The organism is Sorangium sp. So ce204 (assembly GCF_051526795.1).
GTDB classification, from domain to species: domain Bacteria; phylum Myxococcota_A; class Polyangia; order Polyangiales; family Polyangiaceae; genus Sorangium; species Sorangium cellulosum_B.
In genome coordinates this window covers 5,851,506-5,892,500 of sequence record NZ_CP150317.1, presented here as the reverse complement: position 1 = coordinate 5,892,500, position 40,995 = coordinate 5,851,506, and the positions used below count along the sequence as shown (strand labels likewise).

Annotated in this window: 28 protein-coding genes, 1 tRNA gene, 3 rRNA genes and 1 pseudogene (2 of these 33 running past the window's edge); 23 read left to right on the top strand and 10 right to left on the bottom strand. The window is 72.3% G+C overall.

Annotated elements, in window-relative coordinates; genetic code table 11:
• The 4 genes from WMF22_RS21920 to WMF22_RS21905 all read left to right on the top strand — a co-directional run.
• Positions 1–215, top strand: a 23S ribosomal RNA gene (locus WMF22_RS21920); it begins 2,792 nt to the left of the window's first position.
• Positions 216–355: 140 nt separating this feature from the next.
• Positions 356–472: ribosomal RNA gene (gene rrf, locus WMF22_RS21915) — 5S ribosomal RNA — on the top strand.
• Between the two features lie 204 nt (positions 473–676).
• Positions 677–793 (top strand): 5S ribosomal RNA (gene rrf, locus WMF22_RS21910).
• A 538-nt stretch (positions 794–1,331) separates the two neighbouring features.
• Positions 1,332–6,245 carry an Lhr family helicase gene (locus tag WMF22_RS21905; RefSeq protein ID WP_438036905.1) on the top strand — a complete coding sequence of 1,638 codons (4,914 nt, stop codon included), beginning with the start codon at positions 1,332–1,334 and terminating at the stop codon, positions 6,243–6,245.
• A 122-nt stretch (positions 6,246–6,367) separates the two neighbouring features.
• Here WMF22_RS21905 and WMF22_RS21900 read toward each other — a convergent pair whose 3' ends face one another.
• On the bottom strand, positions 6,368–6,682 hold the full coding sequence (locus tag WMF22_RS21900) for a KGG domain-containing protein (RefSeq protein ID WP_437300977.1): 315 nt from the start codon (positions 6,680–6,682) through the stop codon (positions 6,368–6,370).
• A gap of 479 nt (positions 6,683–7,161) precedes the next feature.
• On the opposite strand from WMF22_RS21900, the gene WMF22_RS21895 reads away from it, so the two are divergent.
• From WMF22_RS21895 to WMF22_RS21885, 3 genes are all read left to right on the top strand, one after another.
• Complete coding sequence (locus WMF22_RS21895) at positions 7,162–8,496, top strand: hypothetical protein (RefSeq protein WP_438036904.1); 1,335 nt, start codon at positions 7,162–7,164, stop codon at positions 8,494–8,496.
• A 338-nt stretch (positions 8,497–8,834) separates the two neighbouring features.
• Positions 8,835–10,451: a M57 family metalloprotease gene (locus WMF22_RS21890; RefSeq protein WP_438036903.1), complete on the top strand. Its 1,617-nt coding sequence runs from the start codon at positions 8,835–8,837 to the stop codon at positions 10,449–10,451.
• Positions 10,452–10,793: 342 nt separating this feature from the next.
• Positions 10,794–11,021: a hypothetical protein gene (locus WMF22_RS21885; protein WP_437300974.1), complete on the top strand. Its 228-nt coding sequence runs from the start codon at positions 10,794–10,796 to the stop codon at positions 11,019–11,021.
• Positions 11,022–11,099: 78 nt separating this feature from the next.
• Here the strand turns inward: WMF22_RS21885 and WMF22_RS21880 are convergent, their stop codons facing one another.
• A complete protein-coding gene (locus WMF22_RS21880) occupies positions 11,100–11,738 on the bottom strand; it encodes a response regulator (RefSeq protein ID WP_012236595.1) in 639 nt (212 codons plus the stop codon).
• A gap of 359 nt (positions 11,739–12,097) precedes the next feature.
• Here WMF22_RS21880 and WMF22_RS21875 point away from each other — a divergent pair, with 359 nt between their 5' ends.
• On the top strand, positions 12,098–13,024 hold the full coding sequence (locus WMF22_RS21875) for an LpxL/LpxP family acyltransferase (protein ID WP_437300973.1): 927 nt from the start codon (positions 12,098–12,100) through the stop codon (positions 13,022–13,024).
• Positions 13,025–13,176: 152 nt separating this feature from the next.
• Here WMF22_RS21875 and WMF22_RS21870 read toward each other — a convergent pair whose 3' ends face one another.
• The 3 genes from WMF22_RS21870 to WMF22_RS21860 all read right to left on the bottom strand — a co-directional run bounded on the left by WMF22_RS21870 (position 13,177) and on the right by WMF22_RS21860 (position 17,081).
• Positions 13,177–13,914 (bottom strand): ABC transporter ATP-binding protein, encoded by a 738-nt coding sequence (locus tag WMF22_RS21870; RefSeq protein ID WP_438036902.1) that lies wholly within the window; start codon positions 13,912–13,914, stop codon positions 13,177–13,179.
• A 76-nt stretch (positions 13,915–13,990) separates the two neighbouring features.
• Positions 13,991–15,586, bottom strand: a complete 1,596-nt coding sequence (locus tag WMF22_RS21865) for a hypothetical protein (protein ID WP_437300971.1) — start codon at positions 15,584–15,586, stop codon at positions 13,991–13,993.
• A 253-nt stretch (positions 15,587–15,839) separates the two neighbouring features.
• Positions 15,840–17,081, bottom strand: a complete 1,242-nt coding sequence (locus WMF22_RS21860; protein ID WP_438036901.1) for an alpha/beta fold hydrolase — start codon at positions 17,079–17,081, stop codon at positions 15,840–15,842.
• A gap of 45 nt (positions 17,082–17,126) precedes the next feature.
• Here WMF22_RS21860 and WMF22_RS21855 point away from each other — a divergent pair, with 45 nt between their 5' ends.
• Positions 17,127–17,477, top strand: coding sequence for an addiction module protein (locus WMF22_RS21855; RefSeq protein ID WP_438036900.1), 351 nt, complete (start codon positions 17,127–17,129; stop codon positions 17,475–17,477).
• A gap of 98 nt (positions 17,478–17,575) precedes the next feature.
• Here the strand turns inward: WMF22_RS21855 and WMF22_RS21850 are convergent.
• Positions 17,576–17,833, bottom strand: a pseudogene (locus WMF22_RS21850) (metallophosphoesterase family protein); the annotation flags it as partial.
• A 408-nt stretch (positions 17,834–18,241) separates the two neighbouring features.
• Here WMF22_RS21850 and WMF22_RS21845 point away from each other — a divergent pair.
• The 6 genes from WMF22_RS21845 to WMF22_RS21820 all read left to right on the top strand — a co-directional run bounded on the left by WMF22_RS21845 (position 18,242) and on the right by WMF22_RS21820 (position 24,536).
• Entirely contained in the window at positions 18,242–18,496 is a 255-nt protein-coding gene (locus WMF22_RS21845) for a hypothetical protein (protein WP_437718857.1), read from the top strand.
• A gap of 210 nt (positions 18,497–18,706) precedes the next feature.
• On the top strand, positions 18,707–20,479 hold the full coding sequence (locus WMF22_RS21840) for a serine/threonine protein kinase (protein WP_437300967.1): 1,773 nt from the start codon (positions 18,707–18,709) through the stop codon (positions 20,477–20,479).
• Positions 20,472–21,086, top strand: coding sequence for a hypothetical protein (locus WMF22_RS21835; protein WP_437300966.1), 615 nt, complete (start codon positions 20,472–20,474; stop codon positions 21,084–21,086). The genes WMF22_RS21840 and WMF22_RS21835 overlap by 8 nt, the downstream gene beginning before the upstream one ends.
• Positions 21,087–21,185: 99 nt before the next feature.
• On the top strand, positions 21,186–22,547 hold the full coding sequence (locus WMF22_RS21830; RefSeq protein ID WP_438036899.1) for a glutamine synthetase family protein: 1,362 nt from the start codon (positions 21,186–21,188) through the stop codon (positions 22,545–22,547).
• A complete protein-coding gene (locus tag WMF22_RS21825; protein ID WP_437300964.1) occupies positions 22,544–23,698 on the top strand; it encodes an iron-containing alcohol dehydrogenase in 1,155 nt (384 codons plus the stop codon). Before WMF22_RS21830 ends, WMF22_RS21825 begins: the two co-directional genes overlap by 4 nt.
• A 199-nt stretch (positions 23,699–23,897) precedes the next feature.
• On the top strand, positions 23,898–24,536 hold the full coding sequence (locus tag WMF22_RS21820; protein ID WP_437300963.1) for a sterol desaturase family protein: 639 nt from the start codon (positions 23,898–23,900) through the stop codon (positions 24,534–24,536).
• Positions 24,537–24,778: 242 nt separating this feature from the next.
• On the opposite strand, the gene WMF22_RS21815 is transcribed toward WMF22_RS21820, so the two are convergent.
• A complete protein-coding gene (locus WMF22_RS21815) occupies positions 24,779–25,099 on the bottom strand; it encodes a hypothetical protein (RefSeq protein ID WP_437300962.1) in 321 nt (106 codons plus the stop codon).
• Between the two features lie 269 nt (positions 25,100–25,368).
• On the opposite strand from WMF22_RS21815, the gene WMF22_RS21810 reads away from it, so the two are divergent.
• From WMF22_RS21810 to WMF22_RS21790, 5 genes are all read left to right on the top strand, one after another.
• Entirely contained in the window at positions 25,369–25,911 is a 543-nt protein-coding gene (locus WMF22_RS21810) for a hypothetical protein (RefSeq protein WP_437300961.1), read from the top strand.
• A gap of 200 nt (positions 25,912–26,111) precedes the next feature.
• Positions 26,112–26,184 (top strand) — tRNA-Gly (locus tag WMF22_RS21805).
• A 304-nt stretch (positions 26,185–26,488) separates the two neighbouring features.
• Complete coding sequence (locus tag WMF22_RS21800; RefSeq protein WP_437300960.1) at positions 26,489–27,937, top strand: flippase; 1,449 nt, start codon at positions 26,489–26,491, stop codon at positions 27,935–27,937.
• Between the two features lie 388 nt (positions 27,938–28,325).
• Positions 28,326–29,738, top strand: coding sequence for a serine/threonine-protein kinase (locus tag WMF22_RS21795; RefSeq protein WP_437300959.1), 1,413 nt, complete (start codon positions 28,326–28,328; stop codon positions 29,736–29,738).
• Positions 29,739–29,884: 146 nt separating this feature from the next.
• Positions 29,885–30,694 (top strand): hypothetical protein, encoded by an 810-nt coding sequence (locus WMF22_RS21790; RefSeq protein ID WP_438036898.1) that lies wholly within the window; start codon positions 29,885–29,887, stop codon positions 30,692–30,694.
• Here the strand turns inward: WMF22_RS21790 and WMF22_RS21785 are convergent.
• On the bottom strand, positions 30,655–30,918 hold the full coding sequence (locus tag WMF22_RS21785; RefSeq protein WP_437300957.1) for a GlsB/YeaQ/YmgE family stress response membrane protein: 264 nt from the start codon (positions 30,916–30,918) through the stop codon (positions 30,655–30,657). The two genes, WMF22_RS21790 and WMF22_RS21785, sit on opposite strands and share 40 nt — an antisense overlap.
• A gap of 482 nt (positions 30,919–31,400) precedes the next feature.
• Entirely contained in the window at positions 31,401–33,245 is a 1,845-nt protein-coding gene (locus WMF22_RS21780; protein WP_438036897.1) for a protein kinase domain-containing protein, read from the bottom strand.
• A 252-nt stretch (positions 33,246–33,497) separates the two neighbouring features.
• Between WMF22_RS21780 and WMF22_RS21775 the strand changes: the two genes are divergently transcribed.
• Complete coding sequence (locus WMF22_RS21775) at positions 33,498–34,577, top strand: hypothetical protein (protein WP_438036896.1); 1,080 nt, start codon at positions 33,498–33,500, stop codon at positions 34,575–34,577.
• A 26-nt stretch (positions 34,578–34,603) separates the two neighbouring features.
• Here WMF22_RS21775 and WMF22_RS21770 read toward each other — a convergent pair whose 3' ends face one another.
• The gene (locus WMF22_RS21770; RefSeq protein WP_438036895.1) at positions 34,604–36,109 is read right to left on the bottom strand and encodes a serine/threonine-protein kinase; all 1,506 of its coding nucleotides are present in this window, start codon (positions 36,107–36,109) and stop codon (positions 34,604–34,606) included.
• Between the two features lie 297 nt (positions 36,110–36,406).
• On the opposite strand from WMF22_RS21770, the gene WMF22_RS21765 reads away from it, so the two are divergent.
• Together WMF22_RS21765 and WMF22_RS21760 are read left to right on the top strand one after the other, a co-directional pair.
• On the top strand, positions 36,407–38,938 hold the full coding sequence (locus WMF22_RS21765; protein WP_438036894.1) for a hypothetical protein: 2,532 nt from the start codon (positions 36,407–36,409) through the stop codon (positions 38,936–38,938).
• A 25-nt stretch (positions 38,939–38,963) separates the two neighbouring features.
• On the top strand, positions 38,964–40,995 hold the 5' portion of the coding sequence (locus WMF22_RS21760) for an ATP-binding protein (protein WP_438036893.1). Its footprint extends 155 nt past the window's final position; only the first 2,032 of its 2,187 coding nucleotides appear in the window; its start codon is at positions 38,964–38,966; its stop codon lies off the right edge, out of view.

Genomic DNA, 40,995 nt, shown 5'->3' with positions numbered 1-40,995 from the left:
GCTCCGGTTGTCCTGCCAAGGGCATAGCCGGGTAGCCATGTACGGAACGGATAACCGCTGAAAGCATCTAAGCGGGAAGCCGGCCTCAAGACTAGGTGTCCCGGGCCGCAAGGCCCCTAAAGACCCCTCGTAGACCACGAGGTTGATAGGCCGGGTGTGGAAGCCGAGCAATCGGCGGAGCTAACCGGTACTAATAGGTCGTGCGGCTTGACCATACTTCTAAGGCAAACATCGAAGCGTCGCGCCCGGAGTTCGGGTGACGAGCAGCGTGACACAGCTGGCCCTGCGTAAACATAGCGTAGAGCACCGCGAGGAGCGGGCTCCGCAGGGTTCCGATTGGACGCACCCACAAGTTTCCGGTGGTGATATCGAGAAGGTCACACCCGATCCCATACCGAACTCGGAAGTTAAGCTTCTTGGAGCCGATGGTACTGCCAGGGCAACCTGGTGGGAGAGTAGGACGCCGCCGGGATTTTTTTATGAGTCTGCGCGCTTAAATCGACGCGCAGGCCTTTTGGCTGCGAGACTGCGGCTGGTCGCTGTTCCCAGGGCAAGCAGCGATCGCGTCGTGCCTGAGCCAGGCCGACGAGCACGCCAGCACGGCTGGCAAGGCGTTGGGCGCCGCGAGGAGCGGGCCCTGCCGAGCGTCCGATCGGAATGGACGCGCCCGCAAGTTTCCGGTGGTGATATCGAGAAGGTCACACCCGATCCCATACCGAACTCGGAAGTTAAGCTTCTTGGAGCCGATGGTACTGCCAGGGCAACCTGGTGGGAGAGTAGGACGCCGCCGGGGTTTCTTCGAACCTGCGCACAGAGATTCTCTGTGCGCAGGTTTTTTTTTGCCTTCCATCCGGACCCTCGGTCCGACCTGCCGGCGCGTTCGAGGGTCGGATCGGCGGTCCGCCGAGGAGCACCCCTCCCGGGCCGTCCATCGGATCGGCCGTGCCCGCCTGGCCCCCCTTCAAAACTTAGGTGAGCGCCGGCGGGTGGGTCCACGCGGCGGGGGCGGGCGGGCGCGCTGGAGCACCGACCGAGGTGCCATAAGGCCCCCAGGAGGCTCGAGGTCTCAGGCGCGCCTTGTGTGGCGCGCAACATGACCTCCCAGGTGGCATGGCCCGAAGGGAGACATGCCGGGCGGTGTTCCATGCGCAAGCTCCAGGCCCCCGCCTTGGCGGATGGCCAGCGCCCGCCCGCCCCCGCCGCGTGGACCCACCCGCCGGCGCGGCTGGGCGGCTGGAACGATCTGTTGCGCCGCCTCCCGCCGCGAGGGATGGCTCTTGCCTACGCACGCAGCAGCCCCCGCTCAGGCAGGGACCGCGCAAGCGCCGCCGATGGCCAAGAGACGCCCCCCCGCATCCGATCCGCTCGCCCGCTTCCACCCCGCCACCCAGGCGTGGTTCCGCGCGGCCTTCGCCGCGCCCACCCCCGCCCAGGTGCAGGGCTTCCCGCCCATCCTCGACGGCGCCTCCACCCTGCTGCTCGCCCCGACCGGCTCGGGCAAGACGCTCGCCGCCTTCCTTGCGGCCATCGACCGGCTCATGGCGTCGCCCGAGCCCGAGGCCGCCGAGCGCTGCCGCGTCGTCTACGTATCGCCCCTCAAGGCGCTCGCGATCGACGTCGAGCGCAACCTGCGCGCGCCGCTCGCCGGCATCGCCGCCGCCGCCGAGCGCCTCGGCCTGCCTTGCCGTGTCCCCCAGGTCGGCGTGCGCTCCGGCGATACAGCGCCCCAGGACCGCGCCCGGCTCGCCAAGAAGCCGCCGGACATCCTCATCACCACCCCGGAGTCGCTCTACCTCCTGCTCACCGCCGCCGCGCGCGATCGGCTGCGCGCCGTCGAGACCGTCATCATCGACGAGATCCACGCGCTCGTCGCGACGAAGCGCGGGGCGCACCTGGCCCTGTCCCTCGAGCGGCTCGAGGCGCTGCGATCCGCGCCGCGGCCGATGCAGCGCATCGGCCTGTCCGCCACGCAGCGCCCGCTCGACGAGGTCGCGCGGCTGCTCGGCGGCGGCGAGACCGACGGCGCCGGCAGGCGCTTCGCGCCGCGGCCGGTGACCCTCGTCGACGCGAGCGCCCCGAAGGCCCTGGAGCTCCGCATCGAGGTGCCCGTCGAGGACATGACCAAGCTCGGCGAGGCCGCCCGCGCGGGCGAGGGCCCGAGGAGGGCGCCCGCCGAGCCGGCGCAGCGCTCGATCTGGCCGAGCATCCACCCGCGCCTCGTCGAGCTCGTCCGCGCCCACCGCACCACGATGATCTTCGTGAACAGCCGGCGCCTCGCCGAGCGCCTCGCCGCGGCGCTCAACGACACGGCCGGCGCCGAGATCGCGCTCGCGCACCACGGATCGATCGCCCGCGAGCAGCGGCAGCAGATCGAGGAGCGGCTCAAGGCGGGCCTCCTGCCGTGCATCGTCGCGACCTCGTCGCTCGAGCTCGGCCTCGATCTCGGCTCCGTCGACCTCGTGATCCAGCTCGAGGCGCCGCCCTCGGTCGCCGCCGGGCTCCAGCGCGTCGGGCGCGCGGGGCACGAGGTCTCCGGCACCTCGCGCGGCGTCGTCTTCCCGAAGCACCGCGGCGATCTGCTCGCGTGCGCCGCCGCCGCGTCCCGCATGCGCGAAGGCAAGGTCGAGGCGACCCTGTACCCGAGGAACCCGCTCGACGTCCTCGCCCAGCAGATCGTCGCTATCGCTTCGATGGATACCCTCCACGTCGACGCGCTCTTCTCGCTCGTCCGCCGGGCGGCGCCCTTCGCCGAGCTGCCGCGCGCCAGCTTCGAGGGCGTGCTCGACATGCTCTCCGGCCGCTACCCCTCCGACGAGTTCGCCGAGCTCCGGCCCCGCATCGTCTGGGACCGGGTGGGCGGCGCCGTGCGCGCCAGGAAGGGCGCGAAGCGCCTCGCCGTCGTCAACGCCGGCACCATCCCCGACCGCGGCCTCTACGGCGTCTTCCTGGATACCGGCGGCGACGCCGCGCGCCCCGGCCGGCGCGTCGGGGAGCTCGACGAGGAGATGGTCTTCGAGGCCCGCGAGGGCGAGGTCTTCCTGCTCGGCGCCTCCTCGTGGCGGATCACCGACATCACCCACGACCGCGTCCTCGTCGTCCCCGCCCCGGGCGAGCCGGGCAAGATGCCGTTCTGGCGCGGCGACCAGGCCGGGCGCAACGCCGAGCTGGGCGCCTCCATCGGCGCCCTCGCGCGGCGCCTCGCCGCGCTGCCCGACGGCGAGGCCGAGCGCACGCTCGCGGAAGAGCACGGCCTCGACGAGCGCGCGGCCTCGAACCTCGTCCGGTACGTGCGCGACCAGGCCGCGGCCACGGGCGACGTCCCGAGCGACCGCACCCTCGTGATCGAGCGGTTCATCGACGAGGTCGGCGACCACCGCATCTGCCTCCTCTCGCCGTTCGGCGGCCGCGTCCACGCGCCGCTCGCGACCTGCATCGCCGAGCGGTGCCGCCTCGATCTCGGCCTCGCGGTCGACACCGTGTGGACCGACGACGGCATCGTCCTGCGGCTGCCCGAGTCGGAGTCGCCCCCCGACGCGAAGCAGCTCCTGCCGCAGGCCGACCAGGTGGAGGATCTGCTCGTCCGCGGCCTCGGCGACACCGCCCTCTTCGCCTCGCGGTTCCGCGAGTGCGCGGGCCGGGCGCTGCTCCTGCCGCGCAAGTTCCCCGGCAAGCGCTCGCCGCTCTGGGCCCAGCGCAAGCGCGCCGCCGACCTGCTCGCCGTCGCGTCGCGCTACGGCTCGTTCCCCATCCTGCTCGAGACCTACCGCGAGTGCCTTCGCGACGTCTTCGACCTCACGGCGCTCGAGGATCTCCTCCGGCAGATCGCCGCCCGAAAGGTCCGCGTCGTCACGGTCGACGTCCGCGCGCCCTCGCCGTTCGCGGCCACGCTGCTCTTCACCTACGCCGGCAACTTCATCTACGAGGGCGATCTGCCGCTCGCCGAGCGAAGGGCGCAGGTGCTCACCATCGATCACAGCCGCCTGCGCGAGCTGCTCGGCGAGGCCGAGCTGCGCGAGCTGTTCGACGCGGACGCCGTGCTGGCCCTCGAGGCGTCGCTCCAGCGCCTCGACGGCCGAGCGCCGCTCAAGCACGAGGACCAGGCGCACGATCTCCTGCTCTCGCTCGGCGACCTCACGCGCGACGAGATCGCCCGGCGCGCGGCCGCTCACGACGCCCCGCCCGAAGCGGCCCGCGAGCGCGCCGCCGCGTGGATCGACGAGCTCGTCCGGGACCGGCGCGCCATCGAGGTCCAGATCGGCGGCGAGCGCCGCGTCGCCGCCGCCGAGGACGCGGGCCGGCTGCGCGACGCCCTCGGCGTGGTGCCGCCGCTCGGCCTGCCGATCGCGTTCCTCGAGCCCGTCGCGGACCCGCTCGGCGAGCTGGTCGCCCGCTACGCGCGCACGCACGGGCCCTTCCGCGCCGACGACGTGGCCCGGCGCTTCGGCCTCGGCCCTGCGCCGGTGCTGGCCGCGCTCGCGCGCCTCGCCGAGCGAGGCCGCGTCGTCGAGGGCGAGTTCCTCCCCGGCGGCCGCGGCCGGGAGTTCTGCGACGCCGAGGTGCTGCGCTCGCTGAAGCGCCGCTCGCTGGCCCGGCTGCGCGCCGAGGTCGAGCCGGTCCCGCCGGAGGCCTACGCCCGCTTCCTCGCCGACTGGCACGGCCTGCACCGCCGCCGGCGCGGCCTCGACGGCTTGCTCGCGGCGCTCGAGCAGCTCCAGGGCGCGCCCCTCTCGGCCTCCGCCCTGGAGTCCGAGATCCTGCCCGCCCGCGTCGAGGGCTACCGGCCCGGCGATCTCGACGCGCTCTGCGCGGCCGGCGAGGTCCTCTGGCGCGGCGTCGAGCCGGTCGGCGACGGCGACGGCCGCGTCGCGCTCTACCTCGCCGAGGCCTTTCCGTACCTCGCCCCGCCGCCTGGCCGCGCCGAGGGGGCGCTCGCCGAGGGCATCCGCGCCGCGCTCGCGCGCCGCGGCGCGCTCTTCTTCTCCGACCTGTCGCGCGAGACGGGCGCCTTCGGGGCGGACCTGCTCGCCGCGCTCTGGGATCTCGTGTGGGCCGGCGAGGTCACGAACGACACGCTCGCCCCGCTGCGCGCCCTCGGCCGCGCGTCCGGCTCGAGCGGCCGCCGGCGCGACCGCGACCGCGACCGCGCTGCGTCCGGCCGCGGCCTCTCGGCGCTGCGGGCGCGCCGGATCGGCCCGCCGGGGAGCGAAGGGCGCTGGTCGCTGCTGTCGTCACCCGGCGTGTCCGGCGCTGCTGGCGGCGCGTCCTCCGGCGCGCCTGGCGAGACCGAGCGGCGCGCGGCGCTCGCCCGCGCGCTGCTCGAGCGCCACGGGGTGCTCACGCGCGAGGCGGCGGCGGTCGAGGGGCTCGCCGGCGGCTTCTCCGCCGTCTACGACGTGCTCCGCGCCATGGAGGAGGCCGGTCAGGCGCGGCGCGGCTATTTCGTCGCCGGGCTGGGCGTCGCGCAGTTCGCGGTGCCCGGCGCCGACGATCGCCTCCGGGCCTGCCGCGAGCCGTCCGACGATCCCCGGACCCTCGTCCTCGCGGCCACGGATCCGGCGAGCCCCTGGGGCGCCGCCGTCCGCTGGCCCGAGCTCCCCGCGCCTGTCGACGGCGGCGCCGAAGGCGCCGTCCGCGGCCCGGTCCGGCCGCAGCGGGCTGCGGGCGCCCTGGTGATCCTGCACGACGGCCGGCTGCTCGCCTGGATGGGCCGCACCGAGCGGAGCCTCACCACGTTCCTGCCGGAGGCCGAGCCGGAGCGCGGCGACGCGATCCGGGCCATCGCGTCGGCGCTCGGGGCGCTCGTTGACGAGGGGCGGCGGCGCGCCGTGCTCGTGGCCACGATCGACGGCGAGCCTGCGCACGGCTCCCCTCTCGCGCGCGCGCTTTCGGACGTGGGCTTCACCTCCGGAGCGCACGGCTACCTCAAGCGGGCCATCACGCCCGAGGGGGGCGGGTGGCGGCCGCGGCACGTGCCGCCCGCGAACGCGCCCGACTGGGCTCGCCGCGCGGCGGCGGCGGGCCTCGATGCGCCGGAGGACGAGGCAGATGGCTTCAGGCCGCCGCCCGGGCTCCGCTCGTGGCCCTCCGGGCCTCCGACCGGTGGATGGAGGATGTCGCCCGCCGGCGCGACCGAGGGCGGCGCGCAGGCGGCGGACGGCGGCGCGCCGGACGACGAGGGCGACCTCGACGACGACGACCCGGCGATGTTCGAGGATGGCGCAGGGATCGACGACGGCTCGGCGTAGCCACCGGTGGCGCCAAGAAGGACCGCCGAGCAACCGTGAAAGGGCGAACCCTTTCGTGGTTCCTCGGCGGCTCTTCGTGGTCCTCGCGCCCTCGGGGGATCCCGAGCGGCGCGCGGGACGGTTCAGTTCTGCTGGGGGTGCTCGTCCGCCTTCACATGTTGCTCATGGCTTCCGTTGCGGCCCTTCCGGCTCCGGCCCTCGCCGTTCGTCGCCTGACTTCGCGCCTCGGCGCCCTTGCGCCCGATCTCGGCCATGTGCTCGCGGTTCTGGCTGACAGCCTCTCCGCCCTTGCGGCCCGCTGCGCGCGCCTCCTCGGACGTGAACTCATGTGCTGTGCCCTTCTCATGAGCTGCCTTTCCGCCCTGACTCGCGATCTGGCGCTGCTGCTCCGCGTTCATCGCTGCGAAGCCTCGCTTGCTCTCGCTGGTCTGTCCCATGAATCACTCCTCGGATGGATTGCCTCGTGAACGCCACGCGACGACCGTGGCTACCTGCTGCCGCTTGGCCACATCAGGCCGGCGCTGCCGGCGACGCCGGGGCCATGCTGCAACGCGGGTGCCAGGCCGGGGAGCTCGGACGAATCTGCCGATGCGTCGAGGCCGGACAATTGATGAGCGTCGGGTCGCCGGGCGTGTCCTCTCGATGGCTCGCTGTGGCAAATTGCCTCACTGTGCGCGCCGCCGTGTCTGGTCGCCCCACTCTGCGGGCTCCGCCGTGACAGGCTCACTGGACGCGGCCGGTCGGTCTTGTGGCGGCGGCCTTCAGGCGGGCCGTCGAAGGCCTGCGGCGCTGGCGCATCGCGTCTTGACAACACGATGCCGCTGCCGCTCTCGTTGCACTGCATCATCACCTTCAGCGCCCGGCCCGACGACGAGGCTTCCGGGCGGCCGGGGTGACGACATTGCAGGAGATTCACATGGCGCTTGCGATCCAGGGGGCTCGTCTCGATGGGGGCCAGCTCTGCTCACCGAACATGACATCATGGCCGCGCCGCGCGCGCGGCCGCGCTCCGGGCGACGCGCGTGGCGCGGGCCTGGTCGCGCTCTCGCTGGCGCTGCTCGCGGGCTGCGGCGGCACCGGCGGCGCGGCGCCCGCGGAGAGCCCTGCGCCCGCGCCAGCGCCCGCGGCGAAGGAGCCTTTCGACATCGAGGAGGCGCTCGCCCGCGAGACAGGCGAGCTGCCCGCCCGGGAGCTCCGCGCCGCGGACTGGTCGGCGCGCGTGTTCGGGGCAGGGGAGGCGAAGATCGAGCCGAAGGAGAAGCTCGTCGCGATCTCCATCCCCCTCGGCACGGACACCCATGTCGAGTGCTTCGTCTACAACACGATGCTCGACTCGGGCGAGGTGATAAGGAACTTCATCGAGCTGCTCGACCCTGCGAAGGTGGAGGTCGCCCGCGTCGTTCCCTGGGAGGTGAGCGTGCACCGGGAGAGCCCCGCGGTGTTCGTGCAGGCCCTCTACCTCGTCCCGACCGCCGGCGGGAAGGCGGCCGGCCTGCTCAAGATCGCGCTGCACGCGGACAGGGCGCGCCCCATCGCCTGCCTGCATGACGAGGTCGGGTATGTCCGCACGTTCGAGCGGCTCGCCAAGGGGCTCTTCGACTCGTTCGAGTCGAAGAGCGCCGCGCCGAGGCCCGAGTACACGGACACCGTCATCCTGCGCCTCGACAAGGTCCCTGTCGGCTTCGAGACGAGCGATCTGCTCAAGGACGAGGGCGGCCAGCGGCGATGGTTCTCCCGCTCGGCCACCTTCCTGCCGCGTGACCCAAAGTCTCTGCACATCGAGGATGAGGCGTCGAACGTGCTCATCGATCCTCAGGGGCACATCAAGGAAGGCGTCTGGATCGAGACGTCGGGAGGCAAGGCGAACCACCGTATCGAGCTGTCCCAGAAGAAGAACTTCGAGTACGAGTACTCGGGAGAGGTCGAGGGCAAGAAGGTCCAGGGGACGTTCACGCCGGCGGCCAAGGCGTGGCTCTCCTCGCCCGTCGCCACCGCCTCGGCGCTCGCCCGGCTCCTCAAGAAGAAAGGCTCCTTCGACCTGAAGCAGCAGGAGTACATGCCCAGCGTCGATCCGACGAAGCCCGTCGACGTCCAGTACCTCCGCGACGCCTCGGGCGCCGTCACGGTCTCTCTGAAGACCATGCGCCTCGTGGGCAGCCTCGCTCCGGACGGCCGTCCGGAAGCATTCGAGATCTCCGCCGGTCCTCCCAAGCTGACGGTCCAGCGAGCCTACGTCAGGGGCAAGCTGTAAAACCGCCCGCGGATGCGCTCCCGGGCCTGTCCGGGAGCGCCAATGCGCTCGCCGACGGCCATGCGCGGTGGGCCTCGCTGGTCGGACACCATGGAGCGCAATCTCCAGCCGATACCGTCGAGGGTGCCGGTTTCTGTGAAGCTGGAAAATTTTCACGTCGACGAAACGTCGTCGGGTACGCTGGATGGCTGCAGTGCTTGAGTGTCGTCGTCATTTTTATTGATTCATGACGATTTGCCGATCCTGCCCCGCTCGGATCAGGTTATATATCTTCCCGGTCGGCCGAACGACTCTTCGCTGGAACAAAGAATCATTTTTTCGAGCGGAAGGAGCTCTCAATGCGCTCTGTGAGATCGCGTGGCTCGCGTGTCTGCGGCTCGGCCAGCTTCAAACTTGGCGTAATGACCGTGGGTGTATTCGCCCTTACGGCCTGCGTGTCGGGTCTCGAGGACGAGCCGGTCGAGGACGTCGGCGGTAGCCAGGAAAGCTTCGAGGCGTTCGAGAAGGCCGCGTTCCGCGAGCCTGGCTCTGGCGTCTACATCGTCAATGGGGACACGCCCGTCGCCGACATCAAGCATCTCCGGGAGTTCTGGGAGACGTACGTACGAGATGGCGCCCTCATCGTGCAACGCAGCGGCGGCAGCGACGTCGTCTGGTCGGCGGCCCAGAAGAAGAGCATCACCTACTGCGTGAGCACGACCTTCGGCGCGCGCCATGCCGCCGTCGTGGCGGCCATGGACGCCGCCACGGCTTCCTGGGAGAGCGCCTCGGACGTCGATTACATCTACCAGAGCGCTCAGGACGCGAGCTGCACTGCTGGCAACAGCAACGTCGTCTTCGACGTGAGGCCGACGAACTCCGGCGGCCAGTACATCGCGCGGGCGTTCTTCCCCAACGACGCGCGATCGGTGCGGAACGTGCTGATCGACTTCAACGAGCTCGCGGTATCCGGCGTCGCGCTCGAGGCAGCCCTGCGGCACGAGCTTGGCCACACGCTCGGCTTTCGGCACGAGCACACGCGCCCCGAGGCGGGCGTCTGCTTCGAGGACGACGCGTGGCGCGCGCTGACCACCTATGACTCGGACTCCGTCATGCACTATCCCCAGTGCAACGGCACCGGCGACTGGAACTTCGTGCTGACCGCAAGAGACATCCAGGGCGCCCAGGCGCTCTACGGCCCGCCTGGCGGCGCTGGTGGTAGCGGCGGTAGCGGTGGTAACGGCGGCGCAGGTGGCAGCGGCGGCGCTGGTGGCGGCAGCGGCGGCAGCGGAGGCGCTGGTGGCGGCAGCGGCGGCGCTGGTGGCGGCAGCGGCGGCAGCACGACGGTGACCGAGAACTTCAGCAGCAGCGTCAACGCAGGTGCGTTCGTGGACATCGGATCGAGCGCCGGTTTCGCTGTCACGCCGGGGACGGGCCTCACTGTGGTGATGACCGGCACCGGCGATCCCGACCTCTACGTGAAGTTCGGATCGGCGCCGACGACGGCCTCGTACAGCTGCCGCCCGTACCTCTCCGGGGCATCCGAGACGTGCACGTTGACCGTGCCGACAGGGCAAACCAAGGCGTACGTCAAGGTCAGAGGGTACACCGCGGCCACCTGCAACGTGGCGGTGACCTACACCCGATCGAGCGGCTCCGGCAGCGGCGGCGGCACGGCCACGTCGGCCACCTTCAGCGGCCGCCTCGCGGCGGGCGCATCGGCGTCACACGGGCCCCTCTCGGTGGTTCCAGGCACGAGCCTCCGGCTCGTGATGACCGGCACCGGCGACCCAGATCTCTACGTGAGGTTCGGCGCCGCGCCGACCCTGACCTCGTACGACTGCCGTCCGTATCTGGACGGCGCCGCGGAGACATGCAATCTGACGGTCCCGGCGGGGCAGACGCAGGCATTCCTCTCGGTGAACGGCTTCGCGGCCGGCACATATCAGCTGGGCGCGACCTACACGGCCCCTTAGTCAGAGCGGGCCCACCGCTGACGCGCCGAGCCATCCGAGGGAATGGATTGGCCGAAGGGTCGCCCAACCGGGTGTGTTCGCGCCCATCGAGGGCGTCATTTCGACGTGACGCGACGCGCCTCTGCTGGCGGCGACCTGGACACCACCGCCGACGAACCCTCGATACGGGGAGGTGGGTATCAGGCGCAGGATGAGCAGAGTACGGAGAGCCCATCGTCCAATCTGCGAGCGACATTTCTCAAAAAAATCGTCGCCGAAAACTGGGCACCTCAAGGGAACCCTTCCTAGGGTGCTCTCATGGACAAGAAAATTTTGGCCGCAACTCTCCTGCAGGCTCTGGCCATGGCGCAACGCGAAGGACGCTCCGAGACGCTCGACTCGCTGGTCGAGAAGCTGCGCGTCCGCCGCCGGGATATCCGCGGCACGCTGACCCTGCTCCACCGCCAAGGCATGCTGGACGTGCTCCACATGAGACTCACGCTCTCCGGGTTCGCCATCGGCTCGGCGCTCATCGGAGAGACGCTGCCGGCGCTCCGGGCGGCTCCGCGGGCGTCCACCGCGGCGGCGTGAGCCGCGCTGCACGCCGCGCGCGGTGAGGGCGGCGCGCGCTTCCAGCGCTCGCCGGGCGCCCCCGCGCGACGGCGCCGCCTAGGCCTCGACGAGGCCCGCTCGTACCGCGAGGCGGGTCAGGTCGGCCACGCTGTGCGTCGCCACCTTCGCGCAGAGGCGCGCCCGGTGCGTCTCGACCGTCTTCACGCTGATCGAGAGCTGGGCGGCGACCTCCTTGGCCGAGAGGCCCATCGCGAGCAGACGGAGCACCTGACGCTCCCTGTCGCTCAGCGCGGCCACCATGTCGCCCCTGGCGGCGGCGTCGCGCCGCTGGAGCGCGCGCACCATCGCGGCGCTCACGTCCGGCGATACGGCCGTGCGCCCCCGGACGACGGTGCGCAGCGCCTCCAGGAGATCGGCGAGCCGGCTCTGCTTCGACAGATATCCATCGGCGCCGGCCCGCATCGCCTCGGCCACCCGGAACTCGTCGCGGTGCATCGAGAGCACGATGACGCGGAGCTCCGCGATGCCCTTGAGCTCCCGGATGAGGTCGACGCCGCTGCGGTCCGCGAGGCCGAGCTCTATCACCGCCACCTGACAGCGGTGGATCTCCTGCGCTCGGAGCGCCTCCTGCCCGCTTCCAGCCTGAACGACCTCGCTCACCCCCGGCTGCGACGTCAGCGCGTACGCCAGCGCTTCCCGGACGACGTTCTGGTCATCGACGAGCAGGATATTCATGTCGAAGGCCCCCTTGTCAAAGGGCCTTGTAACAGACTGCTTTGAGCTCCATGAACCTGTTTTCTCGGTAAGGATTCGCCTGGCGACCTCGATTCGGTTCCTGTGATGCTGGACTGGGCTCCTCGCAGAGCGCCTTGGACGAGCGCAGGAGAGAGAGCGACGTCGGGCGATGGCGCTGGAACGTCGTTTCATCCGAGCGGGGCGTCGTGCCTCGGTGGGGGCGCATGCGCTCCCGGAGCCTGCAGCCCGCAGCCCGCGCGTCTCGTGACGAGCCCTCGGCAGGCTTCGCCAGGGCGGCGCGGGGCCCGCGCTCGAGGGCTCTCCCTTGGCCGTTATGTTTGCGGTAGATAGGCTGCCGCATGCCTCGTCCGCGCGGAGCGCTCTTCTCCGGTCTACGCCATGACTCGGCCTTCTGGCGCCGCGCCCTCGCCGCGGGGGTCAGGCGCGGGCCGGAGCCCCTGGTGCGCCATAGCCCTCCGGTCTTCGGCGTGCTCTTCGCGGCCGCGCTCCCCGAGCTGCGACGGCGCGTCGAGCAGAACCTCCGCCGCGTCCGCGGGCCGCGGTCGCGCCTCGTCGACCTGCTCGACAGCGGCGCGGTGTTCGCCGCCTACGGAAGCTGCATCGCCGAGGCGCTGCTGCTCGCGAGCGATCGCGGGTACACGGTGGCGCGGCGCTCCCGGGGCGTCGAGCACTACCACGCGTGCGCTGCAGCGGGCCGGGGGGTCGTCATCGTCACCGCGCACACCGGGGGCTGGGACATCGCCGGCCAGATCCTCGGCGCGGTGCATCCGGCGGGCGTCATGCTGGCGATGCAGCGGGAACGGGACGCCGAGGCGCGCGCTATCCAGGATGCGGCGCGGCAGCGCGCTGGTGTCCAGGTGGTGCACATCGGCGATGGGCCGCTGGACGCCCTGCCGCTCCTCAAGCACCTGCAGCGAGGCGGCGTGGTCGCGATGCAGATCGATCGCGCGCCGCCCGGGATGCGCAGCCGGGAGGTCACCTTCCTCGGCGGCCGCTGGCGGGCGCCCGAGGGGCCGATCGCGCTCGCCGCGATGAGCGGCGCGCCGATCTTGCCCGTGTTCACGCACCGCCTGGGCTTCCTCGACTACGAGGCGGTCGTGGCGCCGCCGATCCGGCTCGCCCGCCGGGCAACCGAGGAGGAGCGGGACGCCGCCGCGGCCGAGATGATGGGCGCCCTGGAGCGCTTCGTCCGGGCTCACCCGACACAGTGGTTCCACTTCGCCGGCGACGGCCCGATCGCGCCAGCGGAGGACGGGACGGGTTGAGCTGAACAGCGGAGAAGACCGCAAGTGCGCCGATCAGCGCAAAGGTGGAGAGGCGGAGGCGAGCCGAAAGACCGCCAGAGACATCGAGAGCAGAGATTTCTCTCATGTCCTTGTTTCTCGTTCCAGGGCGCCTTGCACGGCGCGGCGCCGCTCTACAGCGGCCCTTCGGTTAGCCCGTGGACGAATTGCCTCACGCGCGGATCGTCGCTCGCCTTCGCTTCGGCGGTGGTGCCGTCGAAGATGAGCCGTCCGCGGTAGAGCATCCCCACCCGGTCGGTGACCGTGAGCAGCCGGTCGAGATCGCTCGAGACCATCACCACGGTCGCGTTCATCGCCCGCTGCTCGGCGCGGAGCAGGTCGAAGATGCGCTGCGACGTGACCGGGTCGAGGCCGGCGGCGGGCTCGTCGTAGAGGACGATCTCGCCGCGCGCGATCGTGGCGCGGGCGACGCCCACGCGCTTCTTCTGGCCGCCGGAGAGCCCCGACGGCGTCCGCCCCTCGAAGCCCGCGAGAGACACAGCGCGGAGCCGCTCCGCGACCCGCTCCTCGATCTCGTCCTCGCTGAGATCGTAGAGCCGGCGCAGCGGGAACGCGATGTTCTCCCCGACGGTCATGTAGTCGAACAGCGCGTTGTTCTGGAACAGCATCCCGAACTTGAGGCGGAACGTCTGGAGCTCGAGCTCGCTGAGCGCGTGGACGTCCTTCCCGTCGACGAGCACGCGCCCGCGATCCGGCCGCAGGAGCCCGGTGATCATCTTGAGCAGCACGCTCTTGCCCGAGGCGCCCGGCCCGATGAGCCCGTAGAGGCAGCCGGCAGGCACGTCGAGGTCGACGCCCCGGAGCACCGGCATGCCCCCGAAGCTCTTCGTCAGCTGTTCGATCTGGATCATCGGTCGCGTGGACACGGTCGCCGCGGAGGGGCGCGCCGGCCTCGATGCTCGGCGGGGAGGGGCGCGGCGGCCTCCTTTACTTGAACGTCGTCCGGGCGACGTCGAGCCGCGGGTGGGACGGGAACGACATCCCGCGGATTTGCCCGGAGATGCACGAGGCGACGCTCGGGTTCGACGGGCTCGTCGTGACGGTGACCCCCACGGCGCGGCCGTTCTGCACCGCGGCGCAGACGTTCACCTCCATGCTCGAGGGCACGTTGCACGCATTCAGGTACGTGCCGCGGTTCAGCACGTTGCCGTAGGCGCCCGCCGTGAGGTCGGCCGGGCCGTTGTTGCCCATCTTGTACTCCTCGACATAGCGCGCCTGCGCCGCCTCACAGCTCAGGCCGCCGCCGAGCGTCGGGTAGCTGCCGCCGCCGCTCGGCCGCGCCACGCCCCCGGCGCGCCCGGTCTTGCCGCTGCCGAGGCCGGCGTCGACCTCGATCGCGACGCGGTCGGTGGCGCCCTGCACCGCGAGCTCCTGCTCCTTGTGGCTGCGCTCGCGGTACCACCAGCCCGCGCCCGCGGCGAGGATGACGCCCATCAGGGCGAGGCCGATCAGCGCCTTGTACTGCGTGCCCTGCTTCTCGGCCGACACGACGGCGTCGAGCGCGCGCTTCTCCTGCACGATGTCCCGGTTCAGCTTCGCCTGCTCGGCGAACGGGGCGAACTCCTCCCAGTCCTGGATCGCGCGCTCCTCTGCGGAGAACGTGTCGCGCAGCACCTGATCGCCTGTGAAGGAGCCGGACGCGACCTGCTGGAGCAGCTCCACGGACGAGAACGGCCCGTGGTCCATGCCGTCCTTGATGACGACGTACCGCGGCCGGGGATCGGACTCGAGCGCGGCCTTGAGATCCGCGAGCTTGCGGGTCGGATCGTTGCCGTGCAGGCGCTGCGGCTGGTTGATCGGGATGGCGACCGCGAACGGTCCGTCCCCGGAGACCGCCTGGATCCTCGGCACGGACGGCGCCGACGGGACGCGCGCTTCCTCCTGGTGCCCGGTCGGCGGCATCATCGAGAGGTTGACGTCGACCTCGAACTCGCCGTCGGCATCGAGGTGCGACGTGTCGGCGCTCGGGGGCATCGACGAGGCGCTCGGGACGATCTGGTAGAGCGCCTGCGCGAGGGCGGCGAGATCCGCCGGGCGGTGCTTCGGATCGGCCACGAGCGACTTGCCGAGCACCGTTTCCAGCGCGGGCGGCAGGTCCGGGATCACGTCCGCCGGACGCCGCATCCCCGGGCCGACGCTGCTGTTCGTGAGCATCTCGTAGAGGATGGCCCCCACCGCGAAGACGCTCGCGCGCGCGTCGCCTTCGTTGCCCTTGCGCTCCTCGGGCGCCAGGCAGGCGCGGTCGCGCGGCAGCAGAGGAGGGGTGTGGGCGAGCTCCTCGATCAGCTGGATCGTGCCGTTCGCGCCGTGGCCGAGGCACGAGGGGTGCACGAACATGGTCCGCCCCTGCGCGTGCAGCTCGTGCAGCTGGGTGCAGAGCGGCACGGCGAGGCCGATGGCCTCACGGATGTCGAAGCGGCGACCGGTCGCGCGGCGCGACTCCATCTCGGCGCGGAGCGTGCCGGCGGGGATGGACATGCCGGCCGGCAAGGGGGTGAGCAGGGGCTGGACCTGAGCGGACATCGGGGACGAACACTACGACAACACGCCGGGTCCGCTCAACGCCGCACCGCAACGTTGCAGTGTCGACGTGCGGCGAAGCCAGGTGCACACGTGGGACGAGCAGTGCGGGCGTGCGCTTGCGGCGTCAGCGTTCGTCAGCGCGCCTTCAGCGCGTTTGCGCTGGTCTGCGCCCCCTGGTGTCGGTCTGCGTCCGTGCGCGTCCGCCAGCGCGCGTTCGCGCTGGTCTGCGTCCGGGTGCGTCGGCCGGCGTCGGTCAGCGCGTGGTGGTGCCGGCCTGCGTCCGCGGGCGCTCGGAGGTCTCGGCTGCGGCGGCGTTCGCGCCGAGCGCCAGGACGTGCCCTGCGAAGAAGCGGAGCAGGTCGGCCTCGCGCGACTTCGGCCAGCGGGCGTGGTTGATGGCGCCCTTCTTGGCGGAGCAGCGGTTCCGGAGCGCGCAGTGGGGCTCGTCCCTGCCGGCCTCGTCGAGGCGCAGGAACGAGGTGTGCGCGGAGAGCGCGTCGCGCGCGCGCAGCCAGCGCTCCACGGACTCGCACGGGAACATGTCGTCGCACGCGCGGTAGACCGCCATCGCGGGCGGGGGAGGGCCGGGGCACGCCCACTCGGCGGGCGGCGCGTTGCTGCCGAAGGTGGCGAACGCCGCGACGCGGTCCGCGCGCATCATGGCGTACGTCGCCGCCATGTGGCCGCCGTAGGAGCCGCCGAGCGCGTAGATGCGCCGCCGGTCGACGAGCTTCTTCTCGAGCAGCTGGTCGACGAAGGCGTCGACGGTCGCGACGTCGACGTTGCCCTCGCCGGTGAACTCGACGTCGAACGGCGCGGTCGGCGTGTACATCTTCGTGCCGCGCTCGCGCTCGGCCTGGCTCGGCGTCTTGAAGGCGCGGCCCTGGGGCGCGAGGACGATGAAGCCCGCGTGGGCCGGGTCGCCGGTCAGGTTCCACGTGGCGCCGAGCTTGCGCAGGCCCGTCTCCTTGTCGACGCTCGTCGGGTTGTCGCCGTCGGCGTGGAAGAAGACGATGAGCGGCAGCGGCGCGCGCGTCTCCACGCCGCTCGGCGCGATCACGCAGGCGTAGCGGGGCGACCCCTCGGCGTCGCGCGTCTCCAGCACCTGGGCGCCGCGGCACGGCGGCCTGCCGAGCGTCTTGCGGAGCTCTCGTCCGGGGCGCCCCTGCTCGGCGACGCAGCTCCCTTCGCTGGGAAGCCTGGCCTCGGGCGGCTTCGCCGGCGGCGCGGCCGCGCTGGCCGGACCGGCCGCGCGGGCGCCCGCGTCCTGCCGGGCCGCCGGAGGCCGCGGCGGCCCGCCGTCGGCCGCGCGGGCGCCGGCGTCCTGCTCGAAGACGCCGAGCAGATCGCCGCCGTCGACCCCCGACGACGGCGTGGAGCACGCGGCCGCGAGCCACGCCGCGGCGCCGGCGAGCAGAGCCAGGCGGTGCCGGAGGCCTGGAAGGTCCGGCGTCGAGGTTCGGCGCGGACGGCGCCGGGGTTGGGGGTGGGGCACGCGCGCACTGTAGTACGTACACCTGTCGCGCTGAACCAGCCCGGCATGGCTCGACGGATCGATCCGGGGCGCGAGCCGAGGTACGCTGGACACCCCATGGCGCATCCCACCCAGGACACCCTCGCCGCCGCCCTGTCCCTTCCTGAAGGAGAGCGCCTCAGGATCGCGTCGGAGCTGCTCGCCAGCGTCGAGGAGCCGTACGACGACTCTTGGAGCGCTGCGTGGCTCGAGGAGCTCGAGCGCAGGGAGCAGGCGGTGCGCGATGGGGGGGAGCGGGGGGGACGCGTGGGCCGAGGTTCGGGCGCGGGTCCTCGCGAGACTGGGCGCTCGTTGACCCGGCCGATCATCGTTCGAGTCGACGCCCAGGCGGAGCTGGAAGAAGCTGCGGACTGGTAGGAGCGTCGCCGTCCTGGGCTCGGGGTTGAGTTCGTGAGAGCCATCGAGGTGGCCGTCGACGCGATTGCCGAGGCGCCCGAGTCATGGCCTCGATGGATATCGTGGTTCCCTGGCACCACGAAGAAGCGCTCTTTCGGCACGTGAAGCCGCGCGAGCGTCGCTTTCACGAGCTCAGTCACTGGTCCGTACTCCTCCGGGGTCCCGTGGGCGGCGACATCACCCGTGAAGCAGACGAGATCGATTGGGATTCTATCCTTCACGAGATCATCGAGGTTCCTCTCCCACGCATTACCGAGCACGCGCCGCCGGCGCCAGCCCTCTGTTTCGCGCGGTCTGCGTACGTCGAGATCCGAGATGTGGAGGACGCGCGACCTGTGCTCGAGGCGCCCCCGGGCGGCGATCGAAGTAATACGCCTTACTCTGAAGTGCCGTCGGGAGGCGATCGGCGCGAGTTGGAACGCGGCGAGGCGCTGCGGGGTGGCGATCGAAGTAAGATGTCTTACTTCGAAGTGCCGCCGGGAGGCGATCGGCGCGAGCTGGAATGTGGCGAGGCGCCCCGGGCGGCGATCGAAGTCGACGGAGCGCTGGTTCCACTTCGTGGCGAGCGTCGAGCCCGACCGGCTCCTGGACCGCCGGGCCGTGCCCGACGTGACGCAGCCGTAGAAGGTCTCGATCGGGTTGCCCGCCCGCCGGTGCGTCGGGTCCGTGCCCGCCGGGGACGAAATCGCGACGGCAGGCCCCGCTGCCTTGCAGGGAGGCCCTTCGTGGCTAGGCTGGTCCGCGGCCCACCCATGACGCTCTTCGATATCCTCGTCGGCGCCGCGCTCGCGGCGGTCCTTGCTTTCCAGGTCTACGTCACCGTGCGCGTCTTCCGGAGCCGCGTCTACGAGCCCAAGCAGAAGGTCTGGCAAGCGCAGCTCGTCTGGCTCCTGCCAATCATCGGCGCCGGGCTTGTGTTCTCGATCCTCCAGGAGGAGGACCGGGCCCACCGCGACGCCTCCTCGCACCTCCGGAGCTGAGCCGGCGCCTCCCGGCCGCGCGGCCGCCTCGCGGCGAAGTGCGGTCACGTTGAACGGTCGACCTCGCTCCCTTCTCCGTCCTCTACGCCCATCTGATCACCTCGGCGCCCCCCCCGATGGCCGCTGGCCCGGTGGACCTGGGACGATCGAACAGGAAAATTAGGTTTCACCCTTCGGTCTAGCGGCCCCGTGCGCTATGGCTCAGGGAGCATGGCGGACGACGTCTTCGGCATCGTCGGGACCACGCAGGCGGGTAATTTCCACGTCGAGCAGGTGGTCGCGGAGGGAGGGTTCGGCGTGGTGTACCGCGCGCTCCACGCCGGCTTCCGCGCGCCTGTCGCCTTGAAATGCCTGAAGGTGTCCGAGGCGAAGACCCCGCGCGAGCGGCAGCTCTTCCTCGAGAAGTTCCGCGAGGAGGCCCAGCTGCTCTTCCGGCTCTCGGCCTCGATCCCGGAGGTCGTCCGCCCGCTCCACGTCGACGTGCTGCACCTGAAGCGAGGGGAGTTCGTCCCCTTCCTGGCCCTCGAGTGGCTGGAGGGTGAGTCGCTCGACAAGGTCATCGATCGACGGAGGCTCAAGGGAGAGCCGCCGATCCCGCTCCACAGGCTGATGAAGCTGATGCGCCCCATCGCGCAGGCGATCGCGCGCGCGCACCGCTTCCCGAGCCCGAACGGGACGGTGTCGATCATCCACCGCGACCTCAAGCCCGAGAACATCTTCATCACGACGCAGGAGGGGACGGAGCGCCTCAAGATCCTCGACTACGGCATCGCGCAGGCGAAGACGCTGGCCGAGCAGGCCGTCGGACGGGTGACGAACGGCGACCCGCTGAACGCGTTCTCCCCGGCGTACGGCGCCCCGGAGCAGTGGGCGCCGAAGCGGTTCGGGCAGGCGGGAACTTGGACCGACGTCTGGGGTCTCGCGCTCACCATGGTCGAGGCGCTCGTAGGGCGGCAGGTGATCGACGGCGAGGCGCAGGCGATGATGGGGACGGCGCTCGACGTGAAGCGCCGGCCCACGCCCCGGGCCGAGGGCGCCAACATCCCGCCGGAGGTCGACGCGGTGTTCGAGCGCGCGCTCGCCGTGAGCCCGCGCGACCGCACGCGCGACATCGAGGCCTTCTGGACGGAGCTGGAAGCGGCGATGGGGCTCCCGGCGACCTTCGGGCGGACCGCCGCGCAGGACGACGGGTACTCCGTTCCGCCGCCGCCGTCGTCGTCGATGCGCGCGGCCCCGCAGGTCAAGCGGGCCGCGCACGTGTGGCTCGACACGCCCAGCGACGCCGGGTCGCTCGAGCTCGATCTCGACGTGGCCCCGGCGTCGATGCGCTCGCCGAGGGGAGGGCGCCGCGAAGGTCCCGCGAGCAGCGTGCGCCCGCCGCCGCCCTCGGATTCGGCCGGGCTCGAGATGGACCTCCCCGAGGCGCCGCAGAGCCCGCACAGCAGAGGCATGGGCGCGCTCGTCCCGGAGAGCATGCCGACGAGCGCGCGAGGCCGCGGCAGCTTCGCGGAGGCGACGCCCGTGGGCGCGCTCCCGCGCGGCGGCGGGATGGAGAGCGCCGCGCCGAGCATGCTCGGGCGCGGGGGCGGGATGGGCGGGATGATCGAGAGCACGCCGCCGCTGGAGATGGCGCTCAGCGTCGCGCCGCGCACGGCGACCTCGGTCGCGCCGGCCGCGGTGCGCTCGCTGTCGGACATGCCGTCGAGCAGGTACCGGCCGACGGCGCGTCCGCCGGCAGACGCGCGGCCGCGCCCGCCGGACCCGAAGCCGCTCGGCGGACCGACGCTCCTCCAGCAGCTCGGGCTGCCCGTGGCCTGCATCGTGTTCGCGTGCGTGGTCACGGTGGCCGACCTCATCATGAAGCAATCGGGCGAGGCGCTGAGCTTCGGCCCGGTGCGCTCGTTCTGGGTCGCCGGCGTGCTGCTCCTCTTCGGCGTCGGGCTGTTCTTCTGGCGCATGCTCGGAGATGCGGGAGATGCCTGATCCGACGCACGGGAGCGCCGCCGCGGGCGAGCGCGCCGATCAGAGCGTGTCGGCCCGCTTCACGCGGCTGATGAACGCGTCGACCTCGCGGTGGGGCGTGCTCACCGATCCTCCGCTCGTGGCGCTCGCCTCCGGCGTCTTCCTGCTCGTCTTCCTCGGGGCGCTCGGCCGCGACGCGGGCCCCGAGGCCGCGCGCGCGCTCGGCGTCCTCGTGTTCGCGCCGATCTCGGTCGCGCTCGTCGTCAGCGTGGCGCTGCGCGGCGCGCGTCGCGCCGTCGTCGCGTGGCTCGCGCGCCAGCCGTTCCCGGTGGAGAACCTGAACGCCGTGCTGAACGGCCTGGGCGAGGCGCTGGAGGTCACCTTCGTCGGCGCTGCGCCGGAGGCGAAGGAGCTCAACGTCGAGCTCGACAAGGTGCACCCGGACGCGTTCGTGACGGGGGGCGTCGAGGACGCGCGCACGCTGGACATCCGCATCGGCGTCGTCGACTCGAAGCGCAATCCGGCCGCGACGAACCACCAGCGCTACGCGCGCGTCCGCGAGCTCGTCGAGCGCGTGCTCGTGCCGCTCGCGGAGCGCTATCCGATCCAGGTCGTCCGGGTGAAGTGAGCGCGCGCCGGACGCGCGCATCCAGGCGGCGGGGCGCCTTCCGAGGGCTCGCGCGGGCGCTTGCCATGTCGCCCCGTTCCCCTGCTATCGTCGCGGCCCATGACCGCCTCGACCCCCGAGAAGCTCCTCTCCGATCTGGAAGCGCGGGGCATCACCCGCGCCAAGATCGGCGGCTTTGACATCGACGGCATCCTCCGCGGGAAGTACGTCTCCATCGAGAAGCTGAGGAGCGCGCTCACGAGCGGCTTCGGCTTCTGCGACGTCATCTTCGGCTGGGACATCGCCGACGTCCTCTACGACAACGCCAAGGTGACCGGCTGGCACACCGGCTACCCGGACGCGCACGCCGTCCTGGATCCGAGCACGCTGCGCGACCTCCCGTGGGAGCCGGGGACCGTCGCGATGCTCGCCGACTTCCGCGACGAGCGCGGCGGCCCGCACCCCGCGTGCCCGCGATCGCTCCTCCGGAGCGTCATCGCGAAGGGCGAGCGGATGGGGTACTCGGCGAAGCTCTCGTGCGAGTTCGAGTTCTTCCTCTTCGAGGAGACGCCGCGCTCGCTGCACGAGAAGCGGTTCGCCGGCCTGACGCCGCTCAGCCCCGGCATGTTCGGTTACTCGTGGGTCCGCGAGGGGCAGAACAAGAAGCTCATGGCCGCCATCCTCGATCAGATGCAGGCCTTCGACGTCGAGATCGAGGGCCTGCACACCGAGACCGGCCCGGGCGTGTACGAGGCGGCGATCCGCTACGACGACGCGCTCCGCGCCGCGGACAAGGCCGCGCTCTTCAAGGTCGCCATGAAGCAGATCGCCCACGAGCACGGCCTGTCGGTCACGTTCATGGCGAAGTGGAACGCCGATCTCCCCGGATCGAGCGGCCACCTGCACCAGAGCCTCTGGAAGGACGGCCGCAACGTCTTCGAGGACGCGTCGTCGCCCGATCGGATCCCGGCGGCGCTGCGCCACTACGTCGGCGGCCAGATCGCCATGATGCCCGAGCTCACGGCGATCTACTCGCCGACGATCAACGCCTACAAGCGGTACGTGCCCGGCGTCTGGGCCCCGCTCACCGCCAGCTGGGGCGTCGAGAACCGCACGGCCGCGATCCGCCTCATCGGCCTCGGCACGCCCGGCGCGCGCGTCGAGTACCGGCAGACGGCGGCGGACATCAACCCGTACACCGCGATGGCCGCGTGCCTCGGCGCAGGGCTCTACGGCATCGAGCACGGCGTCGAGCCGCCGGCGCAGGCCTCCGGAGACGCGTCGTCCACCGAGTCCTCGCGCTTGTCGCTGCCCCGTACGCTCGCCGACGCGACCCGGATGCTCGCGGGCAGCAAGATGGCCCGCGAGATCCTCGGCGAGAATTTCGTCGACCACTATGCCCTGACGCGCGACTGGGAGGTGCGGCAGTACGAGCGCGCGGTCACGGATTGGGAGCTGAAGCGTTACTTCGAGGCGGTGTGATCATGAGCCAGTTCACGGTTTGGAGCTTCCCCACACGCATCCTCTTCGGCGCCGGCGTCGTCGAGCAGACGGGCGCCGAGGCGCGCCGGCTCGGCGCGGCGAGGGCGCTCGTCGTCACGGACAAGGGCGTCGTCCGCTCGGGGCTGCTCGAGCCCGTCGCCGCGTCGCTGCGGAAGGAGGGCCTCGAGGTGGCCGTCTTCGACGACGTGCTCGGCAACCCCATCGAGAAGAACGTGCACGACGGCGTCGCCGCGTTCCGCGCGGCCCGCGCGGATCTCGTCGTCGCCCTCGGGGGCGGCTCGCCGCTCGACGTCGGCAAGCTCGTGCGCCTCGGCGTGAACCACGATCGGCCGCTCGTCGACTACGACGACGCCACGGGCGGCGATCGCTTCATCACGCCCGACGTCCCGCCGATGCTCGCGATCCCCACGACGGCCGGCACCGGCAGCGAGGTCGGCCGCTCGGGCGTCGTGACGCTCGACGCGAACCACCGGAAGACGGTGATCTTCTCGCCGCACCTGCTCGCGAACGCCGCGCTGCTCGATCCGGTGATGACGCGGTCGATGCCGGCCTTCCTCACGGCGGCGACGGGCTTCGACGCGCTCACCCACTGTATCGAGGCGTACGTCGCGAAAGGCGATCACCCGATGGCCGACGGCATCGCGCTCGAGGGGATCCGCCTCGCCGCCGCGCACCTCTCGCGGGCGGTCACGCACGGCGACGATCTCGACGCGCGCGGCGGCATGATGAAGGCGGCGATGATGGGCGCGGTCGCGTTCCAGAAGGGGCTCGGCGCGTGCCACTCGCTCGCGCACCCGCTCTCGAGCGAGTGCGGCCTGCACCACGGCCTCGCGAACGCCCTCTGCCTCCCGCCGGTCGTCGAGTTCAACGTCGCCGCGGCCGCGCCGCGCCTCGCGCGTGTCGCGGCCCTGCTCGGCGCGCCCGAGGACGCCGCCGCGTGCGCCGACGCCATCCGCGCCCTGCGCGCCCGGATCGGGCTCGCGGCCGGCCTCGAGAAGGCAGGCGTCCCCCGCGACAAGCTCGACGCGCTGGCCGACCTCGCCGCCCAGGACGCGTGCCACACGAGCAACCCGCGCACCTGCTCGCGCGACGATCTCCGCCACCTCTACGAGGCGTCCTTCGCGAGCTGATCGCGCGCGCCTGCGCCTGCCCCGGGCGCGGCTCGCGGCGGGCGCCGGGCCGACACGAACGCGTCGCCGCCGCGGAAGGATCGCGCCGGCGAGCGCCTGCCGTGACGGGATCATGGTCATTTCCCGGTGTCCAGCGGGCCGTTGGGCGCCGGCCCTACCGCTGGCCGACAATGGATAAATGCGGTACCAGGGGTGCACGATGACCGTCACCTCCACCGAGCGCACCGCGCGTCCAGCGACATGCCAAATGTTCGAGACGCCGCTCATCGAGCGGTTTTCGCGGATCCATCCGATCACACCGTTCGTCTTCTGGCTGCCGGTCTACGGCTATCTGGGCGTGCGCGCCGCCCGGCATGATGTCGGCCTCCTGACCGGGCTCGGGCTCGTACTGGTCGGCCTGTTTCTATGGACGTTCGCCGAGTATGTCCTGCACCGATACGTGTTTCACTACGTCGGGCCGCGCCTATGGCAGCGCCGGATGCATTTCGTTCTCCACGGGGTGCACCATGATTTCCCGCAAGATGCGGACCGGCTGGTGATGCCGCTCGGCGCGAGCATCCCCCTCGGCATCGCGTTCTACACGCTGTTTCGCGTCGTCTGTGGCCCTGTTCCGGCGGATCCGCTGTTCATCGGCTTCGGCCTCGGATACCTGGCGTACGACGGTACGCACTATGCCATTCATCACTTCCGGATGAGCTCGCGCTGGGGGAAGTGGATCAAGCGCCATCACATGGTCCATCACCACACGGGAGAAAATGCCCGGTGGGGCGTTTCGTCGCCGCTCTGGGACTGGGTCTTCGGCACGATGGGCACGTCGCAGGCGGGAAAAGGCAGCTGAGCGGGACAGCGGCGCGCTCCGGAGCGCGCCGGCGCTGATCGTCGACAGGGTGGGAATGGGCCCGGAGCGCGGCGGGTTGAGGGGCCATGAAGCGGTCGCGCCCGGACGCTTGCGCCTGCGCGGGAGATGCTGCGCAGCAGCGCCGCGCGGCCGCGATCGCACGGCGCCTGCCCAGGCTCATGCGCGCTGCGGATGGATCTGCGCGACGCGCGGACCGAGGAGGTCGCGGCGCATCGGGGGCCTCACGGCGAGGAGGTGGTGCCGGGAGGAACGAGCCCTGCCGCAGGCGACGCGCTCGACGCAGGCAGCCGCCTCATGGCGCCCGCATCGAAGGTGCGGAGCGTGTTGCGCCCGCAGTAGGGGCACAACCACGCCACATCGAACCGGTCGAGGTGAGCGTTGATGCTGTGCGCCGGCGCGAGCTCCTTGTCGGCTTCACCGGCGGCCGACCGGCCGCGGGGACTCCGGGTGGCCCACCCGGCGGTGACGTGCCGGTGCTCGTCCAGGGTGGCTGACAGGCTTGCCTGGCACTCGCAAGGAGTGGAGATGAGAAACCGACTCATGCGTGACCGTCCTTCGTAGATGTTTCCGTAGACCTTGCTGGCATGCCGCGTCGCGGCGTGCTTGCGGGCGCCGCGGCTGCGAACCGAGAACCGAGACGCGACGAACGAGACCGAGACGAACGAGAACGAGACCGAGACCGAGACGAACGAGAACCTAGAACCGGCGACGAGGAAAGAAGCGCGCCCTCATATAAAGGTTGGTCAGTTTGAGCTCAAGGGGTGTTAGCCTGGGGCACGGTTGCCCTGGTGTAGCTGAGGAAGGGGAGTCCATGACCGTTCGACGTGCACCTCGTGAGCGCGAGACGCCGCCCTCGGGCAGGTTGCAGGTCGTCGAGGCCCGCCGGCCTGGGCCGCGCTCGGTGCGCGGCCTCAGGATCCTGCTTGCGCACGACGCCCGCGCCGCGACCTGCGACGCGCTCGCCCGCGCGATCGAGGGGGCGCTGACGAACGTCGAGATCGTGGACGCCTCGTCCATCGACGACGCCCTGCTCGCGTCGGCGACCGAACGGTTCGACGCGTGCCTCGTCTGCCTGGATCTTCCGCCGGCGCCGCTCGGCGGCGCGCGCCTCGCGAGCGAGCTCGTGGACAGCAACCACCCGGTCGTGCTCGTCACGCGGAGCCTGCGCTGGCTGCCGCCGGACAGGCCCATCCTGCACCAGCTGCCCTGGATCCCGCCGGACGCGGGCACGATCGAGATCTCCAGCGCGATCGCGGCGGCGACCAGCGACTGCGACAGCGCCATCCGCGCGCGCTCGCCGCTGCCGGGCGAGGCGCTCGCCGCGCCGGCGCTCCGCGCGCGCGTGCGCCGGTAGCGGCGCGGCTGGGCCGGTAGCGGCGCGGCTGGGCCGGTAGCGGCGCGGCTGGGCCGGTAGCGGCGCGGCTGGGAGAGGGCGCCGAGCCCCGCCTCCGGGCGAAACGTGACGACGTGACGACGTGAAGACGTCGGGATCGAAAACGAAATGAAGGGGTTGCTAAGCGGCCCCGGATTCGGTAGAAGCTTCCTCCACCTCGCGCGGGACTAGCTCAGTTGGTAGAGCATCAGCTTCCCAAGCTGAGGGTCGCGGGTTCGAATCCCGTGTCCCGCTCCGAGGATCGCCGACCCCATTTGCGCTGGCGATCCTCCTGCACCTCGGGTGCTTCGAGGTTGACGGACGCCTCGTGTCGGCGCGCCGTTTCAAGCGGCGCTTCGTGATCGAGCCGCGTCTCGGACGGCGCTTCGTGCTGAGCTCGGGCGACGGCGCTCGCTGAGCGAGCGCCTGCGCTCGCGCCACCGGGCAGCGCTCGCTGCGCGAGACGGACGCGCTCTGGGGGCGCACGACGCTCGAATCGGGGCCGGTCCCGCTGCGCGCACAGCGGTGCCCGACAGCATGGGGACACCGGGAGGTGTTCATGAAGGATGGCCGGCGCATCGCGCTGAACGCGGCGCTGATGCTCCTGAAGCAGGCGATCATGGCCGTCCTTGGCGTCGTGTTCGTCGGCTATCTCGCGCGGAAGGTGGGGGTCGCCGCCTGGGGGGAGTTCCAGGCGTCGCTCGCGATCGCGGGGATCGTCACGATCGCCGCCGGCGTCGGGGTGAGGGGATACCTGGCCCGGGAGGTCGCCGTGAAGCCCGAGCTCGGGCCGCGTCACCTCGGCGCGGCGCTCGCCATCCGGGGCGTGACCGGGACGGTGGTGCTCGGCGCGACCGTGGCCGTCGTGCTGGCGACGCGCTCGGGGCTCGGCGCGCAGCTCATCGTGCTCGCCGCGGCTTCCCAGCTGGCGACGCTGCTCTACTCGACCATGTGGCTCTCGTTCGAGGCCCACGAGCGGTTCCAGTACATCCTGTACGCGGAGCTCGGCGCGCGGCTGTTCGTCATCGCGCTCTCGGCCGCCTTGCTCGCGCTCGGCTTCGGCGTCGTCGCCGCGGCCGTGGCGTTCCTGCTCGGCAACGTGCTGGAGCTCGCCATCACCTCGCATTACCTCCGCGCCCGCCTCTACCGGCCCGAGCTCACGACGCCGCCCGCAGAGCTCTGGCAGATCGCGAAGCGCAGCCTGCCGATCGGCGCGCTCGGGGCGCTCTCGAGCGCGCTGCTCCAGATCGACCGCGTCATGCTCCGCGCCCTCTGCGACGAGGAAGCCGTCGGGGTCTTCAGCGCGGCCTGGGTGCTGAGCGAGAACTTCAGGATGCTCCCCGACGTCCTGCTCGGCGCCGCCTTCGCGGCGGGCATGCGCCTCTACGTCCAGGATCGCGACGCGTTCGGGCGCCTCTACGGCGGTTGCATGCTCGTCGCCGCGCTCTTCGGGCTGCCCGTCGCCGCCGGCATCTTCCTGCTCGCGCCGGACGTCATCCAGCTCGTCTACGGAGGCGCGGGCGACTACGCCCCCGCGGCCGACGTCCTCCGGATCCTCGCGTGCGCCGTCCCCGTGACGTTCGCGTTCCAGGTCGTGACGCTGCCGCTGCTCGCGGCGAAGCGCGAGGTCGCGATGGTGAAGCTGCTCGCGCTGGCGCTCGTCGCCGACGTCGCGCTGAACCTGCTCCTCCTGCCGCGCTACCGCGCCATGGGCGCCGCGTGCGCGACGCTGGCCGTGAGCGCCGGCGCGCTGATCGCGTCGTGGGGCATCTCCGCGCGCTGGGCCCACGTCGTGGAGCTCGGCCGCATCCTCGCGGTCCTCGCCGCGACGGCGGTCATGGTCACCGCGGCCTACGTCACGCGCGTCCTCGCCGGCATGTGGGCGTCGATCGCGGTGGGCGTCGCCGTCTACGCCGTCCTCCTCCTCGCGTTGCGCGTCGTCTCCTTCCGCGAGCTGCGCGCGCTGCTCGCGCGCCGCGTCCGCGCCTCACCCGCCACCGTGGCCTGACAAGCGTTCCATCGCGGGCGGGCCCGGCGCCGCGCGCGCCCCTCTGCGCCGCTGTGTGGAGCATGGGGTCATCGAGTTTTCCGCATTTTCCGCCGGGAGTTGCGCTCGCCGTGGGTCTCTGCGGCTGCCGACATGCGCTCTCATCCGGCGGGATCCACGCAGCACCGCGCGATGGCCATGGCTCGGAGGTGACGCTGCCGCGGCGCTTTCCGTGGCATGCAGCGTGAATAGCGAAGGCGCGATGTGGCGGCGCGGGCAAGTCCGGGGGCTGGCCGGGGTGGGGCGACTCCGGCAGTGGATGGCGCGGCGGCCGTCCTCGCTTCGCGCGTTCGGGATGCCGGCGCGAAGCGAGGGGGGCGCGGCTGGGCTGCCGTGGAGATATCGAGAGATGGACCTGCCCATGGGCGACGGCGGCTACGCGTTGCTCGCGCGCCTGTCGGCGGGCGGCATGGCGGAGCTGTTCCTCGCGTGCCGGCGCGGGCCGGCAGGTATCACCCACCCCGTCGTCGTGAAGCGTCTTCGCCCCGAGGCGAGGCGAGATCCGTCGATCGTGCGGATGTTCCTCTGGGAGGCCTGGATCAGCGCCCGGCTCCAGCACCCCAACGTGATCCGGTTCCACGACTTCGTCGTTCACGAAGGACGCCATCACCTCGTGATCGAGTACGTCCCGGGCTGCGATCTGGCCGCCGCCGCGCGCGCTCTCTTCGCGGAGGGGCGGCCGTTCCCGCTCGAGGCGGCCATCGAGATCGGCCTGGGCGTGCTGCGGGCGCTCGGGCACGCGCACGGGCTCCGCGACGACGGCGGGAAGCTCGTCGGCCTCGTGCACCGCGACGTGAGCCCGCAGAACGTGCTCCTCTCGCTCGAGGGGGAGATCAAGCTCATCGACTTCGGCGTCGCGCAGATGACGGGGATGAGCGGCGCGGAAGAGGCCGGCCCCTTCGGCTCCCCGTGCTCGTCCGACGAGGCGGCCCCGTCGAGCGGCGGCGGCACGGTGAAGGGGAAGCTCGGCTATGTGGCGCCCGAGCAGCTGCGCGGGCAGAGGGTCGACGCGCGGGCCGATCTCTTCGCGGTCGGCGTGATCCTCTTCGAGCTGCTGACGGCGCGCCGCCTGTTCCACCGCAAGGACGACGGCGCGACGATGGGCGCGGTGCTCTCCGGCGAGGTGCCGGCGATCGCGCCGCTCCGCCCTGCGTGCCCGGCGCTGCTCGAGGAGGCGATCCGGCGCGCGCTCGCGCGCGATCCCGAGGGCCGCTTCGAGACCGCGGCGCAGATGGAAGAGGCGCTCGCCGAGGTGCTCGCCTCGCTGCGCCGAGCGCCGAGCGGCGGCGACGAGCCGAGCTCGAGCGAGCGCGGGCTGCTCGCGGGCCAGGAGATCGCCGCGCTCGTGCGCGAGGTCGCGAGCGGGCGCGATCGGCACCGGTCGCTGCTCGTGCGGGGCTGCCGGAGATCCGCCGGGGCTCGCGGGCGCACGGGCGCGCGGCGGATCGCCGCGGGCCGCTCAGGGGACGATCGCGGCGAGGTGACGCCAACGCTGCGCGGGACGGACGCGCGCCCCGCTGCGCCGGAATCTGCGCCGGAATCTGCGCCGGAATCTGCGCCGGAAGAAGAGAGCGAGCGCAGCGAGGCCAGGAGCGCCGTCACGCCGGACTGGAGGGACGCGCGCCCGCTGCGGCGCGCTCGGCTCCTGCCCTGGCTCGTGATCGCGGCGGTGACCTTCGCCGCAGGGGCGCTCGCCGGCAGGGCGATCGGCGCGTTCGACGGCGGCGTTGCGCCGGCGAGCCGCGGCGCGCCCCGCGACTGACGAGCGCTCCAGCGCCGGCGCCGCGGCGCGGAGAGCCGCGAGACCTGGGAGATCTCCATTCGGCGCCGTGCTCGTGAGGCGTCGAACGCGAACGGCCGTTGGTGTTGGCGCGGATAGCGACGGGCTCGCTAGCCTAGTCCGGCCTGATGCCCGTCCGGAATCTCCTGAGCCGTTCCCTCCCGATCGCTGCGCTGGCTGTCCCCCTCGTCGCGAGCTTCACGAGCGGGAGCGCGCTGCCGTGCCCGGTCGCCGGCGCGCCGGCGGAGCCGACGGAGCTCGGCGCGGCCATCGAGCGGCAGCCGATCTGTGTCGGATCGACGGTCGCGAGCGCGGGCGAGCTCGGCGACGTCCTGTACTACCGCAGCTCGGTCGGAGAGCACGGCGAGGTCTCCGTTGGCTATTACGCGTTCTTCTCGGAGGAGCGGCCGTGGGGCAACAACTGGCTGACCTGGACCGTGCTGCCCGCGCTCGCGGTGGACCTCGTCTACACGCACGCGCTGCTCTTCGCTCCGGGGGTCCAGCGCGCCGTCTACGGCAAGGGCGATGTCGAGGGGTTCAGGATCGTCTACAGCGTCGGCGAGGGGGGGCGGCTCACCGCCAAGCACGGCGCAGCGGACCGCGGTGATCACGGCGAGGTGCGGCTCGAGCGCTCGGATCTACTCTCGATCGATCCCGAACGCCCTACCGTCTACTCGCGGTGGTGGAGCCACCAGCTCGGCGGGCGGGGCGCGGGGCCGGGCGATCTCGCCTATCACCGCTGCTTCGGCGCGGGCGCCATCCGGCCGCTGCCGCCGGACGTCGCGCTCGATTTCCGCCTGGATCGGCGCGCCGCGCCGGCCCGCGTGGTGCCTGCCGCCGCGCTGCTCGGGCAGCTCTCTGCCTCGCGGCGGGGCGAGCCCGTCGATGGCGGGGGCGCTCAGGGCCTCGTCGCTCGCCGGCCGATCGTCGCGTTGTAGATGGCGAGGATGACGATGGCGCCCAGGATCGACGTGAAGAAGCCGCCGCTCGACTGATACGACGGATAGAGCCCCAGCGCCCGGCCGACGAAGCCGCCGAGCAAGGAGCCGGCCACGCCCAGCAGCGCCGTGATCACGAAGCCGCCCGGGTCGCGGCCAGGGGTCAGCAGCTTGGCGATGACGCCGACGATGAGGCCAAACAGGATCCACAACAGCACGGACATGGTTCGCTCCTCTCGACACCGCGTGACGCCGAGGCCCGTCCTCCCGCGTCGATGTGGAGGCCAGCGTCCAGCGTTTCGTCCGGCTCAGCGTCTGCAGACGACGTGCCGCGCGCGGTGAGCTCCGTTCGCACCGCCATGAAGCGGAGACCCGGTGGCCAGCGTGAACTGCGTCGCCATCGGGCGCGCTGCGCTGGGCATCGGCTGTACATCGGCGCGCAGCGGCGCGCGCGAGATCGAGGATCGCGGCGCGCTCGGCGCGCTCGGGGCGCGGGGTGAGCGCTTCGTTCGCACCGCGCGCGCCTCGGCCCTCGCCGTCGGTCTGCTTGTCGTCGTTCCTCGATCGCTCCGAGCTGGCGTCGCGTGGGCAGGCGCTGGCGCGTCGCCCGGGCCCGTTGGCCCGCCGTGTCCCGGTGCGTACCCGCGCCGGCGACGCGCGCCCACGAGCAGCGCCGCGGACCCGGCGTGCGGCCCGGCTGGGGCGTTCACCGTGGTGGTCCGGAAGGGCAGGCGGGGTCCGGCTCCGGGGCGCGCGCCGGCCACGCGCGCCCCTCGGCGGTCGGGGGCGCCTCGCCGTCGCGCTCTGGCGATGGCGAGGTGAGCGTGGCGAGCGCGGCGCTTGCAGCGTTGAAGAGCAGGCACAGCGATCCGCCGAGCACCGTGGCAGCGACGGTGCCGATCACGACCGGAGCGAGACGCCCGCGCCGGCGTCGGCGCAGCGCGACCAGGCTCCGCGATCCGCTGGATCGGTGCGCTCGAAGCAAGGAGAGCGGATCGAGCGCCGGAGGGCGCTGGGCGCTGGCCGGAGCGTGCGCGGGAGGCGACGCCTCGGCGGGCGGGGGTGCCGCGTCCACCGGCGGCGCGCCATCCGGCGCCGGGGGTGAGGCCGCCTCGACGAGCGCAGCCGGGGGGCAAGGCGTGGAGCGATGGCCGACCCACGTTGGAGCGGACGAGTCGTCTCGCCGCGTGGTCGGGGGAGAGCAGGGCCGATCGAGGTGCGCGCCCTCCGGCAGAGACGGCGAGCGATAGCCCACCCATGTCGAGGCTCCCGCGGAGCGCGCCGTGGCGGCGTCCTCCGCGGAGGACCTCCAGCGCGACGAGGACGCCGTCGCTGGGCGCGCGCTCTCCGAGGGGCGCGGAGAGCCGCCGAGCGCGGCCTGCTCGTCGGCGGCGGAGCGCGCCCGGCGGAGCGCGATGTGCCCGAGCGCCTCGCGCAGCGCCCGCGCGCTCTGCGGGCGATCCTCTGGATTTTTACGCAGGCACTGGAGGATCAGCGCCTCCAGATCCGGATCGAACGCCGGATGGAGCGCGCTCGGTCGGGGCGGGGGGGACTCGACGTGCGCGGCGGCGAGCGCGACGGGCGTCGGGCGCTCGAAGGGGAGCCGCCCCGTCGCCATCTCGAAGAGCAGCACGCCGCACGCGTAGACGTCGCTCCGTGCGTCGACACGCTGCCCTGCGGCTTGCTCCGGGCTCATGTAGGCGGGGGTTCCGATGACGAGCCTGCCGTCGTCCTCGTCGGGCACGGGGAGCAGGGGCGAGCCGCCGAACGCGCCGGAGCGGTCGTCGTGCAGCAGCTTCGCCGTCCCGAAGTCGAGGAGCTTCACCTGCTCGAACGGCGCCCCGTCGTCGTCGATGCGGGGCACCAGGCGGATGTTCTCGGGCTTGACGTCGCGGTGGATGACGCCCGCGTCGTGGGCGTGCTGCAGCGCGGAGCACAGCTGGCGCATGATCGAGACGATGCGCTCCGGGGGCAGGATCGGCGCGGCGTTCAGGAGGTCGATGAGGTCCTCGCCGTCGAGGTGCTCGGTGACCAGGTACCAGAGGCTGGGCGGGGTCGCCTCGTGTCCGTCGGCGCTCGCGCCGAGCGCGCCGTGCAGGCTCACCGGCTCGCAGCCGAAGTCGAGGACGCGCACGATGTTCGGGTGATCGAGCCGGCTCGCCGCCAGCGCTTCGACATGGAACCTCAGCACCGCGTCGCCGGCGTGGACGCCGCCGGAGCGCGACCTCTCGTCGGAGCGCGACCTCTCGCTCACGCCGCTCGATCCTCGGTGGACGGCGCCCTCGCCGCGCGGCGACGCGGCGACGCGCGTCGTGCAGACGCGGCGGCTCGCTCCGCCGCCCACGCGCGGCGCGGCGACGCGCTCGTGGATGACCTTCACCGCGCACGCGCGCCCGAGCCCGAGGTGCCGCGCGCGGTAGACGCGCCCCATCGCGCCGGCGCCGATCATCTGCTCGACGAGGTACCGCCCCCCGAGAAGGCGTCCCCTGAGGAATCGCTCCGAGGACGGGAGTCCCGCGTCGAGGGGCGCGGAGGCGCGGAGGCAATCCATGGCGCGTTCCACGCAGCAGAATGGGTGCCATCGCGCTGTGCGGACGGTTCACAGCGGCCGCGAGACGGAGCGTCGGGCGCGGCCGCGCCGCGGGCGCCCTGCGCCGGCGCTCGCGGCGCGGCTCGGAGCGGCCCGCGCGCCGCGCGCATTTCGCCCGGGAAAACCTTGCCTCCGCCCGGGCAGCCGCGCCGCGAGGGCTGATTTGTTCCGTTGTCGACGGCGTGTGATAGCGTGGCGCGCGAGGAGGCCTGAGTGCTCTTGAGACGATGCGTTCCGTTCGCTGCGGCGCTGTTCCTGCTGCTCCCGACAGGCGAGGCCCATGCGCAGTCGGACCAGGACAGAGCAGCGGCCCGGTCGCTGGCCACACAGGGCGCCGAATCGTTCACGTCCGGCCGCTTCGAGGAGGCGATCGATCTGCTGGGTCGCGCCGAGGCGCTCGTGCACGCTCCGACGCACCTCCTGCTGATCGCGCGCGCGCAGGTGCGCCTCGGCCGGCTCGTCGCCGCGAAGGAGACCTACCTGAGGATCGTCCGCGAGGAGCTCCCGCCCACCGCGCCGTCTCCCTTCAAGAGGGCGCAGCAGGACGCGCGGGAGGAGCTCGCCGCGATCGAGCCCAGGATCGCGTCGCTGCGCATCGCGCTGGAGGGCGCCGCCGGCCGGAAGATCGGCGTGAAGCTGGACGGCCAGCCGGTCGCGGACGCGCTGCTCGGCGTGCATCGCCCGATCGATCCGGGCAATCACGTGGTCACCGTGGTTCCGCCGGGCCTCGCGCCGATCGAGCAGGGGGTCACCATCGGCGACGGCGAGCGCAAGGAGCTGAAGATCCCGGTCCCGGAAGGCCCGGCCGTGGTCCCCCCGCCGGGAGGCGCGGTCGAAGGGCAGGGCACCTGGGGCGGTGGGCAGACCGAGGTCCCCCCTGTCGCCCCGCCTGGCACCCCGGAGCGAAAGACGAACGCGGCGATGCTGGGCGGAGGCATCGCGGCCACGGCGCTCGGGCTCGGCGGTGTCGTGGTGGGCTCGGTGTTCCTGGCCAAGAGCAGCGGGACGCAGAAAGAAGCGAACGATCTCAGCGCCGCGCGTGGGTGCGAATCGCAGAGCACTGCCGGCACGGAGTGCGGCCCGGCGATCCAGGCCCAGATCAAATCGCTCGACGCCGACGCCGCGTCACAGCAGACGATCGGCGCGGTCGGCCTCATCGGAGGCGGCGTGCTGCTCGCCGGTGGTGTGACGCTGCTCGTACTGGAGCTGACGTCCAAGCCGGAGCCCTCGAGCTCCGCCTGGATCGCCCCCTATGTAACGCCGACAGGGCTCGGGGTGCGCGGCGCGTTCTGATCCGAGCGCGCTGCGCGGCGCGGGCGTCAGTAGCCGAAGTCGCCCGGGACGCCCGGCTTCTGCGGCTTCTGGGGCGACGTGGTCGGCTTCGTCGACGGCGTCGTCTGCGGCGGCTTCGTGACGGGCAATGGCCTCGTCTGAGGAGGCTGTGGGCGCGGCGGGGGCGGCTTCACCTGGGCCGAGGAGGCCGCCGGCGCCGCGACGGGCTCGGCGGTGACGGGCGGAGCGGGCTCTGCGGCCGTGGCGCTCGCGGTGACGATGGGCTCGGGCGGCGGGACGGTCGGTGGAGGGGGCGGAGGGGGCGAGGGCGCCGGGATGACCGTCGCGGCGACGGCGCTCGGATCCGCGGTCGCCGCGCCCGTCGTCCCGCTGTGTCCGAAGGCGAGCCAGACGGCGACGCCGGCGCCGAACAAGCTGGCCGCCCCGGCGATCGCGGCGAGGAGCGGCATCCTGGACGGCGGGCGCGTCGAGCGGCCCGTGACCCCTGACGAGGCGCCCCACGAGTTCGCGGTCAGCTGCGGCGTCTGGCCCATGCCGGGCACGGCCGGCGCATTCTGGCCACCCCACGGCGGCTCGGTGCGGGTGGGCGGAGGGGTCGCCGTCTCGGGCTGGGACGGCAGCGACAGCCGGGGGAAGGACGTCCGCCCCGTGGTCAGCAAGGCCAGGCTGGGCCGCGCTGCGGCCCAGGCGAGGAGCGCGTTCTTGAACTCCGCGCAGCTCTGGAAGCGGCCCCCCGGCTCGCGCGCCATCGCCCTCTGGATGATCCCGGAGAACTCGGCGTCGAGGTCGGGCACGAGCTGCTGGGGCAGGGGGGCCGGCTCGAGCACGATCTTGAAGAGCAGCTCGTTGAAGGTCGCCGCATCGAACGGCACCTGACCGGTCGTCGCCTGGAAGAGCAGGACACCCATGGCGTAGATGTCGGTCCGCTGATCCACGGGGCTAGAGCCGCGCGCCTGCTCGGGCGACATGTAGTACGGCGTCCCGACCACCGCGCCCGTGCGCGTCATGCTCATCTCCGCGCCGGCGAGCTGCGAGAACTTCGAGACGCCGAAATCGAGCACCTTCACGAAGTTGCTGAGGCCGGCCTTCGACGGGATGACGAAGATGTTGTCGGGCTTGAGATCGCGGTGGATGATCCCCGCGGCGTGCGCGGCGCCGAGCGCCTCGAGCACCTGCACCATGATCGGCACCGTGATCTCGGGCCCGAGCCGCCCCATCCGCTCGATCTTGGCCCCGAGGGTCTCTCCCTCGAGGTACTCCATGACCATGTACCGCGTGCCGTCCGGCAGCACGCCGAGGTCGAGCACCTCGCAGATGTGATCGGAGCCGATGCGCGCCGCGGCCTGGGCCTCGCGCTCGAAGCGCGCGACGGACTCGGCCTGGCTCGAGATGTTCGCGTGCAGCAGCTTGATGGCGACGCGGCGCCGGATGCGCAGGTTCTCGCCTTCGAAGACCGCGCCCATGCCCCCCTGGCCGAGCAGCCGGACGATCCGGTACTTGCCGTCGATGATCTCGCCGACCAACGGATTCATGACAGCGTTCCCGGTCCGGAGAAGCAAATCACGCCGCCAGGCTAGCACGGTCGCTGGAGGCCGGCCTACGCCCTCGCGGAGCGACGACGGGCGTCGCCTTCACCCGCCGCCGTGCGGCGTGGACGCCCACACGAGGCCCCACACGAGGCCCCACACGAGGCCCCACACGAGGATCGATGGCGTGGGCGCGCGGCCGCCCGAGCGGCTGAGCGGCTGAGCGCCTGACAACGAACGAACGCCCCGCTCTCGCGATCCCCGGGCCGGCGCAGGGGATCTTCGTGATAACGTCGCCCACGTATGCCGGTTTACGAGCTGTCCGTCGATGGTGCGCTGGTTCGCGAGGCGGAGAAGATCGTCTCCCTCGAGGGCCGCGCGTTCCCGACGCTCGTCATGCGCTGGGAATCGCGCCTCTTCGACCAACCTTGGCTCACGACGCTGGTGCTCGATTACGTGATCGCGTTACCGCCGCTCATCGTCGGGCAGGCGACGTTCAACGAGGTCAGGATTGCCGCCTTCACCGGGGGCGCCGGCACGAAGTTCATGTACTTCGGCACCGAGATGAGCGCGAGCGTGCCTCGCATCGCGCCCGAGATGGAGAACTCGGTCGCCCCGACCTCGCTCTACCAGGAGTTCCGCCTGGACGAGCAGTCTTGCCCGATCCCCTATCTGAAGCTGATCCAGGTCAGTCCGCGCATCTACGGTGAAGGGCTCCAGAACTACTACTCGCCGCCGATCAAGGTCGAGCGCTACGACGGGGTGGCCTCGCCGGAGCACATCGCGGACTTCTTCCCGAAGGTCGTCGCGAACCTCGATCCGGTGAAGGGGACGACGCTGGTCGATCCAGCGCAAGGCTTCTGGACCGGCGCGCGCTTCCTCGGCGCGACGTCCATCGCCATCCTCCGACAGGGCCGCGTGGTCGGGCTGCACCGCCGCACTGGAAAGACCGACAAGGACCCGATCCCGCCCGAGGTGAAGCGGCGCGATCCGCGGCTCGACGTGCGCGCCGACTGGGTCGCCGTGGACATCGGCGCGGCGTCGACGGTCGTCGCCGTCCGGGGCGAGCGCGGGGGCGCCGAGTTCGTCCGGATCGGCGCCGACGCGCCGCTGCGGGTGTCCGCCGACAACGAGAACCCGAGCGAGGTCGCGTTCGAGGCGCTGGCCCGGACGACGAAGGCGTGGCGCGATCGGGTGATCCTGCCCATGACGCGCTGGGGCGACGTGCTCGTCGGGCACGCTGCGCGCGACATGCGCGTCCGGCCGGGCGCCGACGTCCACGAGCGCGCCGCGGCCTCCCTGCCGGCCCTCCCGCTCCTGCGCGAGCGGACCGAGCGCGGCGAGCCGTTCCGCCTCCGGGGCAGGAGCGACCCCGACACGACCGAGGCGCTGAAGAAGCCGGCGCCGCCCATCATCGACGAGGAAGGGATCGGCGCGCACGACCCGTTCGATCCGCTGGAGCTCTACGCGTACTACGTCGGCCTGCACCTGAACCAGCGCTCGCGGGGGATCTCCACGCGCTACGCGATCACGATGCCGACGGGCTGGTCGCCCGAGCGCCGCGAGAGCGTGCTCGTCGCCTTCCGCCGCGGCATGTTCAGGAGCCTGCCCGCGGGCCTCTGCGAGTACCACGACCTCGACGGCCTGCAGGTCGTCGACGCAGGGCCGTCCGCGATCGCCTATGCGGTCCAGGCGTTCCGGATGTTCGGGATCCAGCCGCGGGACGGCGGCGTCCCGTTCTGCGTCATCGACGCCGGGGCCAGCGAGGCGGGGCTCGCCTTCGGCATCCTGCGGAGCGCGAAGGCGCACGAGGCCGCAGAGGGGCTGGAGCGGATGGTCGAGTACCTCGAGCCCACGGCGATCCCCTGGCTCGGGGGCGAGCGGCTCCTCCACCGGATCGCCTACAGGGTGTACTCGTCCAGCCAGGCCGCGATGCGCGATCGCCGGATCCCCTTCGAGCGCCCGCCCGAGGAGGAGCCGATCGACGGCGCGGAAGATCTGCTCGCTCCGTCCCCCGATGGGCGCGCCAACGCGTGGGCGCTCAAGGAGCTGCTGCGGCCTCTCCTCGAGGGGGGGCCGAGCGCGCAGGTCGCGGAGCGGCTCTCGCTGGTCGGGCTCGACGGGGCGCCGGCCGTCGTGCCGCTCTCGATCGATCGCGGCGCGCTGGGCGGCGCGATCGACGCGTGGTTCCGGGACGGGGTCGAGGTGGTCCGCCGGCACCTCGAGGGCGCGGTGGCGAAGATCGGGCGGGAGCCGGATCCTTACCAGGGGCTCAGGATCCTGCTCGGCGGGCGCCTCGGGATGAACCAGCGCTTCGCGGAGCTGCTCGCCGGCGTGCTGCCGGCGGGCGTGCAGGTGCACCGCTTCAAGGAGCCGGACAAGGCCAACCTGGGCGCGCCCACCGTGAAGATGGCGGCCGCGCTCGGCGCGCTGTCGCTCCGGTTCGATCGGATCGGGGCCACGCTCCGCGCGGAGAAGCGCGACGCGTTCCGCTACCGCGTCGGGCGCGCCCGCCACGGGCAGCTCGCCGACGTCCTGGATCCGTCCGTCGACTACGACGTCTGGCGGGAGGTCGGCGCTTGCTTGAAGCCCGAGGTCGAGCTCCTGTTCATGGCCGCCGACGACGAGGGGGAGGTCGCGGCGGACGATCCGCGCGTGCGCCGCGCTGTCTGCGCGCTCGGGCGCGGCGCCGTCGGACAGCGGCTCTATCTCCGGGCCGTCGGGCCGGCCCGCGCGGAGATCAGCGTGGGGCCGCCCGGCGGTGAGCCGGCCTCCGGCGCCGTCTGCTGGACGGTCCACCTCGAGAGCGGCGCAGCAGAGAAGACCGGCGGCTGAGCGCATGGGGGCTCCGCGGCTTCACGTGCCACACGACGATCTCGATCCCGGGGAGCAGGTCCACGCCGGTGCAGCGCCAGGCGGCCTGGCCGAGGTCCATCCGGCCGAGGCCCGGCTGGCCGCGCACCTCGCGACGACGAGCGCGCTGCGCGAGGCGGCCTCGCTCGCGGAGGCTGCTCCGCGCGTGCTCGCCGCGCTGATCGACCACCTCGGCTGGGACGTCGCCGCGCTCTGGCTCGCGGAGCCGGAGCCGAGCGCCGCGGGCGACGCGCCGCGGTCCGCGGCGAGCGCCAGCGCTCTCCGCTGCGTCGAGGCCCGGTCGGCGGCGCACGGCGATGGCGAGGCGCTCGCGGAGGTGCTCCGCCAGGGGCCGACCCTCGCCGCCGAGTCCGACCTCGTGGGCGAGGCCTTCCTGGGCGGCGCGCCGGTGTTCCGCGCCAGCGCGGGCGGCGTCGTCGACGTCGTCGAGCACGCCGCGCGCGCGCCGGGCTGGGAGCGCGCGGCGTGCGCCGTCCCGATCCCGTGCGGCCCCCGCGTCGCCGGGGTGATCGAGCTGAGGAGCCGCGCCCCGCACCGCGGCGACGAGCAGCTGCTCCGCGTCCTTGCGTCCGTGGGCAGCCAGATCGGGCAGAGCATCGAGCGGTGGCGCGCCGAGCGGGAGGGCGCGCGCGCCGCGGGCGAGCTCCGCGCGCTGTTTCACGCCATCCCCGATCTCTGCTTCCGCCTCGACGCCGAGCTGCGGATCGTCGACTACAACCAGCCGAGGCTCTCCGAGCTCCACGTCGCGGCGGAGGCGCTGTCGGGCAAGCGCATGACCGAGGTGCTCCCCCTGGAGCTCGGGGAGCGGCTCGAGCGCGCGAGCCAGGAGGCTCACGAGGCGGGCGCCGTGGTCGCGCTCGAGCACGCCGTCGCGAGCGCCGGCGGAGAGCGGCACGTCGAGGCGCGGGTGATGCCGTTCCTCGAGGGGCACGTCCTCGTCCTCGTCCGCGACATCACCGAGCGGCGGCGCACCGAGGAGGCGCTCCGGCAGCGCGAGGAGCGCTCGCGCGAGTCGCAGAAGATGGAGGCGCTCGGGCGGCTGGCCGGCGGCATCGCGCACGACTTCAACAATATGCTCATGGTGATGCTCGGCTACGGCGAGCTCCTCATCCGCCGCCTCGGGCCCGACAGCGCGCTGCGGCGCGACGCCCTCCAGGTCACGAAGGCCGGGGAGCGCGCCGCGGCGCTCACGCGGCAGCTCCTCGCGATGAGCCGCCGCAAGGCGCTTCAGCGCGAGGTGCTCGACGTCAACGCGGTGGTGCTCGATATGCAGACGATGCTGCAGCGCCTCATCGGCGAGGACATCGACCTGCAGACGAACGTCGGCCGGGATCTCGGCTCGATCAGGGTCGACAAGAGCCAGCTGGAGCAGGTCGTCCTGAACCTCGTCGTGAACGCGCGTGACGCGATGCCGAGGGGCGGCAAGCTCGTCGTCGAGACCTCCCTGGGCGAGCCTGGCGAGAGCCCGGCGGCGAGATCGTTCGCGCCAGCGGAGCGCGACGACGACGACGCGCCCGCCGCTGGAGGCCCCCCCTACGTCGTGCTCTCGGTGACCGACAGCGGCAACGGGATGGATCACGACACGCTCTCGCACCTGTTCGAGCCGTTCTTCACGACGAAGGCGCGAGGCAAGGGCACGGGGCTGGGCCTCGCCACGGTGTACGGGATCGTGAGCCAGAGCGGCGGGCTCATCGAGGTCGAGAGTGAGCTCGGGCGCGGCACGACGTTCCGCGTCTACCTCCCGCGCGTCGAGGAGCGCGCCGAGGTGGCGCCCGCTCGCGCGCGGCCGTCGCCGGCGGGCGGCGACGAGACGGTGCTCGTCGTCGAGGACGACGAGGCAGTCCGCAAGCTCATCGTCGATGTGCTCGAGCGGCGCGGCTACGGCGTGCTCTCGGCCGCGAGCGGCGAGGAAGCGCTGGCGATGCTCGCGCGGGAGGGGGAAGACGCGGTGGATCTCCTGCTCACCGATCTCGTGATGCCGGGCATGAACGGCCGCGAGCTCGCCGAGCGCGCCGTCG

Bases quoted from the DNA above. Each gene is read 5' to 3' on its own strand.
- WMF22_RS21905 (WP_438036905.1), top strand. From the start codon at position 1,332: ATGGCCAAGAGACGCCCCCCCGCATCCGATCCGCTCGCCCGCTTCCAC.
- WMF22_RS21900 (WP_437300977.1), bottom strand. From the start codon at position 6,682: ATGGGACAGACCAGCGAGAGCAAGCGAGGCTTCGCAGCGATGAACGCG.
- WMF22_RS21895 (WP_438036904.1), top strand. From the start codon at position 7,162: ATGGCGCTTGCGATCCAGGGGGCTCGTCTCGATGGGGGCCAGCTCTGC.
- WMF22_RS21890 (WP_438036903.1), top strand. From the start codon at position 8,835: ATGCGCTCTGTGAGATCGCGTGGCTCGCGTGTCTGCGGCTCGGCCAGC.
- WMF22_RS21885 (WP_437300974.1), top strand. From the start codon at position 10,794: ATGGCGCAACGCGAAGGACGCTCCGAGACGCTCGACTCGCTGGTCGAG.
- WMF22_RS21880 (WP_012236595.1), bottom strand. From the start codon at position 11,738: ATGAATATCCTGCTCGTCGATGACCAGAACGTCGTCCGGGAAGCGCTG.
- WMF22_RS21875 (WP_437300973.1), top strand. From the start codon at position 12,098: ATGCCTCGTCCGCGCGGAGCGCTCTTCTCCGGTCTACGCCATGACTCG.
- WMF22_RS21870 (WP_438036902.1), bottom strand. From the start codon at position 13,914: ATGATCCAGATCGAACAGCTGACGAAGAGCTTCGGGGGCATGCCGGTG.
- WMF22_RS21865 (WP_437300971.1), bottom strand. From the start codon at position 15,586: ATGTCCGCTCAGGTCCAGCCCCTGCTCACCCCCTTGCCGGCCGGCATG.
- WMF22_RS21855 (WP_438036900.1), top strand. From the start codon at position 17,127: ATGGCTCGACGGATCGATCCGGGGCGCGAGCCGAGGTACGCTGGACAC.
- WMF22_RS21840 (WP_437300967.1), top strand. From the start codon at position 18,707: ATGGCGGACGACGTCTTCGGCATCGTCGGGACCACGCAGGCGGGTAAT.
- WMF22_RS21835 (WP_437300966.1), top strand. From the start codon at position 20,472: ATGCCTGATCCGACGCACGGGAGCGCCGCCGCGGGCGAGCGCGCCGAT.
- WMF22_RS21830 (WP_438036899.1), top strand. From the start codon at position 21,186: ATGACCGCCTCGACCCCCGAGAAGCTCCTCTCCGATCTGGAAGCGCGG.
- WMF22_RS21820 (WP_437300963.1), top strand. From the start codon at position 23,898: ATGACCGTCACCTCCACCGAGCGCACCGCGCGTCCAGCGACATGCCAA.
- WMF22_RS21815 (WP_437300962.1), bottom strand. From the start codon at position 25,099: ATGAGTCGGTTTCTCATCTCCACTCCTTGCGAGTGCCAGGCAAGCCTG.
- WMF22_RS21810 (WP_437300961.1), top strand. From the start codon at position 25,369: ATGACCGTTCGACGTGCACCTCGTGAGCGCGAGACGCCGCCCTCGGGC.
- WMF22_RS21800 (WP_437300960.1), top strand. From the start codon at position 26,489: ATGAAGGATGGCCGGCGCATCGCGCTGAACGCGGCGCTGATGCTCCTG.
- WMF22_RS21795 (WP_437300959.1), top strand. From the start codon at position 28,326: ATGGACCTGCCCATGGGCGACGGCGGCTACGCGTTGCTCGCGCGCCTG.
- WMF22_RS21790 (WP_438036898.1), top strand. From the start codon at position 29,885: ATGCCCGTCCGGAATCTCCTGAGCCGTTCCCTCCCGATCGCTGCGCTG.
- WMF22_RS21785 (WP_437300957.1), bottom strand. From the start codon at position 30,918: ATGTCCGTGCTGTTGTGGATCCTGTTTGGCCTCATCGTCGGCGTCATC.
- WMF22_RS21780 (WP_438036897.1), bottom strand. From the start codon at position 33,245: ATGGATTGCCTCCGCGCCTCCGCGCCCCTCGACGCGGGACTCCCGTCC.
- WMF22_RS21770 (WP_438036895.1), bottom strand. From the start codon at position 36,109: ATGAATCCGTTGGTCGGCGAGATCATCGACGGCAAGTACCGGATCGTC.
- WMF22_RS21765 (WP_438036894.1), top strand. From the start codon at position 36,407: ATGCCGGTTTACGAGCTGTCCGTCGATGGTGCGCTGGTTCGCGAGGCG.